Source organism: Nitrosospira sp. Nl5 (genome assembly GCF_900102495.1).
In the GTDB taxonomy this organism is placed as follows: Bacteria; Pseudomonadota; Gammaproteobacteria; order Burkholderiales; family Nitrosomonadaceae; genus Nitrosospira.
Genome location: NZ_FMVQ01000019.1, coordinates 1 through 41,811, shown reverse-complemented (window position 1 = coordinate 41,811; position 41,811 = coordinate 1). Strand labels below are relative to the sequence as shown.

The window sequence follows — 41,811 nt, the reverse complement described above, 5'->3', positions numbered from 1 at the left end:
GAAGCCCCCGAAACAGACCTCAATGCCAGCCGCACCCAGGGCAAGATGGTCCTCAAGGCCGAAAAGAAAGAGAAAGACGAGGATGAGGAGGAGGAGGATGAGTAATCGGGTTTGATTTCCCGGGGTGAATTGATTAACACCTCCCCATCATTTTCCATGATAGGGAGGTGTTTAATTTTATGGAACAGCTTTACGCTGACTCTCTGGATGCCAGACAAGGCTTGCTCTTGTCCTTAGCCTCTTTCGCCGTTCGGCTTCACCCCGATGTGTCACAAGACTGTAACATATCCGTCGTAATATATAGGCCGGCTAAGGAATGCCCTGGCAACAAAAGCCCCTCTTCGGAATTGCATCTGCCGTGACTGCACAATCTCCCGCCGAAACCAGCCAGCCGAAAAGACTTGGTTATAGTTACCGACGCCATTTAGGCGAGCGCTTTATCGAAGCCCTGTTGTTCCTGACGGCATTTATTTCAGTCGCAATTACCGTTGCTATCGTAATAATGCTGGTAAAAGAATCGTTTGTATTTTTTGAACATGTTTCACTTTGGAATTTTCTCACCGATACCCAATGGACACCGCTATTCGATGACGCACACTACGGCATCCTGCCGCTGATTTCCGGTACAGTGGTAAGTTCCGCCGTGGCGCTATCGGTAGCAATTCCGATGGGCACCATCACCGCCATATATCTTTCCGAATTTGCGCCTTTTTCCGTGCGCGAAGTTGCTAAACCATTTCTTGAGTTGTTAGGCGGCGTGCCAACTGTGGTATATGGTTACTTCGCGTTATTGTTTGTGACACCCCTGCTGCAAAAGATTTTTCCTGAACTGCCGGGCTTCAGTTTGCTTTCCGCCGGCTTGGTAATGGGGATTATGATTATTCCCTATGTCAGCTCCATGGCGGAAGACGCAATGCGTGCGGTACCCATGCACTTGCGCGAAGGCTCCTATGCGATGGGGGCCACACGGTTTCAGACCGCCATTCGGGTTGTAATGCCCGCAGCTTTTTCCGGCATTGCCGCTGCCTATATTCTTGGCATCTCCCGTGCCGTGGGAGAAACCATGGTGGTGGCGATAGCTGCCGGCATGCAGCCCAATCTTACATGGAATCCGATGGAGCCAGCCGCGACCATTACCGCCTATATCGTGCAGGTAAGCCTGGGTGATCTGCCGCATGGCAGTATCGGCTATCAGACAATTTTTGCCGCCGGACTTACGTTGCTTCTATTGACGCTTGCATTCAATATTATTGGTCATGTTCTGCGCAAGCGTTATCGTGAAATCTATTGAACTTCAATGTGCGGTTTCTTATTCACTTATCAGCTATGATCCACAGGATTTTCTGCTCCACCCTGTCCAGCTGCCGGGATCTCGGTTGAACTCAATGCGACTGCGTATTTCCCCTAAATAACATGCTGTCACGTTTTCTCCACCGCTGGACTTTCGTCTCCCGATGAACACGCCTTATTGTCTTTTCTCGGATCCGGTTGATGGGAACCGATAAAAACCTGACAGAAATTCGTGCCATCATTGCACGGCACAAGCTGTGGGATCTGATGTTCATGATTACCGGGGTACTGGTGCTGATGATCGCGATACTGACATTCATGGCCTTATTTGCCCACATGCTTATCGACGGGATGCCGCGTCTGTCATGGGATTTTTTTACTTCTTTTCCATCGCGCCGGGCAGGGTCAGCAGGTATATTGTCGGCCTGGGTCGGCACCACTCTGGTAATGTTGGTAACAGCAGTAGCGGCCGTGCCAATGGGTATCGGAGCGGGTATTTATCTGGAAGAATATGCATCAAAAAATCTTATCACGGAGATCATCGAAATTAATGTTACCAATCTTGCAGGTGTGCCGTCCATCATCTATGGGCTCCTGGCATTGAGCCTGTTTGTGCATCAGTTGGGATTTGGGCAGAGTATCCTGTCTGCCGGCCTGGCGTTGGCGTTATTGATCTTACCGGTCGTGATTGTTGCGACGCGCGAGGCGATACGCGCCATTCCGGTCGCTATTCGGGAGGGTGCCTATGCGCTTGGCGCAACCAAGTGGCAAACTGTCTCTGATCATCTGCTTCCTTATTCCGCTGCCGGTATTTTGACGGGTATTATTATTGGTCTGGCGCGCGCGATTGGAGAAACAGCACCCATCATCACGATTGGAGCCTTGACTTTTATTGCTTTTCTGCCCCCATCTCCATTTAAAGAAGAGTTTCCTTTTTTGTCTTTCGAGTGGCTCATGGCTCCATTTACCGTGATGCCGATCCAGATGTTCAATTGGATATCACGGCCCGAAGAAGAATTCCAGATCAACGCGGCAGCGGCTGGTCTGGTTCTGGTGGTAATGACTCTCACCATGAATGGCCTGGCCATCTATTTACGCTATCGTATGCGTAAAAACATCAAATGGTAGAGAATCCCGCGGGGGATAACCCCATTGCGGATACTCCTCCATCCCGGTACAAATCCGAAGTCAGAGATTTAAGCTTTTATTATGGCGCATTCAACGCGCTTAAAAACATCAATATGGTGCTGTATGAAAAGCAGGTAACCGCGCTCATCGGTCCGTCCGGCTGCGGCAAGTCCACCTTTCTGCGCTGCTTCAACCGCATGCACGACCTATACCCCGGCAATCGTTACGTGGGTGACATTATTCTTCATCCGGACAACGTCAATATTCTTTCGCGTAACGTGGACCCCATTGAAGTGCGAATGCGGGTCAGCATGGTATTTCAGAAACCCAATCCTTTTCCAAAATCGATTTATGAAAATGTGGCTTATGGATTGCGAGTGCGAGGTGTAAGGCAACGGGCCATTCTTGATGAAAAAGTGGAAGAGGCTTTACGTGACGCGGCGCTTTGGGACGAAGTAAAAGATCGTTTGAAGCAGCTCGCCTACAATCTTTCCGGTGGTCAACAGCAACGCCTGTGTATCGCGCGGGCGCTTGCCACCGATCCCGAAATCCTTTTATTTGATGAACCGACCTCGGCACTTGATCCGATTGCCACCGCCAGTATCGAAGAACTCATCGCCGACCTGAAAGACAAGGTTACCATTCTTATCGTTACGCATAACATGCAGCAGGCTGCGCGCGTGTCGGACTACACCGCCTATATGTACTTGGGCGAGGTGATAGAGTTCGATGTCACTGATACGATTTTCATCAAACCCAGAAATAAGCAGACGGAAGATTACATTACCGGACGTTTTGGTTAGGGTCGATATGATCCGCCTCCTGATTGACCCGGTATCCATTCACAGGTAACATTCGCAGCTTTCCCATGACAAAGGCGGCTATGATCCTAAACTTGGCAGTTGACCGCCCATTTTTCGGTTTAGCGCTATGATTCATAATGATTTCTTGCGCTATCTGACCTTTACCTTTTTGGTGAGTTCGCTACAGGGTGGATTGAACGGTTTTTGTGGCACATGGCTGCGTTGCAACTCCTTGGAATGGAATAACCATTCCGCGTCGTTGCGCCTTGCCCTGCACCACAAAAACCGGACACTCCACCCCGTCCAACTACCGGATTTAGGATGATGGCTATGCGTTCGAAACTGGTTGCAGGCAACTGGAAAATGCATGGCGGAACCGCACAGAATCAGGATTTATTGCGGGCAATTGTCGCAGGAACGGCAGATCTGCGCGGAGCCGATTTTACGGTATGCGTGCCTTATCCTTATCTCTCCCAGGCGCAAACACTACTGCGCGATACCCATATCCGGTGGGGAGCGCAGAATGTGAGTCAGCATGACAAGGGCGCTTATACGGGTGAAGTATCAGCGGTCATGTTGATGGATTTCGGCTGTCACTACGTCATTGTCGGTCATTCGGAGCGACGCGCATTATACGGGGAAGACAGCGATACGGTGGCGCTCAAGTTCCAGGCGGCCCAAGTGGCCGGATTGATCCCCATTCTATGTGTCGGCGAAACCCTGGATCAGCGCGAGGCTGACGTTACCGAGCAAGTGGTGGCAGCGCAACTGGATGCGGTAATCGAACTGGCGGGGGTCGATGCGCTGGTTAAGTCGATACTGGCCTATGAGCCGGTATGGGCCATCGGAACCGGTAAAACCGCAACGCCTGGACAGGCTCAGGATGTGCATGCCTTTATTCGCGCCAGAATCGCCGCTCACAGTCCCAAAGTGGCTGCCGGATTACAAATTCTTTATGGCGGCAGCGTCAAGGCAAATAACGCCGAGGAACTATTCGCCATGACCGACATCGACGGAGGGTTGGTCGGTGGTGCTTCGCTCGTCGCCGACGAATTCGTTGCAATTTGCCGTGCGGCAAAAAATTAACTCATTTTGGAGTAGGCGTTGGAAACACTCATCTGGGTAGTACATGTACTATCGGCCATTAGCGTAATTGTTCTGGTTCTTCTGCAACATGGTAAAGGTGCTGATATGGGTGCGGCCTTTGGTAGCGGCTCGTCGGGAAGTTTGTTTGGTGCCAGTGGTTCGGCAAATTTTCTGAGCAGGACGACCGGTGTACTGGCCGCACTGTTTTTCATCACCAGTCTTGGTCTTACGTATCTCTCCAGCCACAAGACCGAAGATGGGGGGGTTATGGACAAAGCGGTACCGGCCCAATCCGCCAAACCAGTGGAACCAGCTCCGGCAGTTCCGGCGGAGGAAGGCGCCTCGAAGGCCACGGAAATACCAAAATGATTTTGATTGTGCGTTAATTGAACAATTAATTAAAGCTGTGTTCTAATGTAATTGGCCTCAAACTAGAACTCAAGTTAAGCCGCCGACGTGGTGAAATTGGTAGACACGCCGTCTTGAGGGGGCGGTGGCGAAAGCTATGCGAGTTCGAGTCTCGCCGTCGGCACCAATCTATGGGATAGGACTGGAATCAGGTTGCTAATCCTTTATTTTTGATTACACCGATGCTCGAAAATTATTTTCCAATTCTGCTATTCATCTTGATAGGCCTTGCCGTAGGCGTGGTGCCGATGGCACTGGGCTGGCTGTTTGCGCCCAATCGTCCCGACAGTGAGAAGCTTTCCCCTTACGAATGCGGTTTTGAGGCGTTCGAAGATGCGCGCATGAAGTTTGATGTGCGCTACTACCTGGTTGCCATCCTGTTCATTTTGTTTGATCTGGAAATTGCCTTCCTGTTTCCATGGGCAGTGGTATTGAATGAGATCGGCTTATTCGGTTTTATCGCTATGATGGTTTTTCTTGGCATCCTCGTCGTTGGTTTTATTTACGAATGGACGAAAGGCGCTCTGGAATGGGATTAACGTTATGAGTACTAACAATGGCGTCATGGACAAAGGGTTTGTCACCACGGGCCTGGACAATGTCATTAACTGGGGGCGCACGGGATCCATGTGGCCGATGACTTTCGGTCTTGCCTGCTGCGCAGTGGAAATGATGCAGGCCGGCGCCTCACGCTATGACCTTGACCGTTTTGGTATCGTATTCCGTCCCAGCCCCCGCCAGTCGGATGTCATGATCGTGGCCGGCACGTTATGCAATAAAATGGCGCCCGCGCTACGTAAGGTCTACGATCAGATGGCGGAGCCGCGTTGGGTTATTTCCATGGGCTCATGCGCCAACGGCGGCGGTTATTATCACTATTCCTACTCTGTGGTGCGTGGCTGTGACCGAATCGTGCCGGTCGATATCTATGTCCCTGGTTGCCCGCCGACAGCCGAAGCATTGCTCTACGGGATTATTCAGCTGCAGAACAAGATCCACCGCACCAATACCATCGCTCGCTGACCGCCCATATATGTCGTCCTCTCGCCTGGAAACGCTCGCCCTTTGCCTTCAGAATGTGTTGGCAACCAAAGTTGTCACCGCCAGCGAGCGGCTGGGTGAATTGACGATCGCGTTGTCTCCCGCTGATATGCTGGAGTCAATGGAAACCCTGCGTGATCATTCCGACCTGGGTTTCGAGATTCTCGTCGATTTATGCGGGATGGATTACTCAACATATGGTTCCGAATCTTTCACTGGGGACGGCCGGCAGGGCAAACGCTTTGCTGCTGTATATCACCTGCTTTCGATCAGCCATAACCGCAGGTTGCGAGTCAAGGTATTTGCCGATGATGATGAATTTCCAGTTCTGGATTCAGTGATTGGCATTTGGCCGGCCGCTAACTGGTTTGAACGCGAAGCATTCGATCTTTACGGCATCGTTTTCACGGGCCACCCGGATTTACGCCGCATTCTCACCGATTATGGATTTATCGGTAATCCGTTCCGCAAGGATTTTCCATTAAGCGGTAATGTTGAAATGCGTTACGATCCCGATCAGCAACGCGTGATCTACCAGCCGGTCAGTATCGAGCCGCGCCAAATCACGCCACGCGTGATCCGCGAAGAACATTATGGAGAGAGTGAATGAAATCTTCGCAGCGCGAATTTAAGGCTCTCTAAGCATGGCCGAGATACGCAACTACACCATGAATTTCGGGCCGCAGCATCCGGCGGCGCATGGCGTATTGCGCCTGGTGCTGGAGCTGGACGGCGAGGTGATTCAACGCGCCGATCCGCACATCGGTCTGCTGCATCGCGCTACCGAAAAGCTGGCGGAGTATAAAACCTTCATTCAATCCGTACCCTACATGGACCGGTTGGATTATGTCTCCATGATGTCAAACGAGCACGCATATGTAATGGCTATCGAGAAGTTGCTTCAGCTTGAAGTGCCATTGCGCGCGCAGTATATCCGCGTGATGTTTGACGAGATCACGCGCATACTCAATCATCTATTGTGGCTGGGCGCGCATGCGCTGGACGTGGGCGCAATGACAGTATTCCTCTATGCTTTCCGCGATCGCGAGGACCTGATGGATTGTTACGAGGCGGTATCGGGAGCGAGAATGCATGCCGCGTACTATCGTCCTGGCGGAGTCTATCGCGATCTGCCCGAAACGATGCCGCAATATCAGGCATCAAAAATCCACAACGAAAAAAGTACCAAGGTACTTAACGAAAATCGTCAAGGTTCGCTGCTGGATTTTATCGAAGATTTTACCAACCGCTTTCCGGTATATGTGGATGAGTATGAAACCCTGCTCACCGACAATCGTATCTGGAAACAGCGCTTGGTCGGTATTGGCGTAGTCTCGCCTGAACGCGCGAAGGCACTGGGTTTTACCGGACCGATGCTGCGCGGCTCCGGCGTGGAATGGGATTTGCGGAAAAAACAGCCTTATGAGGTTTATGATCGAATTGATTTCGACATACCGGTAGGTGTCAATGGCGATTGCTACGATCGTTATCTGGTAAGGATGGAAGAATTTCGTCAGTCCAATCGCATCATCAAGCAATGCGTGGAGTGGTTACGCAATAATCCCGGCCCGGTGATAACCGATAATCATAAGATCGCGCCGCCCGCGCGTGTCGAAATGAAACAGAATATGGAAGAACTGATTCATCATTTCAAGCTTTTTACCGAGGGCTTCCACGTGCCGCCGGGCGAGGCCTATGCGGCCGTCGAGCATCCCAAGGGGGAATTTGGCATTTACCTGGTATCGGATGGCGCCAATATGCCCTACCGTCTGAAAATCCGCGCGCCGGGCTTTCCCCATCTCGCGGCACTGGATGAAATGTCGCGCGGCCATATGATCGCTGACGTTGTGGCGATTATCGGCACCCAGGATATTGTGTTCGGTGAAATAGACAGATGATGCATTGACCAGATAGATAATGTTAAGCGCTGAGTCCATAAAGAAAATCGACCGCGAGGTCGCCAAATATCCCCCCGATCAAAGGCAGTCGGCGGTGATGTCGGCGCTCGCCATCGCTCAGGATGAGAAAGGATGGCTGGCCAACGAAACTATGGATTTTGTCGCCCATTATCTTGGAATGCCACCAATCGCGGTATATGAAGTGGCGACGTTCTACAACATGTACAACTTGAAGCCGCTGGGTAAATCCAAAATCACGGTTTGCACGAATCTTCCCTGCGCTCTCTCAGGCGCCAACGACGCTGTCGCTCATATCCGGAATAAACTGGGTATCAGTTTCAATGAGACGACGGCTGATGGAAAATTTACCTTAAAAGAAGGAGAGTGTATGGGAGCATGCGGTGACGCGCCTGTACTCCTGGTGAATAACAAACGCATGTGTAGTTTCATGTCCAACGACAATATCGACCAATTGCTGGAGGAGTTGAGCAAATGACCCAGCCTACGCAGATACTGCTGGCGGGACTGAATCCTTCCGATCCCGACAACTGGAGGCTCAGGCATTATGAGGAGCGCGAGGGTTATGCGGCGCTGAAAAAAATTCTGAGCGAAGGTATTCCGCCTGAAAAGGTCATTGAGGAAGTGAAGAAATCCGCATTGCGCGGACGCGGTGGTGCGGGTTTCCCCACAGGGTTGAAATGGAGTTTCATGCCCAAGCAGTACGAGGGCGATAAATACCTGGTGTGCAATTCTGACGAAGGCGAGCCGGGCACGTTCAAAGACCGCGACATCATGCGTCATAATCCGCACATCCTGATAGAAGGCATGATCATCGGGGCCTACGCGATGGGCATCGGGACGGGCTACAACTATGTTCATGGAGAAATCTGGGACACCTATGAGCGCATGGAGGAGGCGGTAGACGAAGCACGCGAGGCGGGATTGCTCGGCAATAATATCCTGGGCTCCGATTTCAGTTTTCAACTCTACAATCATCATGGTTATGGCGCCTATATCTGTGGTGAGGAAACAGCCCTGCTGGAATCACTGGAAGGCAAGAAAGGCCAGCCACGCTTCAAGCCTCCTTTTCCGGCGAGCTTTGGCCTCTATGGCAAGCCCACCACCATTAACAACACCGAGACATTTGCGTCCGTACCCTGGATCATCCGCAATGGCGGCGAGAAATTTCTGCAACTCGGCAAGCCCAATAATGGCGGCACCAAGCTTTTTTCCGTTTCCGGCCATGTCAACAAACCCGGCAACTACGAGATACCGCTCGGCACGCCGTTTGCAACCCTGCTGGAAATGGCCGGCGGCATGCGCGGCGGACGAAAACTGAAAGGATGCATTCCGGGCGGCTCATCCATGCCCGTGCTGCCCGGCGACATCATGATGCAGACCGACATGGATTATGATTCCATCGCCAAAGCCGGTTCCATGCTCGGTTCCGGTGCGGTCATCATCATGGACGACACTACCTGCATGGTGAAAGCACTGGAGCGGCTGTCATATTTCTACTTTGAGGAATCATGCGGTCAATGCACGCCGTGCCGTGAAGGCACCGGTTGGCTCTACCGTGTGATACATCGTATCGAAACCGGTTCCGGGCGAATGGAAGACCTGGATCTGCTCAATAATGTTGCTGATAATATTCAGGGACGTACCATTTGCGCGCTGGGAGACGCGGCGGCTATGCCGGTGCGTGCCATGATCCAGCATTTTCGTGACGAGTTTGCGTATCACATCGAGCACAAGCGATGCATGGTGTAACGACATGGAAAGCATGGATAAAGTCAGTTGGCTCTTATCTGCGTGATTCGTGATTAATCCGACTATCCAATGATCAATTTCGAAATCGACGGCAAGCAGGTGTCTGTGCCCAAAAACGGTACCGTCATGGACGGTGCCAACCAGTTGGGTATATACATTCCGCATTTCTGCTATCACAAGAAACTTTCCATCGCTGCCAATTGCCGCATGTGCCTGGTGCAAGTCGAGAAAGCCCCCAAGCCTTTGCCTGCCTGCGCCACGCCCGCCATGGAAGGCATGAAGGTCTCTACCCATTCCGGACAGGCGGTAACGGCACAAAAAGGCGTGATGGAATTCCTGCTTATCAATCATCCGCTGGATTGCCCTATTTGCGACCAGGGCGGTGAGTGCCAACTACAGGACCTGGCGGTGGGCTATGGAGCGAGCGCATCGCGTTATACCGAAGCCAAGCGGGTGGTGATAAACAAGAACCTGGGCCCATTGATTTCCACCGACATGACCCGCTGTATCCACTGCACCCGTTGTGTGCGATTTGGCCAGGAAATCGCCGGCATCATGGAGTTGGGCATGGCGGGTCGCGGCGAGCACGCTGAAATTCTGTCGTTTGTTGGCAGTACGGTGGATTCGGAATTGTCCGGCAACATGATTGATCTCTGTCCGGTGGGCGCACTCGTCAGCAAGCCATTCCGCTATTCGGCCCGCACTTGGGAATTATCGCGCAGAAAATCCGTGAGTCCGCATTGCGGTCTCGGTTCCAATCTCGTGATCCAGGTGAAACAGAACCGCGTGATGCGCGTATTGCCACGCGAGAATGAAGAAATCAACGAGTGCTGGTTATCGGATAAGGACCGTTTTTCCTACGAGGGATTGAGCTCGGAAGAACGACTGAGCACGCCCATGATAAAGCGCGATGGCCAGTGGCAGGAATGTGATTGGCAAACCGCGCTGGAATTCGTTGCCAACGGGTTGAAAGCGGTAAAAGAAAAATATGGTGCACAAAGCATTGGTGCATTGGGGTCTCCTCACAGTACCCTGGAAGAACTCTATCTGCTGCAAAAACTTGTGCGGGGCCTGGGTAGCGGGAATGTGGATCATCGCCTGCGCCAAACCGATTTTCGTGCGGATAGTCGGTTGCAAGGTGCGCCCTGGCTGGGAATGAGTATCGCGGATATTTCACGATTGAAGTCGGCGCTGATTATCGGCAGCACGCTGCGCAAGGACCATCCTCTCATCGCGCAGCGTTTGCGTCAGGCAGTGAAGCAGGGCGCGCAATTGAATCTGATCAATCCGGTAGGGGATGATCTGTTGACCAAGGTATCAAATTCCGCAATCATTGCCCCCGATGCAATGGCGGCGATGCTCGCTCAGGTCTTGAAAGCTGCCGCCGAACTGAAGGAAGTGGAAATTCCCAATGCCGCAAAAGATGCGTTGCGCGAGGTCAGCGTGACCGATACTGCGCGAGCGACGGCAACCAGCCTTATCAATAACCAACCTGCTGCGGTTTTTCTTGGCAATCTGGCGCAGCATCATCCGCACTATACCGATATTCATGCGCTGGCACAGCATATTGCGCAAGTCGTCGAGGCGGGGTTCGGTATATTGGGTGAGGCTGCCAATAGCGTCGGGGCGTATATTGCCGGCGCAGTTCCTGGTGACGACCCTTTGAAAGTGTTAACCGGCGGTGCTGGTCAACCGGAACCGGCGGGCGCCAATGCTGCGCAAATGCTCGGTATTTATGCGGAGGCCATTGCACCCGCCCCCATGCCGGAATCGTGCCGTGCCTACGTCCTGATGAACCTCGAACCGGAGCTGGACAGCCACAATCCGCAGAAAACCATGAAAGCACTGGCGGGGGCGGAGCTGGTAGTGATAATGAGCGCATACGCAAACCGTGCCGTTCTTGAGGGTAACTATGCCGACGTGCTGTTGCCGATTGCGCCATACACGGAAACCTCCGGCACTTTTATCAACACCGAAGGCCGCGTACAACGTTTTAATGGCGTGGTAGCACCCCTCGGCGATGCGCGTCCGGCATGGAAGGTTCAACGCGTGTTGGGCAATATGCTGGGACTTGAAGGTTTTGACTATGAAACGCCGGAACAGGTGCGTGCGGAGATACTCCCGGCGGGAGTCGAGGTTGGCGCACGGCTGGATAACAACCTGAGGAATTTCACCGTGAGTGATATTGGCCAAATGAGCGGTCCAATGCGTGGCTCCCCGGACGACGAAATTCAACGCATCGGCGAAGTCCCGATTTATCAGGCTGATCCCATCGTTCGCCGTGCCGAATCGCTGCAGCGCACGCGTGATGCCGCCGCGCCAGTGGCATGGATGCGGGGCGATTTAATGAACAAGCTGGGCATCCGGACGGGCGACAATGTGAGGTTGAAACAAGGGGATGGAGAGATACAACTGCCAGCGGCGCAAGACGATAAGCTGCCTGCCAATTGTGTGCGCGTGGCAGCCGCACATCCCCTTACCGCGGCGCTGGGAGATATGTTTGGTCCGATCGCGGTGGAAAGGTTGTGATAAGGAACAGCTTGTAATTGGAAATTCTATAGATCGGGTTAACACATCCCTATCTGGCGAAGGTTCCCTCATTCGCCAAACTTATTCGGCAGTTTTGTTTGGCTATAGGGCGTGAGGCGTTGCTTGCAGGTTTCTGATCGATAGAGTGTCCCAATAGAAGAAATCAGGGTTACTGATGGAATATGCACAACAATTATTCGGAGATTTCTTTGGCCCTGAATGGGGCCCTGCTCTTTTCGTTCTGACGAAGAATGCGCTGTTGATCGTTGCCATCATACTGCCGTTGATGCTTGCCGTAGCCTACCTCACATTTGCGGAACGCAAGATCATTGCCTTCATGCAGATGCGCGTCGGCCCCAATCGTGTCACCTTCTTCGGTATTCCCTGGCTGGGCGGCTGGGCGCAGCCTATTGCCGATGCAGTGAAGGCAGTGATGAAAGAAATCATCATTCCCAGCGGGGCGAACAAATTTTTGTTTGTCCTGGCACCGGTGCTGACATTCGCGCCAGCTTTGGCGGCATGGGCGGTAGTGCCATTCTCTCCGGAAGCGGTATTGGCGGATATCAATGCTGGTCTGCTTTATATCCTGGCCATGACTTCGATGGGTGTCTACGGGGTTATCATTGCGGGGTGGGCATCCAATTCCAAGTACGCCTTCCTCGGTGCGATGCGTTCCGCCGCACAGGTGGTTTCATACGAGCTGGCAATGGGTTTTGCCCTGGTATGCGTGCTGATGATGTCACAGAGCCTGAACCTGGGTGATATCGTCAAGGGCCAGCAGGGCGGCAGTTTTATCAACTGGTATCTCATTCCGTTGTTTCCCATGTTTCTGGTGTACTTCATTTCCGGTGTGGCGGAAACCAATCGGGCTCCTTTCGACGTGGCTGAGGGTGAGTCGGAAATCGTCGCCGGGTTTCATGTCGAGTACTCCGGCATGGCTTTCACGGTATTCTTTCTGGCGGAATACGCCAATATGATCCTGGTGGCAACGCTCGCCAGCCTCATATTCCTGGGAGGCTGGCTGCCGCCAGTCAATATTGCACCCTTTACGATGATCCCGGGCTTTATCTGGCTGGTGCTAAAAATAGCATTTCTATTATTTTGTTTTCTCTGGTTCCGCGCCACTTTTCCGCGCTACCGTTATGACCAGATCATGCGCCTTGGGTGGAAGGTATTCATTCCGGTCACGCTTGTCTGGATATTGTTGCTGGGCTTGGTAATGCAACTTCCCGCGTCGTTCCGAAGCGCATTCCCACTTAATTTGTGGTTTCACTGAGACAGGAGAAAGCCATGAACCGTATCAAGGATTTCTTTCGTACTTTCCTGCTGTTTGAACTGCTCAAGGGCTTGATGCTAACCGGACGGTATTTATTCGAGCGTAAAATCACCGTGCACTTTCCGGAAGAGAAAACGCCCCAGTCGCCGCGCTTTCGCGGCCTGCATGCGCTACGCCGCTACCCGAACGGGGAAGAACGCTGCATCGCTTGCAAGCTATGCGAGGCGGTCTGCCCGGCACTGGCAATCACCATCGAATCCGAGCAGCGGGACGACGGTACCCGCCGCACCACGCGTTATGACATCGATCTGACAAAATGCATATTTTGCGGTTTCTGCGAGGAGTCTTGTCCCGTGGATTCCATTGTCGAGACCCGTATTCTTGAATACCACGGCGAGAAACGCGGCGACCTGATCTATACCAAACAGATGCTGCTGGCGGTGGGAGACCGATATGAGGAGCAGATAGCAAAAGACAGGGCGGCTGATGCAGGCTACCGATGAATCTTGCCCATTAACCCATATGGGTACCGCTACAAATCCTGATTTGATCGTGATGCTGCGTCACGCAAAAATATTACCGCCAACCTATCAAAAATATGCGCGCTTGAATTTCCTTCATACTCAATCGGTAAATGTGCTTACTTAGAACTTCGAATTTATAGAAATGCCCACATGAGTTTTCAAGATATAATTTTCTATTTTTTCTCGGCGGTGCTGGTGTCATCCGCATTGGGCGTCATTACTGCCCGCAATCCGGTGCATTCAGCATTGCTGCTCGTACTGGCTTTTTTTACTTCTGCCGGATTGTGGCTGTTGCTGGAGGCGGAATTTCTCGCAATTACCCTGGTGCTGGTCTATGTCGGAGCAGTAATGGTACTGTTCCTGTTCGTGGTGATGATGCTGGATATCAATCTTGATCAGCTCCGTGAAGGGTTCTGGAAATGGTTTCCATTCGGGGCACTATTGGCGTTGATCATGGCGGCCGAGATGGCCATGGTGCTGGTGGGCAAACAGTTTGGCATCGATGAAATGCCCGCTCCGCCCGCGCGTGCCGGAGATTACAGCAATACCAAGGAACTGGGCCGTCTGATTTACACTGAATATGTTTATGCATTCGAGCTGGCCGCCGTCATTTTGCTGGTGGCGATAGTGGCTGCCATTGCGCTGACCTTGCGCCATCGCACCGGTATCAAGGGGCTTGACGCGGCGAAGCAGGTGGCGGTGAAGCGCGAGGACCGGGTGAGAATGGTGTCGATGCCGTCCGAGAAGAAAGAGTAAAGCCAGAGAAGAGAATAAGAAAATAATTATGTCGCGTTCTCATGATGTTGTCCTGAACAGGGGTCGTTAGCTTGGTTTCGTTATCTCATTACCTTGTCCTTGGGGCGATTCTGTTTGCGATCAGCATTGTCGGCATTTTCCTCAATCGGAAAAACGTGATCATCCTGTTGATGGCAATTGAGCTGATGCTGCTGGCGGTAAACATGAATTTCGTTGCGTTCTCGCATTATCTGCAGGATGTATCGGGGCAAATTTTCGTGTTCTTCATTCTTACCGTGGCCGCGGCAGAGTCTGCAATTGGCCTCGCGATCCTAGTGGTGTTGTTTCGCAATCTGCGCACCATCAACGTGGATGATCTGGATAAACTCAAAGGATAAATTTTACGGGTGCAAAACTGGATCAGGCACAGAACCAGATCTCGTAGTTAAAAACAAAACTGAATTTTCATGACCGAGATGCAAAAACTTTATCTGTTGATCCCATTGGCTCCCCTGGCAGGGGCGCTTATTGCGGGGTTGTTCGGCCGCCTCATCGGTCCTGCCTGGAGTCACCGCGCCACCATTGCATTGATGCTCGTGTGCGTGACTGCATCGATCGCCGTTTTTATGGATGTACTGAAAGGAAACATCTATAACGGCAGCGTTTATACATGGATGACCGCTGGGGATACGCGTTTCGAGGTCGGATTTCTGATTGATCAACTCTCCGCTACGATGATGGTCGTGGTGAGCTTCGTGTCTTTAATGGTGCATATCTACACTATCGGTTATATGCATGGGGATCCCGGCTACCAGCGTTTTTTCAGTTATATTTCACTTTTCACCTTCTCGATGCTGATGCTGGTGATGTCCAATAATTTCCTTCAGCTTTTCTTTGGCTGGGAGGCGGTTGGACTGGTTTCCTACCTGTTGATCGGTTTCTGGTACACGCGTCCGACGGCAATTTATGCCAACTTAAAGGCTTTCCTGGTCAATCGCGTCGGCGATTTCGGTTTCCTCCTCGGTATCGGCATGGTGCTAGCGTATTTTGGCACCCTAGATTATGCGGCGGTATTTGCCCAGGCTCCGCAGGTCATGACGCAGACGATTGAGATCGTTCCCGGTTCACCGTGGATGTTATTGTCGCCGATCTGCCTCTTGCTGTTCGTCGGGGCGATGGGGAAATCCGCGCAGTTTCCGCTACATGTGTGGCTGCCGGATTCGATGGAAGGCCCGACACCTATTTCCGCGCTGATTCATGCCGCGACGATGGTGACCGCCGGTATTTTCATGGTGGCACGCATGTCACCGCTATTTGAGTTAAGCGAGACCGCGCTCTCCGCGATATTGGTGATCGGCGGCATCACGACGCTATTCATGGCGCTGGTGGCGGTGGTGCAGAACGATATCAAGCGTGTGGTGGCATATTCCACTTTGTCGCAACTGGGTTACATGACTGTGGCATTGGGTGCGTCGGCGTATTCGGCGGGAATTTTTCATCTCATGACCCACGCTTTTTTCAAAGCGGTGCTGTTTTTGGGGGCGGGTTCGGTGATCATCGCCATGCATCACGAGCAGGACATGCGGAAAATGGGCGGACTCAAAAAATATATGCCTATTACCTATTGGACGATGTTCATCGCTGCGCTGGCGAGCGCCGGTGTTCCTGGCTTCTCAGGCTTCTTTTCCAAGGACGCCATTATCGAAGCAGTCCATTTCGCTACCATTCCTGGGGCCGGTTTTGCCTATTTCTGTGCGGTAACCACTGTATTTGTGACTGCCTTCTACACTTTCCGCCTTGTGTTCATGACCTTCCATGGCAAGCCGCGCATGGATCATCATACCGAAGAACACCTGCATGAATCCCCCTGGGTCGTGACTCTGCCGCTGGTTATCCTGGCAGTACCGTCCATCGGTGCGGGCTGGCTGATCGGGCCAATGCTGTTTGGAGACTATTTCGGTAGCGCCATACAGATATTGCCTCAGCATGAAGCAATCGCGAAAATGTCGTTGGAATTTCATGGCGTGTGGGGAATGATGACCCACGCCGTCACGACCCTGCCGTTCTGGTTTTCCGTTGGCGGAATTTTTGCCGCCTGGTATTTATACATGGCGAAAACTGATTTGCCGGGGAAAATAAAGCAAGCGTCCGGACCGCTTTATACTTTGCTCGATCGTAAATATTTTATCGACGAACTCTACTCCTGGCTCTTTGCCGGTGGCGCGCGCGCGCTTGGCAGCGGATTCTGGAAATTTGGCGACGTAAAAGTCATTGACGGATTCTTTGTCAACGGCACAGCACGGGTGGTGGCCGGGACCGCCATGCTGATGCGCCGCTTCCAGTCCGGCTATATCTATCATTATGCGTTCACCATGATCGTTGGCGTATTTATATTGATGAGCTTGTGGCTGTACGGGCCTTAAGCAAAAAGATAACAAGAGGCAAAAATAGTATTGCGGTTTTTCAGCCCTGCATCCGCTGCACGCTAACGAATACGAATAAAACGGAATATACATGTTGTTTGGTCTCCCCCTGTTAAGTCTGGTCATCTGGCTGCCTATTTTTGCCGGCATTGGCGTGCTTGCCACCGGTGGCGACCGTAATGCCCCCCTGGCAAGATGGCTCGCGCTTGTCGGCGCGGTGGCGGGTTTTCTGGTGGCAATCCCGCTTTATACCCAATTCGATCCGTTAATGAATGCCATGCAGTTCGTCGAACGTAGCGCCTGGATCGAACGCTTCAACATTCATTATCATCTGGGCGTGGATGGAATCGCCATGCCGCTGATTTTGCTCAATTGCTTTACCACTCCGTTGGTGGTGATCGCCGGCTGGCAGGTGATAAGCAAACGGGTATCTCAATACATGGGCGCGTTTCTGATCATGTCCGGCATCGTTAACGGCGTATTCTCCTCGCTCGATGCAATTTTATTTTACGTCTTCTGGGAAGCCTCGCTGATTCCGATGTTTCTCATCATTGGCGTGTGGGGTGGACCCAACCGCGTGTATGCCGCAATCAAGTTCTTTCTATACACGCTACTGGGTTCCCTGTTGATGCTGATCGCATTCATTTATCTGTACAAGATTTCGGGTGGCAGTTTTGCGATACTTGATTATCACAAGCTGCCACTGCCGCTGGAGCCGCAAATCCTGATATTTATCGCTTTCCTGCTGGCTTTCGCGGTAAAGGTGCCGATGTGGCCGGTGCATACATGGCTGCCCGACGCGCACGTCGAAGCACCGACTGGCGGATCGGTGGTGCTGGCGGCAATCTTGCTGAAACTGGGCGGCTACGGCTTTCTGCGATTTTCGCTGCCGATCGTGCCGGATGCGAGCCAGTATCTTTCGGGCATGATGATTGTGCTGTCATTGATAGCCGTCGTCTACATCGGCCTTGTTGCCCTGGTGCAAGCGGACATGAAAAAGCTCATTGCATATTCGTCCGTCTCCCACATGGGATTTGTGACGCTTGGTTTTTTTCTGTTTAACGCCTATGGACTCGAAGGCGCGATGGTGCAGATGATTTCGCATGGTTTTATTTCAGGTGCGATGTTTTTATGTGTGGGAGTCCTGTACGACCGCCTGCACTCGCGCCAGATCGCGGACTATGGCGGCGTAGCCAATAAAATGCCGATCTTCGCCGCGTTCTTCATGCTGTTCGGCATGGCGAATGCGGGATTGCCCGGCACCAGCGGTTTTGTCGGCGAGTTCATCGTTATCATGGCCGCTGTCAAGGTAAATTTCTGGTATGCATTTTTTGCCGCAACGACGCTTATTACCGGCGCGGCTTACACACTCTGGATGTACAAGCGGGTGGTGTTTGGCGCTGTCGCCAATCCCGCTGTGGAGGAACTGAAGGATATCAACGGACGGGAGATTCTGATATTGACGGTTTTGGCAGTAGCGGTACTGGGAATGGGTCTCTATCCGCTGCCGTTGATGGAAGTCATGCATACCACGGTGGATGATTTGCTGGCGCACATCGCCCACAGCAAACTGTAGCGCAAATGCGATAGCCTTGCTTAAGGATGATAAATGAATTTTTTGCAGCCTGATTTCGCCCCCGCCTACCCGGAGATATTTCTTCTGGTAATGGTCTGCGTGGTGTTACTGGCCGATCTTGCGTGGGGCGAAAAAAAGCCCCATGTCGCTTATTTGTTGACGCAAGTTGCGTTGCTCGGTTGCGCGCTGATTACTTTCGGCACGTCCACCCCGGATGTCGTCCATACATTCTCGGGCATGTTTGTGGACGACCCCATGGCCGACATCCTGAAAATGCTGGTGTATATCGCAGTGTCCACGGTGCTGATCTATTCGCGCAGCTATATTGCCGTGCGCGGCATGCTCAGCGGTGAATTCTTCAGTTTGGCGCTGTTTGCCACGCTCGGCATGATGGTAATGATTTCCGCCAGCCATTTTCTGACTCTCTACCTGGGACTGGAACTCCTGTCACTATCGCTTTACTCCATGGTGGCACTGCGACGCGATTCAGTAGAGGCAACCGAGGCGGCAATAAAATTCTTTGTGCTCGGGGCACTGGCTTCCGGTTTCCTGTTATATGGCATGTCCATGGTTTACGGGTCGACCGGTTCGCTTCACATTGCTCGCATAACGGAAGTGATTCAAAGCGGCGCAATCAATCATGCGGTACTGGTGGTGGGACTCGTATTCATCGTAGCCGGCATCAGTTTCAAATTGTATGTGGCGCCTTTCCATATGTGGGCGCCGGATGTTTATCAGGGAGCGCCCACCGCAGTCGTGCTGTTTATCGGATCGGCGCCCAATCTGGCGGCATTCGGCTTTATCATGCGTTTGCTGGTCGAAGGCATGGGAGCGATGGTGGCGGATTGGCAGGGAATGCTCATTATCCTGGCCGTGACGTCCATGATGATCGGCAATCTCGCCGCTATTGCCCAGACAAATATCAAGCGCATGCTGGCGTATTCCACAATCTCGCACATGGGCTTCATGCTGCTCGGGATAATCGCCGCGGATGAAAACGGTTACAGCTCATCAATGTTTTACGTTGTCATCTATGTATTGATGACCCTGGGCACGTTTGGCATCATTATGCTGTTGTCACGGGAGGGATTTGAGGCGGAGAAGCTCGACGATTTCAAAGGGCTCAACCGGCGCAATCCATGGTACGCGTTTATCATGCTGCTGTTGATGTTCTCGATGGCGGGCATTCCGCCTACGGTGGGTATTTATGCCAAACTGTCGGTGTTACAGGCGGTGTTAAGCGCCGGGTACATATGGCTGGCGGTGGTGGCGGTTCTATTTTCGCTGATCGGCGCGTTCTATTACCTGCGCATCGTTAAACTGATGTATTTCGACGAGCCGGAAACTGATGCGCCGATTCTGCCTCAGAATGACGTTAAACTAATGATAAGCGCGAACGGGCTTGCGGTGCTCGCATTCGGGATTTTCCCCCAGGCGCTGATGGCGTTATGCGCTTACGCTATTCAGCGGTCAATATAACCGGTATTGGCGCCTGCCGGTTATCCTCAGTGGATTCGTGGGCGAAATCGCCAGAATAAGGCTTCGCTGGTCCGTCCTGCGAACTGTCAGCCGGCGGAGTATTCCGGTTATGACTTCTTGTAGCTGATGCGATAGATGACTCCGGCGTAATCGTCTGAAACCAGCAACGCTCCGTCAGGCATTACCAGCACATCCACTGGTCTTCCCCAGGCGTTTTCTCCTTGCAGCCAACCCTCGGCGAACACTTCCTGCTTTACCACCTTGTTGTTTTTGATTTGTACAGAGTTAAGCCGGTAGCCGATTTTATTACGGCGATTCCAGGAGCCGTGCTCGGCAACAAAAATACTGTTGCGGTATGAAGGGGGAAACATCTTGCCCGTATAGAAGCGCATGCCCAGCGCTGCAACGTGCGGCCCGAATTTGGCTACGGGAGGAATAAACTTGCTGCAATCGTGCTTTGCGCCATATTTGGGATCGAGAATATCGCTTCCGTGACAATAGGGAAAGCCGAAATGCATGCCTTTTTTGGGTGCGCGATTGAGTTCATCAGGCGGCAAGTTATCGCCCATCCAGTCGCGTCCATTTTCAGTGAACCATAATTCTTTAGTGTCCGGATGCCAATCGAAGCCAACCGTGTTGCGTACACCGTATGCATAGACTTCGTAGCCAGTACCATCCGGCTTGATACGCGAGACTAATGCAAAACGCTCAGGATCAGCTTCGCAGACATTGCAGGGTGCTCCTACCGGCACATACAGCAGGCCATCCGGACCGAAAGCGATGAATTTCCCTCCATGGTGTTTTTCGTTGGGAAAATCGTTGGTTATTACAACCGGTTTTCCGGGCTGGTCGAGTTTTTCTTCGATGCCGTCAAAGCGCAGGATGCGCTCGATTGCGGAAACATATAGCGCGCCATCCCGGAACGCCACGCCAATCGGTGAACTGAGCCCGCTGGCAATGGTTTTGACCCGGCGTGCCTCGCCGTTATCGATGATCGCGTAAACCTTGCCCTCTTCCTTTGAGCCGGCAAATACGGTGCCATTTTTCCCTAGCGTCAGCCCGCGTGCGTTGGGGACTTCCGCCCACACGTCAATGGAAAATCCGGCGGGCAGTTTAATTTTATCCAGCGGCAGTGGCGACGGGCGATCCTGGTATTGTGCGGCTACGGGCAAGACACCATAGAATACGCAGAAGGCGGCAGAATGGAGAAGAGTTTTTATGATGGACATGCTAAGACTCCGGGGGGTTATATGTGCATCCATAAAGTAAAAGGAAAGAAATCGTCTTCTGGAGTGAGATTCTGGAGATTATCGGAGTAGGGCAGCTTGAAAATCGCCAATCCGCCCTTATCATATTATTGCATTTTTTTAGGAGATAACCCATGCAAGCGACAGCTACCAAAGAACATCTAAGTTTTCAGACTGAGGTCAAACAGTTACTCAATCTGATGATTCATTCCTTGTATAGCAACAAGGAAATTTTTTTACGCGAACTGATTTCCAATGCGTCGGATGCCGCCGATAAGCTACGCTTCGAGGGATTAACCGATGGCGCGCTGTATGAATCCGACTCGGACTTGAAGATCCGCGTAGGGTATGACGCCGCGGCTCGAACCATCACCATCGCCGATAATGGGATCGGCATGTCGCGGCAGGAGGTGATCGACCATATCGGTACCATTGCCAAGTCGGGTACCCGCGAATTCTTCAGTTCGTTAACCGGCGACCAGGCCAAGGACGCGCACTTGATCGGCCAGTTCGGTGTCGGTTTTTATTCGGCGTTCATTGTCGCGGACAAGGTGACGCTTGTCACCCGCCGCGCCGGATTGACCGCCGAACACGGTGTCCGTTGGGAATCCGGCGGTGAAGGAGATTATACGCTTGAGACAGTGGAGAAAACGGACCGCGGAACTGAAGTTACTTTACATTTGCGCGAGGGGGAGGATGAGTTGCTCAATGGTTGGCGCCTGCGCGCGATCATCCGTAAGTATTCCGACCATATTACTCTGCCCATTGTGATGAAAAAAGAGCAATGGTCCCAGGAAAAGAACGAAAATACGATCACGGATGAAGATGAGACCGTCAACCAGGCGAGCGCATTGTGGGCACGTCCCAAGAGCGACATTACTTCGGAGCAGTACGAGGAATTCTACAAGCACGTGGCGCATGATTTCGAGCCGCCGCTGGCCTACCTTCATGCCAGGGTCGAAGGTAAGCAGGAATATACCCAGTTGCTCTATATTCCGTCGCGCGCCCCATTTGACTTGTTCGATCGCGAAGCCCGCCACGGCATCAAGCTTTATGTGCGGCGCGTATTCATTATGGATGATGCGAAACAGCTGCTGCCGAACTATCTGCGTTTCGTGCGCGGGGTGATCGATTCCAACGATTTGCCGCTGAATGTTTCGCGCGAAATATTGCAGGAATCAAAAGATATCGAAGCAATACGTGCCGGAGCAGTGAAAAAAGTACTGGGATTGCTTGAAGACCTGGCGCAAAGCGAGCGGGAAGGGCAGGGGAATCAGGAAAACCCGGAAAACCCCGAAAACCCGGAAAACTCGGAAAACAAGGAGAAGGAGAGAGCTAAATTCAAAACTTTCTGGAAGGAGTTCGGACAGGTCCTCAAAGAGGGCGTGGCGGAAGACTACGCCAACCGTGAACGTATTGCCAAGCTGTTGCGCTTTGTTTCCACCCATGCCGAGACGGACGAGCAAACGGTGTCATTGGGCGATTACATTGCGCGCATGAAAGAAGGACAGGAAAAAATTTATTATGTCACGGCGGATAGTCTCAAAGCGGCCAGAAGCAGCCCGCACCTGGAAGTTTTCCGCAAGAAAGGCATCGAAGTTTTACTGCTTGCTGAGCGCGTGGATGAGTGGCTGGTTGCGAACTTGACCGAGTTCGAGGGTAAGCCGCTACAGTCCGTGGCGAAAGGCAGCCTCGACCTGGGAAAACTGGAAGACGAGGCGGAGAAGAAGGAGCAGGAGAAAGAAGCGGACGAGTACAAAGAGCTTACCGAGAAAGTAAAGAGTATTCTCGGTGAACAGGTGAAGGATGTTCGTATTACGTTACGCTTGACGGAATCTCCCGCCTGCCTTGTGGCGGATAGCCATGACATGGGTGGAAATCTGGAGCGTCTGCTAAAGTCTGCCGGGCAAAAAGTGAACCACGCCAAGCCTATCCTGGAAATCAATCCTTACCATCCGCTGATACAACGCCTCAAAACGGAGGAGACGCAATTCGCCGACTGGAGCCATATCCTGTTCGATCAGGCGTTATTGGCTGAAGGCGGACAGCTTGAAGACCCGGCCAGTTTTGTCAGGAGAATTAACGAGCTACTGTTTCAGACAAACTCAGGCGAGAAATAGGCGGTTGAAAGGAGCGGACAGGTGCCTGTCCGCTAGAAATTTCGTACTCTGTTTCTTTCACCGGCCGTGCAGCTGGCCGTGATTCCTTGATGCAAGGTAGTGTAGCGAGTCCGAGATATCGGTATATAACCGCTTCAAATGAATAAACCGTGAAGGAATGTTAAAAAATGACTGGATTGTTGTCAGACAAGGCGCGAGGAGGCGCATAGTTATTCATATGTAACGACGCGCAACGCAGTATGGCGGCAATCCAGTCATTTTTAACTAGCGGGGATAAAGGTTGGCGAACAGTTCCCGGTGAGCGGTATCGTTGATGGCAACCACGGCGGGATGGGTAAGCCGCCGCTCCATTGAAATGGCGTAGAATTGCTCGGTGACATCGTCTGTATGGCCGAGAATCGTAACGCCATGTTCGCGCCGCACTTCATCGGCTATCACCGATGGCGCAATGAAAATACCGATGCCGGCTTGTCCGAAAGCCTGCATCAGCGCGCTGTCGTCGAACTCGCCGACAATACGCGGCCGGATCTGATGAACGTCGAACCAACGCATCAGCGGTGTGCGCACGGCGGCTTCCTTGCCGGGGATCAGCAGGGGGGCGGCATCGAGAATAGAGGGCCATTTGTCCGTAAACTGCGCTGCCAGCCCTGGCTCGGCAAAAAATGTGATGCCGCACTCCCCGAGTTTATGGCTGTAGCCCTTCACGTTTGTCCCCGCCGGCATGGGCCGGTCAGCGAGCACCAGATCAACACGTTGAATCGCCAGTTCCACCAGGAGGCGCACAAGTTTGTCTTCCCGGCAGACAATACGCACCGGTTCGGCAAGTGACATCGCCGGGGTCAACAGGCGATAAGCGATGGATTTGGGAACCGCATCGTCAACTCCCACCCGGAATTGGATCGAACGGCTTTCGGGACGGCTGCGCAAGGCCTCTTCCAACTCGTTTCCGATCTGGAAGACTTCATCGGCATAAGAAAGCGCAAGCCGGCCGGTCTCCGTCAATTCAAGACGTCTTCCAACCCGCAAGAATAGCGCTACCCCGAGCGCCTCTTCCAGGAGTCCGATCTGGCCGCTCAGGGTCTGCGGCGTGAGGTGCAACCGCTCGCTGGCCCGGACGATGCTGCCGGCCTTGGCGACGGCCCAAAAATAATGCAATTGCTTGTAATTGAGCACTGGCGCGCCTCATACGGTGGACAGTATTCGACAATAGTTCGTAAAAATCGATGATATTATCAGACATATACTACTTTCATTGATGCAAATTTTACTCTAAACTTCAAAATTCCTGGTAATTCCCGGTTTTGCTCTTTTTGGGCGGAACATCGCGTAACTGTCAACGTCTGGCACATTCAGGGGGCGGCCGTCTCGGTCCTTGTGGCGGTATTCAGGTAATGGGTTTGAAATGCCGGTTGGTTCACGGCGATTGAGGCGAGTTTCATTTCTTTTGGAAATATAAAGGTAGTAGATGCACATATCACCCTGCTCGCGCATCTTGCTGAGCCTGATTCTCATCGTTACATCCCCGGTAGTCTCAGCGCAAGATCCCGCAATGATGCCCCCCATCACTTCGCCCCCTACTTTCGCGCCCGCACCTCCGCCTCCACCCGCCCCCGATATTCCCACGCGCGCGCCCGTACCGCCCGCCACGATACCTTATACGACTGTACCTTCTACAATACCGTCCTATACGGTTCCGTCCTACACGGTGCCTCCCTCCGCGTTGCCTTACCGAATACCTTCCACGGAACCTTCCGCCACGGTACCGCCGGCCACGGTGCCTCCGCCGGGAGCGCCTTCCGCCACGGTGCCGTCCACTATGCCGTCCACCTCGGTACCATCCACCGTGCCCGCTCCGGGGCGGCCGTCCGGGATACCGTCTGTCACCATACCTTCCGCCGCGACGTCGCCTCCCGCTCCCCCCGGCGCGCTCTCCATCGACGCGCTGCAGAGGTTGGGGCTGGAGGCCAACGGCATGGTCCGTGCCGCACAATCGCAAGTCGATGCCGCGGCGGCCGGCGTCGTCGGCGCCGCGGCTTATCCTAATCCGCAAGTGATGTTGACGGGCGGTCCTCAGCACCCGAGAATCGCGGCAGCCAACCCGGCGACGAACCACCGCGCTGTGACTATCGCGCAGAATATTGAAAATCCCTGGCTGCGCAGTGCGCGCATCGATGCGGCCGAGGCGGGCGTCGATGCCAGCCGCGCCAGTTTCGAACAGGTGCGCGCGGATTTGGCGGCGCAATTGCGGGTGCGCGCGTACGAGCTGCTGCTGCGCCAGGAAATCGCGCGCATGGAAGGCAGTATTTTCGAGCTGATGGAGGAGGTGCGGCGCCGTATCAAAGTGGCTGTGGGTATTGGGGAAACAGCACGCTTCGAACTGGTCCGATCCGAGGCCGAAGTGTTGAACGCTGCCAGCCGTAAGGAGGCGGCGGAGCTGGCCACCTTGCGCGCGCGGGTTGCGCTGATCCAGTTTACCGCAGGAGCCCTGCGGCCCGATTTCGCGATCAACGCATCCCTGTTCGATCCGGTCAACCTGCCTCCGCTGGAAGAGTTGCGGCAGGAGGTGCCGGCGGTCAATCCGGATGTGGTGCGCCTGGAAGCCGAGCAGAACCGCGCCCGCCTGCGGATCGACCAGGAGCGGGCATCAGTGTATCCCTCGATACAGATCTTGCTCAGCAATTTTCAGGAAGCCCAGTACACGTCGAACACGGCCGGATTCAACGTCACCGTTCCCGTATTTTACCGTCGCCGCGGCGAGATCGACGCAGCGGTTGCGGATTCTGCGCGGGTGCGGGAAACGCTGGAATACCGCCGCTTCGAGATCGGCCAGCTGCTCGAATCTGCCTGGCAGGCCCTGCAAATTGCACGACGCAGGGTGGAGATGTTCGAAGGCGGAATCATCAAGGAAGCCGAGAACGCGTTGCAGATTGCCCAGGCGGCTTACCGCTTCGGCGAGCGCCCGTTGATTGAAGTCCTCGACACCCAGCGCGTGTTGCGAGGAATACTGATGGAGTCGTTGCAGGCACGTTTTGATTTACAAGCCGCCGCGGCTGAAATTGACCGGTTGCGGGCTTATTATCCCAGGGAGAGTGTCCTTCAATGAAAACCACGATACGGATCGCCGGTGCGGTGATCATTGCCGCGTTGCTTGCCGCGGGGTGCGGCAGCAGCGAGGAGGCTCCCGCCAAAGACGCCGCGCAGAAGGAGCCGGAGGATATCAACAGCATCACGATCAGGCCGGAAATGGAGCCGCGCATCAAGCTCGGCTACCCTGCCATGGTCGATCTAGCCGATAAGCTGCAGGTTCCGAGCCAGGTCGAGGTGGACGAGGAAAGGCTGGTTCGTATCGGGTCCTACGTGACGGGACGTATTACCGACCTATACGTCATTCTGGGTGACACGGTTGAGGCCGGACAGCCTCTGGCGCGACTTACCAGCCCTGAATTGACCCAGGCACAGCTGGCCTACCTGCGTGCGTTTTCGCGCACGGTCCTGACCCAAAAAGCGGCCGAGCGTGCCCATCATTTGCTGGCCGCCGACGTGATCGCCATCGCCGAGGTGGAACGGCGCGAGTCGGAACTGGAGGTCGCTCGCGCCGAACTGGGTGCGGCGACGGATCAATTGCGGTTGTTGGGCGTGGACAGCGCGGTGCTGAAAGAATTGGCGAAGGAGGGGCATATCCTGCCCTCCGTCACCATCAACGCACCCAGGCCCGGCATCGTTATTGCACGGAATGTTATCATCGGGCAGGTGGTGCAACCGGCCGATCCGCTATTCGGAGTGGCCGACCTATCCTCGGTCTGGGTGGTGGGCGATGTGCCGGAGGCGATCGCGCGTAATGTGCAGGTCGGCCAGCACGTGGAGATCCACGTGCCGGCACTGGGCGAGGCAGCCTTCGACGGCCTCATCATATTCGTTGCCGACACCGTCAATCCTTTGACCCGCACGGTAATGGTGCGCACCATGGTGGAGAATCCGCAGCGCAAGCTCAAGCCCGATATGCTGGCCACCATGCATATTGTCGATAATCCGGAAAGAAGCCTGGCGGTGCCGGAAACGGCGGTGGTGCGTGAGGCCAACCAGGATTATGTATTCCTGTCTCAAGGCGATAACCGGTTTCTGCGTGTCCCGGTCGAGCTGGGCCCCGAAGTCAATGACGTGTATCCCGTGCTGAAAGGGGTGACCATTGACCAGAAAATTGTCGTGGATGGCGCCTTTCATCTGGACAACGAGCGCAAGCTCGCCGAACTGGAGTAAGTCATGTTTGCAGCAATCGTGCGCACCATGCTCAAGCAGCGCCTGCTGGTGGTGGTGGTCGCGCTTGCCCTGTGCGTCGCAGGCGTTTTTGCTGCAAAGAGTCTTTCGGTCGATGCCTTCCCCGATGTGACCAACATACAGGTCATCGTCGCCACGGTGTCGATCGGCCGCAGTCCTGAGGAGATCGAGCGGCTGGTGACGGTACCGGTGGAACTTGCCATGATCGGCCTGCCGGGGCTGGTGGAAATGCGTGCCATAAACAAGAGTGGGCTGTCGCTCATCACCTTGGTGTTTACCGATGAGACCGACGTTTTCTTTGCGCGCCAGCTGGTGATGGAACGGCTGATCGAGGTTACGCCCAGGCTGATACCGGGCATCACGCCGGTGCTCGGCCCGGTCACCACCGGTCTGGGCGAGGTCTACCAGTATACGATCGAACATCCTGATGACGGCAAGCGTGCGCTCACGGTCGCAGAGCTGACGGAACGGCGCACCATCCAGGATTGGGTGGTGCGTCCGCTGCTGCGTGCCACCCGCGGGGTGGCGGAAGTCAACTCCATCGGGGGCTTTGTCAAGGAATACCACGTGCTGGTCGACCCGAATCGGCTGCGCCATTATGATTTGACACTGACAGCGGTCGACCGGGCTATCGCGAACAACAACGCCAACGCCAGCGGCAACATCCTGCCGCTGCACGCGGAGCAGTATTTGATCCGTGGCGTCGGTCTGATCCAGACACTGGATGACATTCGCAACATTGTCCTCAAAGAGATGGACGGTGTGCCGATATATGTGCGTGACGTGGCGGAGGTAAAGTTCGGCGAGGAGGTGCGCCAGGGAGCCAGTGTCAAGGGGGGTTATACCGAGTCGGTCGCCGGTATCGTCATGATGTTGGCCGGGGGGAATGCCAAGGAAATCGTCGGGCGCCTAAAGGAAAAAATTGCCGATATCAATGAGCGCGGCCTGTTGCCGGGCGGGCTCCAGATCGTGCCTTTCTATGACCGGACTGATCTGGTGGACGCTGCCTTGGGGACAGTTTACAGCACGCTGATGGAATCCATGGTCCTGGTGGTCGTGGTCTTGTTTGTTTTTCTCGGTAACCTGCGCACCAGCCTGGTCGTGGTGTCGACACTGGTTATTACCCCACTGATTACGTTTATGATAATGAACCAGCAGGGTATCGCTGCCAACCTGATGTCATTGGGGGGGCTGACAATCGCCATCGGCATGATGGTGGACCCCACCATAGTCGTGGTGGAGAATGTCTTTCTCCGTTTGGGCCAGGCCCGCGGCACCGGTGAGTCCAAGCTCGAAACGATTGTCAAGGCAACCGCCGAGGTAGGGACGCCCGTGATCTTCGGCGTTATTGTTACTGTCCTGGTGTTCCTGCCGCTGATGACCCTGCAGGGCATGGAAGGCAAGACATTCAGCCCGCTTGCCGTCACCATCGCCATCTCGCTGATGGTAGCCCTGTTCGTTTCGGTAACGCTGTCGCCGGTGCTAAGCCATTACATCTTGAAAGGCGGAAGCGAGCAGGACACCAAGATTGTGGCCACCCTCAAGTCCGTATACCTGCGCGTGCTTGACCGGGCGCTGGCGAGCCGGAAGATCACGATCATTATCGCGCTGGGTGCTCTCATGCTGGCGTTCTCCTTGTTTCCGCTGCTCGGCAAGTCGTTCATTCCCATCATGAAGGAAGGCGCGGTGACGCCCGTGATTATCCGTGTCCCCTCGATTTCGCTGCCCAAAGCGATCGAGCTAGAGATGGAGGCGACGAAACTGATCGCCGCGGTGCCGGGAGTTGCAAGCGTGGTGTCCAAGCTCGGCCGTGGCGCGGAACCCGCCGACCCGGCATCACAGAACGAATCCGATCCCATTGCGGCACTGGATCTGGAGGGGTCCGGCCGCACCCAGCAGGCGATCGAGGAGGATATCCGCAAAGCGCTGACGGTGCTGCCGGGCGTGAATATCGCGCTGTCGCAACCGATCGCGCAACGGGTGGACGAGATGGTGACCGGCGTGCGCTCGCAGATGGCGGTCAAAATCTTCGGCGACGATCTGGAAGAGTTGCGCAAGCTGTCGGAGCAGGTGGCGCGTATCATCAAGTCGACACGGGGCGCACGCGACATCCGTCTTGAACGCCTGTCGGGCCAACAGGAATTGATGATCGACATCGACCGCCGGGCCATTGCCCGTCATGGTCTCAACGTTGCCGATGTGAATGAGCTGATTGCAACGGCCATCGGCGGCAAGGCCGTCACCATGGTTTTCGAGGGTGAGCGGCGCTTTGTGCTTCTCTTGCGCTTTCCCGAAGAGTTCCGCGACGATGTCGAATCCATCCGCGATCAGTTGCTGCGCCCTCCCGGCAGCGCCGGTCCCGGCGGGCTGGCGGCGCGCGGTGGCGTCTTGGTGCCATTGAGTGCGGTGGCGGATATCAAAGTCGTCGATGGTCCGGCGATCATCTCGCGCGAATACGCCAAACGCCGGGTGGTGATCGGCGTCAACGTGCATGACCGCGACATTGGCGGTTTCGTGGCCGAGCTGCAGGAACGCACAGCGAGGGAAGTCAAGCTGCCTACCGGCTATTACTTCGTTTGGGGTGGGCAGTTCGAGAACATGGAGCGCGCCATGGCGACGCTCTCCGTGATCGTGCCGATTACCCTGGCCACTATCTTCTTCCTGTTGTTCATGTTGTTCAATTCGGTCAAGCTTGCCACGCTCATCTTCCTGGCGTTGCCATTCGCCTCCGTCGGCGGTGTTGTCGGACTGTTCATCACTGGTGAATACCTGTCGGTCCCGGCGTCGGTGGGATTCATCGCGGTATGGGGCATATCGATCTTGAACGGCGTGGTATTGATTTCTTTCATCAAGGAACTGCGCGAGCAGGGGCTGAGCATACCCGAGGCGGCGAGAAAAGGTTGCGAGGCGCGCTTCCGTCCTGTGCTGATGACCGCGGCCACCACACTGCTGGGCCTGGCGCCATTCCTGGCAGCCACCGGCTTGGGCTCTGAAGTGCAGAAGCCGCTGGCCATCGTGGTGATCTTCGGGCTGACCACTGCCTCCATGATGACGATGGTGCTAATGCCCATGATTTATCCCTGGTTCGACGACCCCGCTGCCAGCAAGCGTGACGAGCCTGGCGAACCTGGCGAGAGCGCGACAAAAGAGGCCGGTTCCCGTCCCGGTTTAATCGCCAGGATACGCGCGAGGTTCAGGAAGAACACCCCAACTCCCGGTGCATAATTCGCTAACGAGCCATGCCCCTATCCCATTCGACCGCACAAGATAAAGCCAAAACCCTGGCTGAGGCGCTGCCGTATATCCAGCGCTTCCATGGCAAGACCATCGTCATTAAATATGGCGGCAATGCCATGATCGAGGAACACCTCAAGCAGGGTTTCGCCCGCGATGTGGTGTTGCTGAAGCTGGTGGGAATGAACCCTGTCATCGTTCATGGCGGAGGACCGCAGATCAATGAGATGTTGCGCCGGGTTGGCAAGCAGGGGGAGTTCATCCAGGGGATGCGCGTGACTGACGCCGAAACGATGGATGTGGTGGAAATGGTACTGGGGGGACTGGTCAATAAGGATATCGTGAATCTCATCAATCGCCATGGCGGCCTTGCCGTGGGGTTGACCGGCAAGGACGGCGGTTTTATTCGCGCGAAAAAAATGCTCATGCAGGACAGGGAGAAAATCGGCGAATGGATCGACATCGGCCAGGTTGGGGAAATTGAAAGCATTAGTCCGGCCTTGATCGAGTTGCTCGAAACAAGGGATTTCATCCCGGTAATCGCCCCGATTGGCGTGGGCGAAAATGGCGAATCCTATAATATCAATGCCGATTTGGTGGCGGGCAGGTTAGCCAGCGTTCTGAATGCAGAAAAATTGATACTGCTTACTAACACTCCAGGAGTGCTGGACAAGAATGGGAATTTATTGACAGGATTGACGGCGGAGAGGGTGGATGCGTTGTTCGCCGACGGAACCATCTCCGGCGGCATGATGCCAAAAATCGGCTCGGCGCTGGAAGCAGTGAAAAGCGGCGTCAAGTCCTGTCATATCATCGATGGACGCGTGGAACATGGATTACTGCTGGAAGTGTTGACGGATAAGGGTGTGGGGACGCTGCTAAAGGCGGGTTAATGTAGCCACTCGATACGGGTTTTAGGATAGGCTCGACTTGAAGCTTCGCATATGGTGCAATGCGCTATGCTTATTGCACCCTACAATCCTGTGTTTTACCTTTGTAGTGATCCGCCATAAGTATAAGTGGCAAAGGCGAATATCAATGCAGATCGGTAATCATCTCTTGCTCTCGATCGATTGCCAGCTGCTTATGTAAAAAATAGGGTGTAATAAGCGAAGCGCATTACGCCATATGATATTCCATCAATACCAACCCCACATCTGTAGTCCCAAAAGCCGCTGTCGTGGGCCGGTCAGTATATGGGCGAGAGGCTACTGGATTGAATTAACAGTGTTATCGAAGAGAGAAGTCCATGCCAGCCAAGCCCGGTGAAAGGAAAGATCAAATCCTCCAGGTTCTGGCGGGGATGCTGGAGGAACCCCGTGCGGGTAAAATTACAACAGCCGCATTGGCGGCCAAGCTCGATGTCTCGGAGGCGGCGCTCTACCGCCATTTTGCCAGCAAGGCCCAGATGTTCGAGGGTTTGATCGGGTTCATCGAAAAAACCCTGTTCAGCCTTATCAACCAGCTGACAGCGGAAGAGAAAAGCGGTATCCGGCAAGTCGAAGGGATCATGTCCTTATTGCTTGGTTTCGCCAGGAAGAATCCGGGAATGACGCGGGTTTTGATGGGCGACGCGTTGATAAATGAGAATGACCGCCTGCAGACACGCATTAATCAGCTGCATGATCGGCTTGAGGCAACATTGAAACAGGCGCTGCGTTTTGCCGCCAGCGAGGGAGAAATCGCGTCCAATCGGGATGTCTCTGCTCACGCCAATTTGCTGATGTGTTATGTGGCGGGCCGCTGGCACCAGTTCGCTAAAAGCGGCTTCAAGCGCGATCCGATGGAATATTGGGAAGCGCAGCGCAAAGAATTGCTTTAAAGCGTCACCGTCTCATGAACGCACACGGTGCATGCCGGATCTTTATTTAACTTGATTGTGTGCCATTCCATCGACAAACCGTCAAGCAGCAGCAAACGGCCATCCAGGGTTTGTCCAATATCGAGCAGGATTTTTAGCGTTTCGGCCGCTTGTACACAACCGATAATGCCCACCAGGGGCGCAAATACACCCATCACCGCGCACCGCATATCCTGATCTTCCCCATTCGCGGGAAACAGGCAGTGATAGCAAGGCCCCTGCGTATGACGAAGGTCGAATACCGCGACTTGTCCGTCAAAACGCACCACCGCCCCTGACACCAGTGGCTTTTTGCGGATCATGCAAACGCGATTGATGGCGTAACGGGTGGGGAAATTATCGCTCGCATCTACCACCACATCGGCATTCGCAGCCAGTTCCAGCAGCCTGCGCTCATCCATGCGCTCGTTCAGCGCAATGACGTTGACTTCCGGATTAATGCTGGCGAGCGTTTTTCTGGCGGAACTTGTCTTGGGCATGCCAATGCGATTGGTATTATGAGCGATTTGCCGTTGAAGATTGGTCAGATCAACCTTATCTCCGTCACAAATAGTCAGGTTACCGACCCCGCTCGCGGCAAGGTATAGGGCAACAGGCGACCCCAATCCCCCTGCGCCGACCAGGAGCACGTGAGACCGGATTAAAGCTTCCTGCCCCTGAACGCCAATTTGCGGTAGCAGAATATGGCGGCTGTAACGCAGCAGTTGATTGTCATCCATTGCGTACAGCGGCGAAGCTGCGAATCAGGTATGACTGCAGGATTGATGGAATTCTCATACGACGTAATGCGCTCCGCTTATTGCACCTTCCACCGAAACCGTCTGCAAACCGTGCTTGCAGCAGGCGTAGGGCGTCAATAAGCGAAGCGCATTGCGCCATCTATCAATATCAGTTAACCGCCTTGGCAGAGTTATTGCTCGGCATTGGCGGACCGTCTTTAAAATAACTCATTGCCTGGATCAGCAATTGGTCCTCGCTGGAACCAAATTCCGGTGGTGGCTCACGCTTCTTGTTCGCGTCATCGCCGTTCTCCGGTTTAGCTGCCTTGGCGGCAGGCTTCGGCGCCACTTTCGCAGCCTCGGTATCAGGTTTGACTTCCCCAGATTTTTCCGCCTTTTCCTTTTCCTTTTCCGTCTTTCCATCTTTCCCGTTAGACAGATGTCGATCCAGGTCGGCTTCACGCAAGCGCTCGGTCTCTTCTTTCGCCGATGCGTCAAGGATATCCGGCGTGATTCCCTTGGCCTGGATGGATTGTCCGTTGGGCGTGTAGTAGCGCGCGGTGGTTAGTTTGATTGCGGTGTTGTTGCCCAGCGGCAGTATGGTTTGCACAGATCCCTTGCCGAAAGTTTGCGTTCCCATGACAACGGAACGTTTATGGTCCTGCAACGCTCCCGCCACGATTTCCGAAGCGGAAGCCGAGCCGCCATTCACGAGGGTAATCATGGGCACGGTCTTGACCGCGGCCGGCAAGCGTTTCAGATAATCGTTTTTTGTATCGCGCAGATAGAATTCGGGGCTGGCTTTCAGCTTCATCTTGGCGTCCTCGGTGCGGCCGTCGGTATAAACCACCAGTGAATTGGCCGGCAGAAAGGCGGCAGAAACCGCAACTGCACCATTCAGCAACCCGCCGGGATCGTTACGCAAATCCAGCACCAATCCCTTCATCGGAACGGGGCTTTCCTTAAACAATTTATCTATGGCCTTGACCAGGTTTTCTCCGGTCTGTTCCTGGAACTGCGTGATGCGTATATATGCATACCCCGGCTCGATCATTTTCGACTTGACGCTCTGAATCTTGATAACGGCGCGTACCAGTGTAAACACCAGCGGCTTGGGCTCGCCTTTGCGCAGCACAGTCAGGGTAATGGAAGTGTTGGGCTTGCCACGCATGCGCTTGATCGCGTCGGTGAGCGATAGGCCTTTGACCGCGGTATCGTCCAGCTTGATGATCAGATCGCCGGGTTTAATACCGGCACGAAACGCGGGAGTATCCTCGATCGGCGAGATAACTTTGACAAACCCGTCTTCCATGCTGACTTCAATACCCAGTCCGCCGAATTCACCCTGGGTGCCGATTTGCAGTTCCTTGAAGGCGTCGGTATCAAGGTAAGAGGAGTGTGGATCGAGACCGGTCAGCATTCCGTTGATGGCTTCCGTAATCAATTTCTTGTCTTCCACCGGTTCAACGTAATCGCTTTTAATGCGGCCGAATACCTCCGTGAATGCGCGCAGCTCCTCGATTGGAAGTGGACGCAGGACTTCCTGGGTCTCCTTGTTGGCGACAGCAGAAAAATTGAGGCTGAGCATTACGCCGGCTACCGCGCCGAAAATAACCAAGCCAAATTGCCGCATCTTGTTACCCATTAAACTTTTCTCCACATTTGTCAAATTCATTGCTCATTTTATTCTGACCCAATTCAAAGGGTCAAACGGTTTGCCCTGGTGGCGTAGTTCAAAGTATAAACCGGATTCCGGGTTGCCGCCGCTGTTTCCCACCGTCGCGATTGTATCGCCACCACGAACAGCGTCCCCCGCCTGTTTATGATTGGTCTCGTTGTTGCCGTAGAGGCTCATGTAACTGCTGCCGTGGTCCACAATCATAAGATTTCCAAATCCTCTCAGCCAGTCGGCGAAAACGACGCGCCCTCCCGCAATGGCTTTCACTTCCTCGCCGCTAACCGAGCGGATGAACAGGCCTTTCCAGATAATACCCCCATCAGCACGTGGACTACCAAAGCGGTTCGCAAGTTCCCCTCGCACCGGCAAACTCAGGCGGCCTTTCAACGCGGAGAATGGATTTCCATCCGTCGATGCGTCAGGTAGTCTGCTGTTGCTCAGAGATTTGGCGCGATTTTTGCTAGCGAGCTGCTTGGCGATTTTTTCCACCAGGCGCGCGAGCCGTTCTTCATCACGCTTGAGCTTGTCGATCTCGCGTCGCTGCTGATCAGCCTGCATCGAGATACGTGCAAGTAATTTCGTCTGCTCGGCTTTTTCCTGCTCCAGATGCTTTTTTTGCTCGGCTTGCTTCATCTGGATCGTGGCGATTTCCGAGCTTTTCTCCCGGCTTTCGCGAGTGAGCGCATCGAGTTGTTCGAGATTAATGCGCAGTGTATTAATGTTATCCGAGTGCGCTTGCGAGAGATAGCCGTGGTAATGCAGATTACGCGCAATCTGGTTGGGATCCTGCTGGTTGAGCAAGAGGCTCAAGTACTCCTTTTGCCCGCTTCCATTGATATATTGCCGGTAAAGCAATTTGCTTAGTTGCAACTGCTGGGCTTCAACATGATTTTTGATCTGCCTGGATTGACTCTGCAATTGATTGAGCTTGTCATTGGCTTCGCGTTGGGCGTTGGTCAAGGCGGCTAACTTACGGGTGGCGTCATTGACGGCCCGTTCCGATTCACGCAGTGCGTTCGCTGCTTCCGATTTAGATTCTTCCGTACCTGCCAGTGCTTGCTGTAGTGATTCAATCTGGTTGCGTAGCTGCTTCAGGTCTTCCTTGTCAATTTTTGGAGCAGCATGAAGCGGATGCGACAATATCAGTACACAAGCCGGGATAAGTTTGCGAATGCTATTCAACCAGGGATTAATACGAATCAAGACTGAGTTTTTCCAGCATGTTTTTACCGAAAGAAATCATACACGCAAACAAAACGGGTGGGATCATAGGTGAGGCAGTATTTTCCCCTGATTGGCCACTACCCGCATGGCTTGTTCGATTGTTGCCTGATCCCCAAGATAGTAATTCCGGATTGGCTTCAGAGCATCGTCAAGCTCGTACACAAGCGGGACGCCAGTGGGAATATTGAGTTCCAGGACGTCTTGATCGGAGAGATTGTCGAGATACTTGACTAGCGCCCGCAGAGAATTGCCGTGGGCAGTGATAAGGACGCGCTGTCCGGATTTTACCTGTGGGGCAATCGTCTCATTCCAGTACGGAAGGAATCTTGCCACGGTATCCTTGAGGCATTCAGTCAATGGAATATCCTGTTTGGCCAGGTTCCGGTAACGCGGATCGAACCCGGGATAGCGCTCATCCTCCGGCGTCAGGGCGGGTGGCTGAATATCGTAACTGCGCCGCCAGATCAGGACCTGTTCTTCGCCATATTCAATCGCCGTCTCTATCTTGCTCAGGCCTTGCAGCGCGCCGTAATGGCGCTCGTTCAATCGCCAGGACAAATTGATGGGGATCCACATCTGGTTCATTTCATCCAGCGCGATCCATAATGTGCGAATCGCGCGTTTCAATACGGAAGTATAGGCAACGTCGAACGCGAACCCGTTTTCTCGCAATAGCCGACCGGAGTTTCTGGCTTCTTCCAGACCTTTTGGTGATAAATCCACGTCTGTCCAGCCAGTAAAACGGTTCTCCTTGTTCCAGGTACTTTCTCCATGCCGCAGGAGAACGAGTTTTTTCATACTGTTCTTTATAAAAGGGATGAGATTTTCTGTGAAGCGGTTTGAAATGCTGTAGCATTTTAATATATTTTGACGTCGCCCGCAGCATGCAAGGCCATGGACTTGTCCCCAGCCATCCTGGCCGCGCTATACCAGGACGGGAATTCGGAGAATCCGGATATCAGTTGGATCAATCGGCGGATTTTATGTTCCATGCCTCAGAGGCCGCCGGAACGAGAGAATTCCGCTACATTCCCGTCTCTGATAAAATCCCTGGTTGAGAAAATTGAGGAGTATGGAAGTGACATTCTTGCAGAATAATATTGCGCTGATTGTGGCCGCCCTGCTGAGTGGCGGCATGTTGCTGTGGCCGCTGCTGTTTCGCCGCTCCGGCCATGAGGTGGATACGCTGGTAGCGGTTCAACTGATTAATTACAAGGACGCGCTGGTGCTGGATGTGCGCGAAGGCAGCGAATACGAGTCGGGCCACGTGCCTAATTCAAAGCATATTCCCGCTGACAAGCTTGAAGAACGCATGCATGAGCTGGAAAAATTCAAGAGCAAGCCGATCGTATTGATACATCGCAGCGGGGTTAATTCCACCGGCAAAGCCGGATCGATTTTGCGCAAGCACGGGTTTGAGCATGTGCATAACCTTGAAGGAGGCATCGATGTATGGCGGCAGGCCAATTTGCCGATAGTGAAGAAATGATGAGGATGTCATGAAGGTCGTTATGTACTCATCCGGTTTCTGTCCATATTGCATAAGAGCGGAACGCCTGCTGCATTCCCGGGGTGTGACGCAAATCGAAAAAATCCGTATTGATCTGGATCCTGCCCGGCGTGCCGAGATGATAAAAAAAACCGGGCGTCGCACCGTTCCACAAATCTACATCGGCGATACCCACGTAGGAGGGTATGAGGATTTGGCACGACTCGACCGCAGCAACGAATTGGTAAAGCTCCTGACAGTCCAATCACCGGGTATGCAAAAGAGCGGAGACATCGGGACTCCGGCAAATTGATTGCCCGGAATACCCTGTAATACCTGTGTGCCGTGTTTTTCCGAGCGCATTATGCGTTTTTCATTGCATGAATACTGTAGCGCGGTTTTTTGCGGTAACATCCTATTTTGATGACTCCATTGGAATCCAACATGAGCGACCAGCAGCAACCCGTTTTCGGCATTGAAAAAATCTATGTCAAGGATTTATCCCTTGAGATTCCCAACGCCCCAAAAATTTTTCTTGAGCGTGAAACGCCGGAGGTGAACATACATCTGCACACGAAGGGCGAGCGTATCGATGAGGGGATGTATGAAGTATTGTTAACCATAACCGTTACCGCGAAGGTCAAGGACAAGACCATGTTTCTGGTGGAGGTGCGGCAGGCGGGAGTTTTCCAGATTCGCAACGTGGCGGAGGCTGAATTGGATCCGGTGTTGGGAATTGCATGTCCCAATATTCTTTTTCCGTACTTGCGTGAGACCGTTTCAGACATCGTCACCCGCGCCGGCTTTCACGCGGTAATTTTAAGCCCGGTGAATTTCGAGGCGCTTTATCAACAGGGAAAGCAGCAAGCCGAGACGAAGGCCGTGGCAGGGGAAGTACCGGAAGAAGAGAAGAAAACAACTCACTGAAATGAAGCACGCCTGTGCCACGTTTCTCGAAATGCTATTCCCACTGCGCCGGGATCTGACGGCATTGCTGGTCGGCGTGTTGTTGTTTCCGGTATTTCCAGGATACGCCATTGCGGCGTTTGAGTTTTATTCGATCATTGATAATGCTACCGTCATGTATGACGCGCCGTCGTTCAAGGCGGATAAAGTGTATGTGGCGAGCCGTCATTTGCCGGTAGAGGCGGTCGTGAAGGTTGAAGGCTGGGTCAAGGTGCGCGATAGTGGAGGCACTCTTGCCTGGGTGGAAGAAAAGGCATTAAGCGAAAAACGCTATGTGATTGTCACCGTGCCACAGGCCGACGCTTATCAGGCTGCGAATGCGAGTTCGACGCTGGTATTCCGGGCTCAGCAAAACGTTGTGATGGAACAGTTGGAACCCGCCGCGAATGGTTGGGTCAAGGTGCGCCACCGCGACGGACAAATCGGTTACGTTAGAACGCAACAGGTCTGGGGTTCGTGAGAATAGCCGTTCTCGGGGCCGGTGCATGGGGCACGGCCCTGGCTATCAGCCTCAGCGCAAACTCCAGTTCAAGCCATCAGGTAACCTTGTGGACCCGAACCCCCGGCCATCTTGCCGAGCTTGTTTCACAGCGAATCAACCGGCGTTATTTCCCAGCCTTTCCCTTGCCTGATTCTCTGCGGCTGACCTCCGCTCTTGACGTCGCCATTGAGTTTGCCGAACTTGCCCTGATCGTTGTGCCAATCGCCGGTTTACGCGATACGCTACGTCAGATGGCCGCTTGCGGAAAGACTATCCCGGTGGTGTGGGGCTGTAAAGGATTCGAGGCGCAATCCGCCAAGCTGCCTCATCAAGTGGCGCAGGAAGAGTATGCCGGCGTTGCGTCCTGCGGTGTATTGTCGGGGCCCAGCTTTGCGCAGGAAGTTGCGCAAGGCCTTCCCACTGCCCTGACGTTGGCATCGCATGATGAAAAGTTTTCCCGGAATGTTGCGGCGCAATTGCACACTACCCGGCTGCGGGTCTATTCAAGCAAGGATATCGTAGGCGTGGAAACGGGTGGGGCGGTCAAGAACGTCATATCGATTGCCGCCGGGATTTCGGACGGCATGGGTTTTGGTCACAACGCCCGGGCCGCATTGATTACAAGAGGGCTTGCGGAAATTACGCGATTGGGCCTCAAGCTCGGCGGCTGTATGGAAACTTTTATGGGCTTGACCGGTGCAGGCGATCTGATACTCACGTGTACAGGCGACCTGTCACGCAATCGGCGGGTGGGCCTCATGCTTGCGGCAGGCCATCCACTGCCCAATATTCTGCGTGAACTGGGACACACCGCGGAAGGAGTTCCTACCGCAAGGGAAGTGCTGCGGTTAAGTCAGGAATTAAAAGTTGAGATGCCGATTACGAAGGCTGTATGCAGCATACTATATGCCGGCGTATCCGCGGGAGCGGCCGTGGAAGCCTTGCTCGGGCGTGAGCCGAAGACAGAAAATTATTGACCTGAAAGTTCGCTATCGAATACCGGAAAAACACGTTTTGTTTTTGCTGGTTATACTCCTTTCTCGAATTTCATCTGCCGCCATGCTTCATAAATGACTACCGCGACCGTGTTGGATAAATTGAGGCTACGGCTTCCGGATACCATGGGCACACGGATAAGATGCTGTTCGGAAAAACTCTCCAGTAATCCGGATGGCAGTCCCCGGCTCTCCGCACCGAAAAGAAACGCGTCTTTGCTGGTATAAGCGGGCAAATCATAGCGTTGTTTTCCCTTGGTGGAAACGGCAAAAAAACGGTGTCCTTGCAAACGCTCGGCACATTCTGTCCAGTTTTCATGGACGCTCATGCTGGCAAATTCGTGATAATCCAGCCCGGCGCGCAGTAATTGCTTGTCTTCGAGGATAAAGCCCAGCGGCTTGATGAGATGCAACCTTGCGCCGGTATTGGCACACAGCCGTATGATATTACCGGTGTTGGGCGGAATTTCCGGTTGAAATAAAATCACGTCAAGCATGATGCTGGTCAACTTTGCCGAATTTTATTGCAGAGCCGGAGCACACGATATCCCACCGATTTAAAAAAGCACGATTACACATCGCCGGGCAGCGTTCGTGCGATCACCCACCCGCTCACATACGTAGCGCCGCCCTTGCGTAGTACTTTTGCGAGTTCGTTGAGAGTTGCGCCGGTGGTCATGACGTCATCCAGTATGGCAATACGCTTACCTGTAAGGTCCGTTTCGCACGTGAATGCATTCTGGATATTTTTTGCGCGTTCCTTCCACGGCAACCCGGTCTGGGAGGGCGTATCCCTGATGCGCTCGCAGATGGCGGGCAATAGTGGAATGCCGGATTTCTTTGACACGTTTCGGGCGATTTCCAGTGCCTGGTTGAAACCTCTTTCACGCAGTTTAGCGGGATGCAACGGCATCGGCACGATGAAATCCGGGCACGCAATACCGTCAATCCGTGCCAGCAGTAAATCAGCCAGTACGAGCGCCATCGGAAGATTTGCCTGGTATTTAAGCGAATGAACAAGAGCGTCCACTGGAAACGCATAACGCAATGCCGCCACGGTTTGATCAAACGCCGGCGGGTTTGCGAGGCAGGCGCCACAAATACGGGATTCCGACGCAGGCAGTCCGCATACAGCACAACAGTGAAGCGGCGGATGAGGCAGGCTGTCCCGGCAAGGCGTGCACAAGTCATTATCACTGGTGGTGCCGCAGAGCAGGCAGTATTGCTTGAATAGTGCCTGCATAATTTTTGATCTATTGTTCAATAATGCTGGATGAAAAATTGACAACTATGGCGTAATCCGTGATGATTCTACCAGGCAACGAAGAAGTGAGTCGCTTCTGCCGCGTTGGCGGCGAGACGATCACGCATCGTTTCTCCAAAAAGAAAACGATATAAGGACATAGTATGAATCAGTTTATCTCCGACATCACTGCTAACCTCGATATAACCGAAAAGCAGCCAGCAAAAAAACAGCCGGAGGGCATAGCCGGGGCAGAAACGGGATCACCGCGCTGGAGCGTTTCTCAAATCCAGGCATTGCTGGACTTGCCGTT

At 53.8% G+C, this 41,811-nt stretch carries 40 protein-coding genes and 1 tRNA gene; 31 read left to right on the top strand and 10 right to left on the bottom strand.

Annotated elements, in window-relative coordinates; all coding sequences use genetic code 11:
- Positions 1 to 316 precede the first annotated feature (316 nt).
- The 20 genes from pstC (at position 317) to nuoN (ending at position 19,966) form a co-directional block, all read left to right on the top strand.
- Positions 317 to 1,291, top strand: coding sequence for a phosphate ABC transporter permease subunit PstC (pstC, locus tag BLP45_RS13690; RefSeq protein ID WP_256327843.1), 975 nt, complete (start codon positions 317 to 319; stop codon positions 1,289 to 1,291).
- A 200-nt stretch (positions 1,292 to 1,491) separates the two neighbouring features.
- On the top strand, positions 1,492 to 2,418 hold the full coding sequence (gene pstA / locus BLP45_RS13685) for a phosphate ABC transporter permease PstA (RefSeq protein ID WP_090373048.1): 927 nt from the start codon (positions 1,492 to 1,494) through the stop codon (positions 2,416 to 2,418).
- The gene (gene pstB, locus BLP45_RS13680; protein ID WP_090373047.1) at positions 2,412 to 3,221 is read left to right on the top strand and encodes a phosphate ABC transporter ATP-binding protein PstB; all 810 of its coding nucleotides are present in this window, start codon (positions 2,412 to 2,414) and stop codon (positions 3,219 to 3,221) included. Before pstA ends, pstB begins: the two co-directional genes overlap by 7 nt.
- A gap of 330 nt (positions 3,222 to 3,551) precedes the next feature.
- Positions 3,552 to 4,307: a triose-phosphate isomerase gene (tpiA, locus tag BLP45_RS13675; protein WP_090373051.1), complete on the top strand. Its 756-nt coding sequence runs from the start codon at positions 3,552 to 3,554 to the stop codon at positions 4,305 to 4,307.
- Positions 4,308 to 4,325: 18 nt separating this feature from the next.
- Positions 4,326 to 4,676, top strand: a complete 351-nt coding sequence (gene secG / locus BLP45_RS13670) for a preprotein translocase subunit SecG (protein ID WP_090373046.1) — start codon at positions 4,326 to 4,328, stop codon at positions 4,674 to 4,676.
- An 81-nt stretch (positions 4,677 to 4,757) separates the two neighbouring features.
- Positions 4,758 to 4,842: transfer RNA gene (locus BLP45_RS13665), tRNA-Leu, on the top strand.
- A 55-nt stretch (positions 4,843 to 4,897) separates the two neighbouring features.
- On the top strand, positions 4,898 to 5,254 hold the full coding sequence (locus tag BLP45_RS13660; protein WP_090373045.1) for an NADH-quinone oxidoreductase subunit A: 357 nt from the start codon (positions 4,898 to 4,900) through the stop codon (positions 5,252 to 5,254).
- A 4-nt stretch (positions 5,255 to 5,258) separates the two neighbouring features.
- The gene (locus BLP45_RS13655; RefSeq protein WP_090373044.1) at positions 5,259 to 5,738 is read left to right on the top strand and encodes a NuoB/complex I 20 kDa subunit family protein; all 480 of its coding nucleotides are present in this window, start codon (positions 5,259 to 5,261) and stop codon (positions 5,736 to 5,738) included.
- Between the two features lie 10 nt (positions 5,739 to 5,748).
- Complete coding sequence (locus BLP45_RS13650; protein ID WP_090373043.1) at positions 5,749 to 6,366, top strand: NADH-quinone oxidoreductase subunit C; 618 nt, start codon at positions 5,749 to 5,751, stop codon at positions 6,364 to 6,366.
- Between the two features lie 34 nt (positions 6,367 to 6,400).
- A complete protein-coding gene (locus BLP45_RS13645; RefSeq protein WP_090373042.1) occupies positions 6,401 to 7,654 on the top strand; it encodes an NADH-quinone oxidoreductase subunit D in 1,254 nt (417 codons plus the stop codon).
- A 19-nt stretch (positions 7,655 to 7,673) separates the two neighbouring features.
- Positions 7,674 to 8,150: an NADH-quinone oxidoreductase subunit NuoE gene (nuoE, locus tag BLP45_RS13640; protein ID WP_090373041.1), complete on the top strand. Its 477-nt coding sequence runs from the start codon at positions 7,674 to 7,676 to the stop codon at positions 8,148 to 8,150.
- The gene (gene nuoF / locus BLP45_RS13635) at positions 8,147 to 9,424 is read left to right on the top strand and encodes an NADH-quinone oxidoreductase subunit NuoF (protein ID WP_090373040.1); all 1,278 of its coding nucleotides are present in this window, start codon (positions 8,147 to 8,149) and stop codon (positions 9,422 to 9,424) included. The genes nuoE and nuoF overlap by 4 nt, the downstream gene beginning before the upstream one ends.
- A 69-nt stretch (positions 9,425 to 9,493) precedes the next feature.
- Complete coding sequence (nuoG, locus tag BLP45_RS13630) at positions 9,494 to 11,953, top strand: NADH-quinone oxidoreductase subunit NuoG (RefSeq protein WP_090373039.1); 2,460 nt, start codon at positions 9,494 to 9,496, stop codon at positions 11,951 to 11,953.
- A gap of 175 nt (positions 11,954 to 12,128) precedes the next feature.
- Positions 12,129 to 13,229, top strand: a complete 1,101-nt coding sequence (gene nuoH, locus BLP45_RS13625; protein ID WP_090373038.1) for an NADH-quinone oxidoreductase subunit NuoH — start codon at positions 12,129 to 12,131, stop codon at positions 13,227 to 13,229.
- A 14-nt stretch (positions 13,230 to 13,243) separates the two neighbouring features.
- On the top strand, positions 13,244 to 13,732 hold the full coding sequence (gene nuoI / locus BLP45_RS13620; RefSeq protein WP_090373037.1) for an NADH-quinone oxidoreductase subunit NuoI: 489 nt from the start codon (positions 13,244 to 13,246) through the stop codon (positions 13,730 to 13,732).
- A gap of 171 nt (positions 13,733 to 13,903) precedes the next feature.
- Positions 13,904 to 14,509, top strand: coding sequence for an NADH-quinone oxidoreductase subunit J (locus BLP45_RS13615; protein ID WP_090373036.1), 606 nt, complete (start codon positions 13,904 to 13,906; stop codon positions 14,507 to 14,509).
- A gap of 71 nt (positions 14,510 to 14,580) precedes the next feature.
- On the top strand, positions 14,581 to 14,886 hold the full coding sequence (gene nuoK, locus BLP45_RS13610; RefSeq protein WP_041513877.1) for an NADH-quinone oxidoreductase subunit NuoK: 306 nt from the start codon (positions 14,581 to 14,583) through the stop codon (positions 14,884 to 14,886).
- 69 nt (positions 14,887 to 14,955) lie between these two features.
- Positions 14,956 to 16,911, top strand: a complete 1,956-nt coding sequence (nuoL, locus tag BLP45_RS13605; RefSeq protein ID WP_090373035.1) for an NADH-quinone oxidoreductase subunit L — start codon at positions 14,956 to 14,958, stop codon at positions 16,909 to 16,911.
- 91 nt (positions 16,912 to 17,002) lie between these two features.
- Complete coding sequence (locus BLP45_RS13600; RefSeq protein WP_090373034.1) at positions 17,003 to 18,487, top strand: NADH-quinone oxidoreductase subunit M; 1,485 nt, start codon at positions 17,003 to 17,005, stop codon at positions 18,485 to 18,487.
- Positions 18,488 to 18,520: 33 nt separating this feature from the next.
- Positions 18,521 to 19,966 (top strand): NADH-quinone oxidoreductase subunit NuoN, encoded by a 1,446-nt coding sequence (nuoN, locus tag BLP45_RS13595; protein WP_090373033.1) that lies wholly within the window; start codon positions 18,521 to 18,523, stop codon positions 19,964 to 19,966.
- A gap of 107 nt (positions 19,967 to 20,073) precedes the next feature.
- On the opposite strand, the gene BLP45_RS13590 is transcribed toward nuoN, so the two are convergent.
- Complete coding sequence (locus BLP45_RS13590; protein ID WP_090373032.1) at positions 20,074 to 21,195, bottom strand: PQQ-dependent sugar dehydrogenase; 1,122 nt, start codon at positions 21,193 to 21,195, stop codon at positions 20,074 to 20,076.
- Positions 21,196 to 21,347: 152 nt separating this feature from the next.
- Between BLP45_RS13590 and htpG the strand changes: the two genes are divergently transcribed.
- Entirely contained in the window at positions 21,348 to 23,333 is a 1,986-nt protein-coding gene (gene htpG, locus BLP45_RS13585) for a molecular chaperone HtpG (protein ID WP_090373031.1), read from the top strand.
- A 264-nt stretch (positions 23,334 to 23,597) separates the two neighbouring features.
- On the opposite strand, the gene nhaR is transcribed toward htpG, so the two are convergent.
- The 3 genes from nhaR to BLP45_RS15000 all read right to left on the bottom strand — a co-directional run bounded on the left by nhaR (position 23,598) and on the right by BLP45_RS15000 (position 25,307).
- Entirely contained in the window at positions 23,598 to 24,506 is a 909-nt protein-coding gene (gene nhaR / locus BLP45_RS13580; protein ID WP_090373030.1) for a transcriptional activator NhaR, read from the bottom strand.
- Positions 24,507 to 24,602: 96 nt separating this feature from the next.
- Positions 24,603 to 24,980 carry a hypothetical protein gene (locus tag BLP45_RS15005; protein ID WP_256327842.1) on the bottom strand — a complete coding sequence of 126 codons (378 nt, stop codon included), beginning with the start codon at positions 24,978 to 24,980 and terminating at the stop codon, positions 24,603 to 24,605.
- 78 nt (positions 24,981 to 25,058) lie between these two features.
- Positions 25,059 to 25,307: a hypothetical protein gene (locus BLP45_RS15000; protein ID WP_256327841.1), complete on the bottom strand. Its 249-nt coding sequence runs from the start codon at positions 25,305 to 25,307 to the stop codon at positions 25,059 to 25,061.
- Between BLP45_RS15000 and BLP45_RS13570 the strand changes: the two genes are divergently transcribed.
- The 5 genes from BLP45_RS13570 to slmA all read left to right on the top strand — a co-directional run bounded on the left by BLP45_RS13570 (position 25,306) and on the right by slmA (position 32,664).
- Positions 25,306 to 26,436, top strand: a complete 1,131-nt coding sequence (locus BLP45_RS13570) for a TolC family protein (RefSeq protein ID WP_256327840.1) — start codon at positions 25,306 to 25,308, stop codon at positions 26,434 to 26,436. The genes BLP45_RS15000 and BLP45_RS13570 overlap by 2 nt on opposite strands.
- Positions 26,433 to 27,590: an efflux RND transporter periplasmic adaptor subunit gene (locus tag BLP45_RS13565; RefSeq protein WP_090373027.1), complete on the top strand. Its 1,158-nt coding sequence runs from the start codon at positions 26,433 to 26,435 to the stop codon at positions 27,588 to 27,590. Before BLP45_RS13570 ends, BLP45_RS13565 begins: the two co-directional genes overlap by 4 nt.
- Positions 27,591 to 27,593: 3 nt before the next feature.
- Positions 27,594 to 30,833: an efflux RND transporter permease subunit gene (locus tag BLP45_RS13560; RefSeq protein ID WP_090373026.1), complete on the top strand. Its 3,240-nt coding sequence runs from the start codon at positions 27,594 to 27,596 to the stop codon at positions 30,831 to 30,833.
- 14 nt (positions 30,834 to 30,847) lie between these two features.
- Complete coding sequence (gene argB, locus BLP45_RS13555) at positions 30,848 to 31,735, top strand: acetylglutamate kinase (RefSeq protein WP_090373025.1); 888 nt, start codon at positions 30,848 to 30,850, stop codon at positions 31,733 to 31,735.
- Between the two features lie 356 nt (positions 31,736 to 32,091).
- On the top strand, positions 32,092 to 32,664 hold the full coding sequence (gene slmA, locus BLP45_RS13550) for a nucleoid occlusion factor SlmA (protein ID WP_090373024.1): 573 nt from the start codon (positions 32,092 to 32,094) through the stop codon (positions 32,662 to 32,664).
- On the opposite strand, the gene BLP45_RS13545 is transcribed toward slmA, so the two are convergent.
- From BLP45_RS13545 to gpmA, 4 genes are all read right to left on the bottom strand, one after another.
- Positions 32,661 to 33,422 (bottom strand): HesA/MoeB/ThiF family protein, encoded by a 762-nt coding sequence (locus tag BLP45_RS13545; RefSeq protein WP_090373023.1) that lies wholly within the window; start codon positions 33,420 to 33,422, stop codon positions 32,661 to 32,663. The genes slmA and BLP45_RS13545 overlap by 4 nt on opposite strands.
- Positions 33,423 to 33,591: 169 nt before the next feature.
- Positions 33,592 to 35,067, bottom strand: coding sequence for a S41 family peptidase (locus BLP45_RS13540; protein ID WP_090373050.1), 1,476 nt, complete (start codon positions 35,065 to 35,067; stop codon positions 33,592 to 33,594).
- A 33-nt stretch (positions 35,068 to 35,100) separates the two neighbouring features.
- The gene (locus BLP45_RS13535) at positions 35,101 to 36,303 is read right to left on the bottom strand and encodes a murein hydrolase activator EnvC family protein (RefSeq protein ID WP_090373022.1); all 1,203 of its coding nucleotides are present in this window, start codon (positions 36,301 to 36,303) and stop codon (positions 35,101 to 35,103) included.
- A 63-nt stretch (positions 36,304 to 36,366) separates the two neighbouring features.
- Positions 36,367 to 37,122: a 2,3-diphosphoglycerate-dependent phosphoglycerate mutase gene (gpmA, locus tag BLP45_RS13530; RefSeq protein WP_090373021.1), complete on the bottom strand. Its 756-nt coding sequence runs from the start codon at positions 37,120 to 37,122 to the stop codon at positions 36,367 to 36,369.
- A gap of 274 nt (positions 37,123 to 37,396) precedes the next feature.
- On the opposite strand from gpmA, the gene BLP45_RS13525 reads away from it, so the two are divergent.
- From BLP45_RS13525 to BLP45_RS13505, 5 genes are all read left to right on the top strand, one after another.
- Positions 37,397 to 37,813, top strand: coding sequence for a rhodanese-like domain-containing protein (locus BLP45_RS13525; RefSeq protein WP_176754764.1), 417 nt, complete (start codon positions 37,397 to 37,399; stop codon positions 37,811 to 37,813).
- Between the two features lie 10 nt (positions 37,814 to 37,823).
- Complete coding sequence (grxC, locus tag BLP45_RS13520; RefSeq protein WP_090373020.1) at positions 37,824 to 38,126, top strand: glutaredoxin 3; 303 nt, start codon at positions 37,824 to 37,826, stop codon at positions 38,124 to 38,126.
- Between the two features lie 131 nt (positions 38,127 to 38,257).
- A complete protein-coding gene (gene secB / locus BLP45_RS13515) occupies positions 38,258 to 38,740 on the top strand; it encodes a protein-export chaperone SecB (protein ID WP_090373019.1) in 483 nt (160 codons plus the stop codon).
- Position 38,741: 1 nt separating this feature from the next.
- Positions 38,742 to 39,239: an SH3 domain-containing protein gene (locus tag BLP45_RS13510; protein WP_090373018.1), complete on the top strand. Its 498-nt coding sequence runs from the start codon at positions 38,742 to 38,744 to the stop codon at positions 39,237 to 39,239.
- Positions 39,236 to 40,237: an NAD(P)H-dependent glycerol-3-phosphate dehydrogenase gene (locus BLP45_RS13505; RefSeq protein WP_090373017.1), complete on the top strand. Its 1,002-nt coding sequence runs from the start codon at positions 39,236 to 39,238 to the stop codon at positions 40,235 to 40,237. The genes BLP45_RS13510 and BLP45_RS13505 overlap by 4 nt, the downstream gene beginning before the upstream one ends.
- A gap of 50 nt (positions 40,238 to 40,287) precedes the next feature.
- On the opposite strand, the gene trmL is transcribed toward BLP45_RS13505, so the two are convergent.
- Together trmL and BLP45_RS13495 are read right to left on the bottom strand one after the other, a co-directional pair.
- Positions 40,288 to 40,752: a tRNA (uridine(34)/cytosine(34)/5-carboxymethylaminomethyluridine(34)-2'-O)-methyltransferase TrmL gene (gene trmL / locus BLP45_RS13500; protein ID WP_090373016.1), complete on the bottom strand. Its 465-nt coding sequence runs from the start codon at positions 40,750 to 40,752 to the stop codon at positions 40,288 to 40,290.
- Positions 40,753 to 40,826: 74 nt separating this feature from the next.
- On the bottom strand, positions 40,827 to 41,498 hold the full coding sequence (locus BLP45_RS13495; protein WP_090373015.1) for a ComF family protein: 672 nt from the start codon (positions 41,496 to 41,498) through the stop codon (positions 40,827 to 40,829).
- Positions 41,499 to 41,811 lie beyond the last annotated feature (313 nt).

What these genes read in the sequence shown, in the direction of transcription:
- htpG (WP_090373031.1), top strand. Translation starts at nt 21,348, where the DNA reads ATGCAAGCGACAGCTACCAAAGAACATCTAAGTTTTCAGACTGAGGTC.
- secB (WP_090373019.1), top strand. Translation starts at nt 38,258, where the DNA reads ATGAGCGACCAGCAGCAACCCGTTTTCGGCATTGAAAAAATCTATGTC.
- tpiA (WP_090373051.1), top strand. Translation starts at nt 3,552, where the DNA reads ATGCGTTCGAAACTGGTTGCAGGCAACTGGAAAATGCATGGCGGAACC.
- gpmA (WP_090373021.1), bottom strand. Translation starts at nt 37,122, where the DNA reads ATGAAAAAACTCGTTCTCCTGCGGCATGGAGAAAGTACCTGGAACAAG.
- BLP45_RS13645 (WP_090373042.1), top strand. Translation starts at nt 6,401, where the DNA reads ATGGCCGAGATACGCAACTACACCATGAATTTCGGGCCGCAGCATCCG.
- BLP45_RS13650 (WP_090373043.1), top strand. Translation starts at nt 5,749, where the DNA reads ATGTCGTCCTCTCGCCTGGAAACGCTCGCCCTTTGCCTTCAGAATGTG.
- slmA (WP_090373024.1), top strand. Translation starts at nt 32,092, where the DNA reads ATGCCAGCCAAGCCCGGTGAAAGGAAAGATCAAATCCTCCAGGTTCTG.
- nuoI (WP_090373037.1), top strand. Translation starts at nt 13,244, where the DNA reads ATGAACCGTATCAAGGATTTCTTTCGTACTTTCCTGCTGTTTGAACTG.
- BLP45_RS13655 (WP_090373044.1), top strand. Translation starts at nt 5,259, where the DNA reads ATGAGTACTAACAATGGCGTCATGGACAAAGGGTTTGTCACCACGGGC.
- argB (WP_090373025.1), top strand. Translation starts at nt 30,848, where the DNA reads ATGCCCCTATCCCATTCGACCGCACAAGATAAAGCCAAAACCCTGGCT.
- BLP45_RS13510 (WP_090373018.1), top strand. Translation starts at nt 38,742, where the DNA reads ATGAAGCACGCCTGTGCCACGTTTCTCGAAATGCTATTCCCACTGCGC.
- BLP45_RS13590 (WP_090373032.1), bottom strand. Translation starts at nt 21,195, where the DNA reads ATGTCCATCATAAAAACTCTTCTCCATTCTGCCGCCTTCTGCGTATTC.
- pstB (WP_090373047.1), top strand. Translation starts at nt 2,412, where the DNA reads ATGGTAGAGAATCCCGCGGGGGATAACCCCATTGCGGATACTCCTCCA.
- BLP45_RS13560 (WP_090373026.1), top strand. Translation starts at nt 27,594, where the DNA reads ATGTTTGCAGCAATCGTGCGCACCATGCTCAAGCAGCGCCTGCTGGTG.
- BLP45_RS13495 (WP_090373015.1), bottom strand. Translation starts at nt 41,498, where the DNA reads ATGCAGGCACTATTCAAGCAATACTGCCTGCTCTGCGGCACCACCAGT.
- pstA (WP_090373048.1), top strand. Translation starts at nt 1,492, where the DNA reads ATGGGAACCGATAAAAACCTGACAGAAATTCGTGCCATCATTGCACGG.
- pstC (WP_256327843.1), top strand. Translation starts at nt 317, where the DNA reads ATGCCCTGGCAACAAAAGCCCCTCTTCGGAATTGCATCTGCCGTGACT.
- nuoL (WP_090373035.1), top strand. Translation starts at nt 14,956, where the DNA reads ATGACCGAGATGCAAAAACTTTATCTGTTGATCCCATTGGCTCCCCTG.
- nuoG (WP_090373039.1), top strand. Translation starts at nt 9,494, where the DNA reads ATGATCAATTTCGAAATCGACGGCAAGCAGGTGTCTGTGCCCAAAAAC.
- nuoF (WP_090373040.1), top strand. Translation starts at nt 8,147, where the DNA reads ATGACCCAGCCTACGCAGATACTGCTGGCGGGACTGAATCCTTCCGAT.
- BLP45_RS13600 (WP_090373034.1), top strand. Translation starts at nt 17,003, where the DNA reads ATGTTGTTTGGTCTCCCCCTGTTAAGTCTGGTCATCTGGCTGCCTATT.
- BLP45_RS13545 (WP_090373023.1), bottom strand. Translation starts at nt 33,422, where the DNA reads ATGGATGACAATCAACTGCTGCGTTACAGCCGCCATATTCTGCTACCG.
- trmL (WP_090373016.1), bottom strand. Translation starts at nt 40,752, where the DNA reads ATGCTTGACGTGATTTTATTTCAACCGGAAATTCCGCCCAACACCGGT.
- nuoN (WP_090373033.1), top strand. Translation starts at nt 18,521, where the DNA reads ATGAATTTTTTGCAGCCTGATTTCGCCCCCGCCTACCCGGAGATATTT.
- BLP45_RS13525 (WP_176754764.1), top strand. Translation starts at nt 37,397, where the DNA reads ATGGAAGTGACATTCTTGCAGAATAATATTGCGCTGATTGTGGCCGCC.
- nuoH (WP_090373038.1), top strand. Translation starts at nt 12,129, where the DNA reads ATGGAATATGCACAACAATTATTCGGAGATTTCTTTGGCCCTGAATGG.
- grxC (WP_090373020.1), top strand. Translation starts at nt 37,824, where the DNA reads ATGAAGGTCGTTATGTACTCATCCGGTTTCTGTCCATATTGCATAAGA.
- BLP45_RS13615 (WP_090373036.1), top strand. Translation starts at nt 13,904, where the DNA reads ATGAGTTTTCAAGATATAATTTTCTATTTTTTCTCGGCGGTGCTGGTG.
- BLP45_RS13660 (WP_090373045.1), top strand. Translation starts at nt 4,898, where the DNA reads ATGCTCGAAAATTATTTTCCAATTCTGCTATTCATCTTGATAGGCCTT.
- BLP45_RS13540 (WP_090373050.1), bottom strand. Translation starts at nt 35,067, where the DNA reads ATGGGTAACAAGATGCGGCAATTTGGCTTGGTTATTTTCGGCGCGGTA.
- BLP45_RS13570 (WP_256327840.1), top strand. Translation starts at nt 25,306, where the DNA reads ATGGTCCGTGCCGCACAATCGCAAGTCGATGCCGCGGCGGCCGGCGTC.
- BLP45_RS15000 (WP_256327841.1), bottom strand. Translation starts at nt 25,307, where the DNA reads ATGCCGTTGGCCTCCAGCCCCAACCTCTGCAGCGCGTCGATGGAGAGC.
- BLP45_RS13565 (WP_090373027.1), top strand. Translation starts at nt 26,433, where the DNA reads ATGAAAACCACGATACGGATCGCCGGTGCGGTGATCATTGCCGCGTTG.
- nuoE (WP_090373041.1), top strand. Translation starts at nt 7,674, where the DNA reads ATGTTAAGCGCTGAGTCCATAAAGAAAATCGACCGCGAGGTCGCCAAA.